The organism is Myroides sp. (assembly GCF_032073645.1).
Lineage (GTDB): Bacteria > Bacteroidota > Bacteroidia > Flavobacteriales > Flavobacteriaceae > Flavobacterium > Flavobacterium odoratimimum.
Map to the genome: position 1 here is coordinate 115,343 of NZ_DAMANB010000008.1, position 46,082 is coordinate 161,424.

Annotated in this window: 34 protein-coding genes (1 of these 34 cut by a window edge); 22 read left to right on the forward strand and 12 right to left on the reverse strand. The window is 33.5% G+C overall.

The genetic code is table 11. From position 1 onward, the window contains the following. Nucleotides 1–1,391, forward strand: the 3' portion of a protein-coding gene (locus tag RT228_RS08160) for a fatty acid--CoA ligase (RefSeq protein WP_006256742.1). The gene continues 265 nt to the left of window position 1, outside the view; the window shows 1,391 of its 1,656 coding nt (coding positions 266–1,656); its start codon lies off the left edge, out of view; the stop codon is at nt 1,389–1,391. A 59-nt stretch (nt 1,392–1,450) separates the two neighbouring features. Then, entirely contained in the window at nt 1,451–4,399 is a 2,949-nt protein-coding gene (locus tag RT228_RS08165; protein ID WP_006256741.1) for a prolyl oligopeptidase family serine peptidase, read from the forward strand. A gap of 160 nt (nt 4,400–4,559) precedes the next feature. On the opposite strand, the gene RT228_RS08170 is transcribed toward RT228_RS08165, so the two are convergent. Next, nucleotides 4,560–5,969 carry a glycosyltransferase gene (locus RT228_RS08170; RefSeq protein ID WP_006256740.1) on the reverse strand — a complete coding sequence of 470 codons (1,410 nt, stop codon included), beginning with the start codon at nt 5,967–5,969 and terminating at the stop codon, nt 4,560–4,562. Nucleotides 5,970–6,367: 398 nt separating this feature from the next. On the opposite strand from RT228_RS08170, the gene RT228_RS08175 reads away from it, so the two are divergent. Next, on the forward strand, nt 6,368–8,572 hold the full coding sequence (locus RT228_RS08175) for an alpha/beta hydrolase family protein (RefSeq protein ID WP_006256739.1): 2,205 nt from the start codon (nt 6,368–6,370) through the stop codon (nt 8,570–8,572). Between the two features lie 46 nt (nt 8,573–8,618). Here the strand turns inward: RT228_RS08175 and RT228_RS08180 are convergent, their stop codons facing one another. Continuing rightward, nucleotides 8,619–9,989, reverse strand: a complete 1,371-nt coding sequence (locus RT228_RS08180) for a Gfo/Idh/MocA family protein (RefSeq protein WP_006256738.1) — start codon at nt 9,987–9,989, stop codon at nt 8,619–8,621. A gap of 190 nt (nt 9,990–10,179) precedes the next feature. Between RT228_RS08180 and RT228_RS08185 the strand changes: the two genes are divergently transcribed. Continuing rightward, nucleotides 10,180–10,725 (forward strand): GNAT family N-acetyltransferase, encoded by a 546-nt coding sequence (locus RT228_RS08185; protein WP_006256736.1) that lies wholly within the window; start codon nt 10,180–10,182, stop codon nt 10,723–10,725. Nucleotides 10,726–10,956: 231 nt separating this feature from the next. Here RT228_RS08185 and RT228_RS08190 read toward each other — a convergent pair whose 3' ends face one another. Both RT228_RS08190 and RT228_RS08195 read right to left on the reverse strand, forming a co-directional pair. Continuing rightward, a complete protein-coding gene (locus RT228_RS08190; protein ID WP_006256735.1) occupies nt 10,957–11,190 on the reverse strand; it encodes a hypothetical protein in 234 nt (77 codons plus the stop codon). Nucleotides 11,191–11,193: 3 nt separating this feature from the next. Further along, nucleotides 11,194–12,342 (reverse strand): class I SAM-dependent RNA methyltransferase, encoded by a 1,149-nt coding sequence (locus RT228_RS08195; protein ID WP_006256734.1) that lies wholly within the window; start codon nt 12,340–12,342, stop codon nt 11,194–11,196. 226 nt (nt 12,343–12,568) lie between these two features. Here RT228_RS08195 and RT228_RS08200 point away from each other — a divergent pair, with 226 nt between their 5' ends. After that, nucleotides 12,569–13,300, forward strand: a complete 732-nt coding sequence (locus tag RT228_RS08200; protein WP_006256733.1) for a class I SAM-dependent methyltransferase — start codon at nt 12,569–12,571, stop codon at nt 13,298–13,300. A gap of 4 nt (nt 13,301–13,304) precedes the next feature. Next, nucleotides 13,305–14,033: a ZIP family metal transporter gene (locus RT228_RS08205; RefSeq protein ID WP_006256732.1), complete on the forward strand. Its 729-nt coding sequence runs from the start codon at nt 13,305–13,307 to the stop codon at nt 14,031–14,033. Between the two features lie 187 nt (nt 14,034–14,220). On the opposite strand, the gene RT228_RS08210 is transcribed toward RT228_RS08205, so the two are convergent. Beyond that, the gene (locus RT228_RS08210) at nt 14,221–14,508 is read right to left on the reverse strand and encodes a DUF1778 domain-containing protein (protein ID WP_006256731.1); all 288 of its coding nucleotides are present in this window, start codon (nt 14,506–14,508) and stop codon (nt 14,221–14,223) included. A 141-nt stretch (nt 14,509–14,649) separates the two neighbouring features. On the opposite strand from RT228_RS08210, the gene RT228_RS08215 reads away from it, so the two are divergent. Then, complete coding sequence (locus RT228_RS08215) at nt 14,650–14,886, forward strand: hypothetical protein (RefSeq protein ID WP_006256730.1); 237 nt, start codon at nt 14,650–14,652, stop codon at nt 14,884–14,886. A 3-nt stretch (nt 14,887–14,889) separates the two neighbouring features. Next, entirely contained in the window at nt 14,890–15,171 is a 282-nt protein-coding gene (locus RT228_RS08220; RefSeq protein WP_006256729.1) for a type II toxin-antitoxin system YafQ family toxin, read from the forward strand. Nucleotides 15,172–15,217: 46 nt separating this feature from the next. On the opposite strand, the gene RT228_RS08225 is transcribed toward RT228_RS08220, so the two are convergent. From RT228_RS08225 to RT228_RS08235, 3 genes are all read right to left on the reverse strand, one after another. Beyond that, a complete protein-coding gene (locus tag RT228_RS08225; protein ID WP_006256728.1) occupies nt 15,218–15,859 on the reverse strand; it encodes a hypothetical protein in 642 nt (213 codons plus the stop codon). Nucleotides 15,860–15,927: 68 nt separating this feature from the next. Continuing rightward, nucleotides 15,928–17,181, reverse strand: a complete 1,254-nt coding sequence (locus RT228_RS08230; protein WP_006256727.1) for a hypothetical protein — start codon at nt 17,179–17,181, stop codon at nt 15,928–15,930. A gap of 77 nt (nt 17,182–17,258) precedes the next feature. Further along, nucleotides 17,259–17,990, reverse strand: coding sequence for a hypothetical protein (locus tag RT228_RS08235; RefSeq protein WP_286420658.1), 732 nt, complete (start codon nt 17,988–17,990; stop codon nt 17,259–17,261). Between the two features lie 407 nt (nt 17,991–18,397). Between RT228_RS08235 and RT228_RS08240 the strand changes: the two genes are divergently transcribed. The 3 genes from RT228_RS08240 to RT228_RS08250 all read left to right on the forward strand — a co-directional run bounded on the left by RT228_RS08240 (nt 18,398) and on the right by RT228_RS08250 (nt 19,953). Continuing rightward, on the forward strand, nt 18,398–18,931 hold the full coding sequence (locus tag RT228_RS08240; protein WP_230486143.1) for a TetR/AcrR family transcriptional regulator: 534 nt from the start codon (nt 18,398–18,400) through the stop codon (nt 18,929–18,931). Next, nucleotides 18,932–19,441 carry an HPP family protein gene (locus RT228_RS08245; RefSeq protein ID WP_006256723.1) on the forward strand — a complete coding sequence of 170 codons (510 nt, stop codon included), beginning with the start codon at nt 18,932–18,934 and terminating at the stop codon, nt 19,439–19,441. A 77-nt stretch (nt 19,442–19,518) separates the two neighbouring features. Next, entirely contained in the window at nt 19,519–19,953 is a 435-nt protein-coding gene (locus RT228_RS08250) for a hypothetical protein (protein WP_006256722.1), read from the forward strand. Nucleotides 19,954–20,031: 78 nt separating this feature from the next. On the opposite strand, the gene RT228_RS08255 is transcribed toward RT228_RS08250, so the two are convergent. Continuing rightward, nucleotides 20,032–20,754: a DUF6348 family protein gene (locus RT228_RS08255; protein ID WP_006256721.1), complete on the reverse strand. Its 723-nt coding sequence runs from the start codon at nt 20,752–20,754 to the stop codon at nt 20,032–20,034. A gap of 141 nt (nt 20,755–20,895) precedes the next feature. Between RT228_RS08255 and ggt the strand changes: the two genes are divergently transcribed. From ggt to RT228_RS08270, 3 genes are all read left to right on the forward strand, one after another. Then, nucleotides 20,896–22,572 carry a gamma-glutamyltransferase gene (gene ggt / locus RT228_RS08260; protein WP_006256720.1) on the forward strand — a complete coding sequence of 559 codons (1,677 nt, stop codon included), beginning with the start codon at nt 20,896–20,898 and terminating at the stop codon, nt 22,570–22,572. A gap of 153 nt (nt 22,573–22,725) precedes the next feature. After that, the gene (locus RT228_RS08265; RefSeq protein WP_006260843.1) at nt 22,726–23,712 is read left to right on the forward strand and encodes a hypothetical protein; all 987 of its coding nucleotides are present in this window, start codon (nt 22,726–22,728) and stop codon (nt 23,710–23,712) included. Between the two features lie 220 nt (nt 23,713–23,932). After that, a complete protein-coding gene (locus tag RT228_RS08270) occupies nt 23,933–25,453 on the forward strand; it encodes a WG repeat-containing protein (RefSeq protein WP_006256718.1) in 1,521 nt (506 codons plus the stop codon). A 49-nt stretch (nt 25,454–25,502) separates the two neighbouring features. Here the strand turns inward: RT228_RS08270 and RT228_RS08275 are convergent, their stop codons facing one another. Then, nucleotides 25,503–26,624, reverse strand: coding sequence for an FUSC family protein (locus RT228_RS08275; protein ID WP_006256717.1), 1,122 nt, complete (start codon nt 26,622–26,624; stop codon nt 25,503–25,505). Nucleotides 26,625–26,879: 255 nt separating this feature from the next. Between RT228_RS08275 and RT228_RS08280 the strand changes: the two genes are divergently transcribed. Then, nucleotides 26,880–27,260: a hypothetical protein gene (locus RT228_RS08280; protein WP_230456712.1), complete on the forward strand. Its 381-nt coding sequence runs from the start codon at nt 26,880–26,882 to the stop codon at nt 27,258–27,260. Between the two features lie 43 nt (nt 27,261–27,303). On the opposite strand, the gene RT228_RS08285 is transcribed toward RT228_RS08280, so the two are convergent. Further along, a complete protein-coding gene (locus tag RT228_RS08285) occupies nt 27,304–27,831 on the reverse strand; it encodes an NADPH-dependent FMN reductase (protein WP_006256715.1) in 528 nt (175 codons plus the stop codon). Between the two features lie 803 nt (nt 27,832–28,634). On the opposite strand from RT228_RS08285, the gene RT228_RS08290 reads away from it, so the two are divergent. From RT228_RS08290 to RT228_RS08315, 6 genes are all read left to right on the forward strand, one after another. Then, complete coding sequence (locus RT228_RS08290; RefSeq protein ID WP_006256713.1) at nt 28,635–29,762, forward strand: hypothetical protein; 1,128 nt, start codon at nt 28,635–28,637, stop codon at nt 29,760–29,762. A 44-nt stretch (nt 29,763–29,806) separates the two neighbouring features. Then, nucleotides 29,807–33,049 carry a hypothetical protein gene (locus RT228_RS08295; RefSeq protein ID WP_006256712.1) on the forward strand — a complete coding sequence of 1,081 codons (3,243 nt, stop codon included), beginning with the start codon at nt 29,807–29,809 and terminating at the stop codon, nt 33,047–33,049. A gap of 13 nt (nt 33,050–33,062) precedes the next feature. Beyond that, nucleotides 33,063–33,602 (forward strand): hypothetical protein, encoded by a 540-nt coding sequence (locus tag RT228_RS08300; RefSeq protein ID WP_006256711.1) that lies wholly within the window; start codon nt 33,063–33,065, stop codon nt 33,600–33,602. Nucleotides 33,603–34,129: 527 nt separating this feature from the next. Further along, complete coding sequence (locus RT228_RS08305) at nt 34,130–35,554, forward strand: hypothetical protein (RefSeq protein ID WP_006256710.1); 1,425 nt, start codon at nt 34,130–34,132, stop codon at nt 35,552–35,554. A gap of 21 nt (nt 35,555–35,575) precedes the next feature. Next, nucleotides 35,576–38,104, forward strand: a complete 2,529-nt coding sequence (locus RT228_RS08310) for a hypothetical protein (RefSeq protein ID WP_006256709.1) — start codon at nt 35,576–35,578, stop codon at nt 38,102–38,104. 69 nt (nt 38,105–38,173) lie between these two features. Continuing rightward, nucleotides 38,174–40,780: a hypothetical protein gene (locus tag RT228_RS08315; protein ID WP_006256708.1), complete on the forward strand. Its 2,607-nt coding sequence runs from the start codon at nt 38,174–38,176 to the stop codon at nt 40,778–40,780. Nucleotides 40,781–40,904: 124 nt separating this feature from the next. Here the strand turns inward: RT228_RS08315 and RT228_RS08320 are convergent, their stop codons facing one another. Next, a complete protein-coding gene (locus RT228_RS08320) occupies nt 40,905–43,031 on the reverse strand; it encodes a M3 family metallopeptidase (RefSeq protein WP_006260844.1) in 2,127 nt (708 codons plus the stop codon). Between the two features lie 334 nt (nt 43,032–43,365). On the opposite strand from RT228_RS08320, the gene RT228_RS08325 reads away from it, so the two are divergent. Further along, entirely contained in the window at nt 43,366–45,357 is a 1,992-nt protein-coding gene (locus RT228_RS08325; protein WP_006256706.1) for a S8 family serine peptidase, read from the forward strand. Nucleotides 45,358–46,082: the final 725 nt, after the last annotated feature.

Consider the following 46,082-nt stretch of genomic DNA (forward strand, 5'->3'; position numbering starts at 1 on the left):
TTTCAGGGAATGTATTGCATACAATTAATTGGCGTTTAGCTCCAGAACAAATGCTCTATACCATTAATCATGCTGAGGATGAGGTATTAGTTGTGCATGAGGATTTTGTACCAATAGTAGAGTCGATCAAGGATAAAATGACTACTGTAAAGCAGATTATTATTATTCGCGATCACACTAATGAAGTTAAGACGGTTTTAGATATAAAAGGATACTTTGATGACTTAGTTGCTTCTTCTTCGAAAGGGTATAGTTTTCCTGATTTTTCTGAGGAAGCAGTAGCTACTTTATTCTATACAACAGGTACAACAGGTGACCCTAAAGCAGTATATTTCACTCATCGTCAGTTAGTGCTACATACGATGGTAGAGATGAGTGTGTTATCTCTGATGAATGAAGGGGTTAAAATTACCTCAAAAGATGTGTATTTACCTTTAACGCCAATGTTCCATGTGCATGCTTGGGGGCTTCCTTATGTAGCGACAGCATTAAGTTTAAAACAAGTGTATGTTGGTAGATTTGAACCACAGAGTTTCTTAGAAATCTTTAGAAAAGAGAAACCTACGATATCACATTGTGTACCTACGATATTAAATATGTTATTGACGAGCCCTGCTGCTAGTGATATTGATTTTTCAAATTGGAGTGTATTAATAGGGGGATCGGCATTGAGTAAGCCATTAGCAAGAAGAGCTATGGAAAGAGGTATATCAGTAGTAACAGGGTATGGAATGTCCGAAACCTGTCCATTATTAACGACTTCTTATTTATCTTTAGAGACTATTCAAAATAATCTAGAGTCTCAATTAGAGATTAGAACAAGGACGGGTAGAGCTGCATTACTAGTGGATTTAAAAGTAATAGATGAGGATGGAGTAGAAGTGCCTAAAGATGGTAAAACATTAGGAGAAATCGTAGTAAGAGCTCCTTATCTTACCATGGGATATTATAAAGATAAAAAGAAGAGTGAGGAACTGTGGGACGGAGGGTATTTGCATACAGGCGATATAGCTTGGATTGATGAGAACAATGATGTGAAAATAGTAGATCGTTCTAAAGATGTGATTAAAACAGGAGGTGAATGGATGTCTTCACTCGCTTTAGAAGAGATGATAAGTAGTTATCCAGGTGTGGTAGATGCCGCAGTCATTGGAATTCCTGATGATAAATGGGGTGAACGCCCTTTCGCATTAGTTGTAGCAAAAGTGGGAGTTGAGATTGTGGAGAAAGACTTAGTAGAGCATATGCAAAAGTATGTTGATAAGCAAGTTATCAATAAATGGGCTATCCCTGATCGCTTTGTATTTGTAGATGATATACCTAAAACAAGTGTAGGTAAAATCAGTAAGAAACGTATAAGAGAATTACATGAGTTAAACCAATTAAGATAGTTGTTTGGTCAAGTACGAAATTTGCGGTAACTTCCAAGCCGTAAATTAACTAACGTAATATGAAATTAACACCAACAACAAAACCTACAAAAAGATCTAATCCTAGTTATTTCTGGAAACAGTTAGGGTTAGGTCTTTTTGTTTTGGGGAGCTTGACTACCCAAGCACAAAAAAAGCCTTTAGACCATTCTGTTTATGATGGGTGGCAATCTATTGGAACAAAAACTTTTTCTAATAATGGAGACTGGATTTTATATCAAGTGAATCCACAAGAAGGAGACAAAACTCTTTATATAGAGACAACAAAAAAAACTAAAAAGCTTGTAGTTCCAAGAGGAGAGAAACCTGTATTTACAGGGATGTCTAATTTCTCTGTTTTTTCTATTCGCCCTACTTATGCTGATTTAAAAGCAGTGAGAACTAAGAAGAAAAAAGAGGATGAGATAGCAAAAGATTCTTTAGGAATATATAATTTAAAGACAGGAGCTTTAGTAAAGAAATCAGATATTAAGTCTTTTAAAGTACCAGAAAAGAAAGGAGATTACCTAGCATATTTATTAGAGCCAGCTAAAGATACTGCAAAGTCAAAAGACAAAAAGGAGGTAAAGAAACCTGCTAAAAAAGCAGACAAAGACGCTCCTTTAGAATTGGTATTTGAGAACTTAGTAACAGGAGAGAAAATTTCTTATGAGAATGTAACAGACTATTACTTTGATGATCTAGGACAATATTTGGTTTTTGTTACAAAGGATCCTAATGCAAAGAAAAAGGACGATAAAAAAGACGAGACTAAGACTGAGAAAACTAAGGAGTTAGCAGATACAAAAGAAGAAACTGCTAAAGAAGAGAAAGCAAAAGGACCTTTCGGAGTATTTGTAGTTGATTTGAAAACAAAAGCAGTCAAAACAATCTTAGAAGGTACAGGTAAGTATTCTCAGTTCTCTTTTGATGAGAATGGTAAGCAATTAGTGTTTATTGGAACGAATGATGAGGAGAAAGTATTAGTAAAGAAATATGACTTATACTATACTGATCTTGTAACAGGCGCTACAGTATTAGCATCTAATACAACAAAAGGAATGCCTAAAGATTGGGTTGTTTCAGAAAATAACAAACCTCGTTTTAGTAAGAATGGAGGAAGATTGTATTTAGGTATTGCACCACAACCTATTGCTAAAGACACTACACTTATAGCAGAAGATCATGCAGTAGTAGATATTTGGCATTATAATGAAGACTATATTCAACCTCAACAATTGGTGAATCTAGACAAGGACTTAAAGAGAAGTTTTTTAGCTACTATTAACCTTAAAGATAGGAGTAAACTTATTGCTTTAGCTGATGAAAAAATCAATGGAAGCCAATTAGTAGACGAAGGAAATGCTAATATTGTGTTTAATTCTTCAGACTTTGGACGAAGAGTAGAAAGACAGTGGAATATCTCAGGAGTTTCTTCTTACTACATTGTAGATGTAAATACAGGTAAAGAAGTAGAGGTAGTTGCTGACTTACCAGGTTCAGCTCGTATATCACCAAAAGGGACTGCTGTGGTATACTATAACAGTGAAGAAGGTAATTGGTATGCTTATGATGTGAAATCAAATATTACAAAACACTTAAATAAAGGTTTAACTGTATCTTTTGCAGATGAGACTTTTGATATGCCTGACAATGCTTCTTCTTATGGGATCCAAGCATGGACAGATAATGATGAGTCAGTTTTAATTAGAGACCGTTTTGATATTTGGGAATTTTATTTGAATAGTAATAAAGCGCCTAGAATGGTTACTAATGGATATGGACGTAAGAATAATATTGCTTTTGATGTATTAAAGTTAGATGATGAAAAGCGTTCATTCAACAGAACTGAACAAGTAATCTTAGCAGCATTCAATGAACAAACAAAAGATGCAGGATTCTTTACTACAGAAATAAAAAGTACAAAAGCACCTAAAGAGATATTAATGCAACCATATAGTGGTTATAGTTCTTTGTTTAAAGCGAAGGATGCTAATGTATATGGTTATTTAAAAGGTTCTTTTACAGAGTCAATGAATCTTTATGTTACTAATGATTTAGTATCAGCTACTCAATTAAGTGATATTAATCAACAACAAAAAGAGTACAATTGGGGTACTGCAGAGTTAATACATTGGACTACGCCTAAAGGATATGAGTCAACAGGAGTGTTATTCAAACCTGAAGATTTTGATGCAAATAAAAAGTATCCAATGATTGTATACTTCTATGAGAAGTTATCTGATAACTTGCATCGATATGAAGCTCCAGCACCAACACCATCTCGTTTAAATATTTCATATTTTGTAAGTAATGGTTATTTAGTGTTTACTCCAGATGTTAGTTATGTAGATGGACATCCAGGTAAATCAGCAGAAGAATATATCAACTCAGGAGTAGAGTATTTAAAACAAAATAAATGGGTTAATGCTGATAAAATTGCTATCCAAGGACAAAGTTGGGGAGGATACCAAGTTGCTCATTTAATTACAGTAACAGATATGTACGCAGCTGCATGGTCAGGAGCTCCAGTAGCGAATATGACATCAGCTTATGGAGGTATCCGTTGGCAAAGTGGAATGAGCCGCCAATTCCAATACGAAAAAACACAAAGTAGAATAGGAAAAACACTTTGGGAAGGACATGACTTATATATCGAAAACTCACCATTATTTAGAATGCCATATGTAAAAACACCAGTGGTAATTATGCATAATGATAACGATGGGGCAGTGCCATGGTATCAAGGTATAGAAATGTTTATGGCATTAAGACGTTTAGGAAAACCAGCGTGGATGTTAAACTATAATGGAGATGAGCACAACTTGATGAAACGTCAAAATAGAAAAGATATTCAAGTACGTCAACAACAATTCTTCGATTACTACCTAAAAGATGGTAAAGCACCAGTTTGGATGGTAAAAGGAGTTCCTGCTACAATGAAAGGAAAAGATTGGGGATTTGACCTAACAGAAGATCAAGTGAAATAATCTAAAATAGATAAGAACAAAAGAACGGCTATTCTTCACAGAGTAGCCGTTCTTTATTTATGCTAATTTCCCTTAGATGAAAGAAATGAATAGAGTAAAACGAAAAAAGACAGCGAAGTGCATGCTGTCTTTTTTACTTAAATCAATATATTCAACTACTCTATTTTTGTGCAGGTAATGTTCTTGTTAACCAACCTCTTTTGTTAGCGGTAGCGATAGCGTAAGGAGTAATCCAGAATAGAGTAAACGTATAGAATATACTATATGGATACGCCCAGAAAGACTCTGCTACGCTATATCTTTTCGAGTAGAAAAATACTTGAATACTCGAGAAGATAAAAATACTTACTAAAGCAGAAGTGATAAACACTAATGGTTTAGTCGCTATGAAGAATAACATTAAGATTAATAAAGGATAAGCCATTAGTACTCTTAACCATTGGTTTAGCAATAAAATTCTTGGACCTATTGTCGATCCCTCTCTAAACTTCTTAAAAGCAAATTTACTCATAGCAATGTTTTCTCTCACATTACTTCTTTCCCAACGAATAAACATCTTGTATAATGTTCTATACTCTTCAGGAGTATTTGTTAATACATAAGCATTACGTTGGAATAGTACGTGATATCCTTGTTTTAGAATCATATTTGTCATGGCTCTATCTTCACCGATATCAGAAGGTTGTCCCATGAAAGTTTGGTTGATCCAATCTTCTAAACAGTTCATTACAGCTTCTCTTCGATATGCTGCTAATGCTCCTGGGGTACATAGTACTGATCCTAAAGCACTCTGAGCAGAACGAATGAATTCAAAACTGAATACAAAACTTACATTTAGCATTTTAGGAATAACTCCATCCTCTGTATTTAGTACTCTTACATTTCCTCCTACAGCACCACATTTCTCATTGTACACGAATGGGCTAACTAAGTTTCTAAGTGTATCTTTTTTTACAATAGAATCACTATCTACTGTGATATAAACCTCTCCTGTACCTATATTAAAACCTCTGTATAGCGCGTGTCTTTTTCCTTGGTTTTTAGGTTGTTGTAAGATAGATACTCTTTCTCCTAATTCTGCTTTAGCTTTCAACATCCAGTTCCATGTATCATCTTTACTACCATCATCTATAGAAATAATCTCTAATTTCTCTACTGGATAATCACCATTTGCTAAACTAAGTAGGGTATCATATACTAAACGTCCTTCATTATAAGCAGGAACTATAACAGTACATGTTGGTAATTCTTCATCACTTAATGAAGCAACAGGTTTATATCTAAAATAAAGATATACTATATAAAGTAAGAAGCTCATTTGTAAAACAAATAGAACAAGTCCAAAGTTAATTACAGTAGAACCCCAAAATGATTTTAATTGTTCGAAACGTATTCTCTCGAAGTATGGTTGTAATTTGTAAATTAAAAATAATCCTACCCCCATTAGTAAAAATGTACCTCCTAAAACGATATAATCAGTTGTAGATAATGATTTTGTCTTTAAAGGTTTTCCTTCTTGTTTGTCTAAAGGAATTGATTGTGGCGTATTAATCGTTTTGTCGTTTTGCATAACCTTATCTTTTAATATTGTTATACTATTTGCGTGTTTGTTTTATAATTTATTTTTTAGTGTTTGTATTTGAGAATATATCTCATTATAAAAGTTTTATTAACCAAATAGTCACTTAAGTATCTTCAATAGTTGTGCCATCGCTGTTTTAGAGGGTTTGAGCCTCTTTTTAACAAAATAAATGACACATAGTGTAGATTGTTGGGGAATAAAGTGAGGTCATTATACTCTCTTTTATTGTAGAATGGTATTTATTAGGACTCTTGTGGAATAGTACATTTACACATTTTAGTACCTATACTTAATTGATAAAGTAGATTAGAAAGAATATTTAAAACAGTATTTTTGTAAAGCTACTTGTTAGAAAAGGAGTGCAAATAGAAAAGAAAAATAGGATTATGAAAGAAATTATAGGAGATTATAAAGCAGTCTTAGACCTAGGAGAAATGAAACTAGATCTAGTATTGCATATAGAAGATACAGATAAAGTTACTCTAGACTTACCTAGTCAAGGAGCGATGGGAATCGAAATTACCAATATAACTTTTAAAGAAGCCAACTTAAGTTTCTCTGTCGCAGCTATGGGAATGAGCTTTGCAGGGGAGTATATAGAAGATAAAATAGAAGGAAAGATGAATCAAATGGAACAAGAACTACCTCTTGTATTTGAAAAGACAGTGATTACTCTACCAGGAAATCCTTCGTTAGTATCTACAGAAGAAGAATTATCGGTCTTAGCTAATAAAGAACAAGGGGAGTATAAGTATAAGGTAGAAGATTACTTTCAACGTCCTACATCATCTGGATTTCAACTCTCACCTAATGGGAAGTATTTATCTTATAGAGAAAAAGACGAGAAGAATAAACGCCATGTGTATGTAAAAGAGATTGAGACAGGTAATATCATCCGTGTAATAGAAGAAGGAGAAGAGTTGGTAAGAGGGTATGGATGGATTAATGATGACCGTTTAGCGTATGTAATGGATAATGGAGGAGATGAGAACTACCATATATATGCTGTGAATGTAGATGGTACTAATAACATAGATCTAACCCCATTTGAGAAGGTTCAAGCAGGTATTCTGAATATGCTTAAAGAGCAAAAAGATTATATCATTATCACAATGAATCTTGAAAATGCTCAAATATTTGAACCTTATAAGATTAATATCAATACAGGTGAATACGTTAAGCTATTTACGAATGATGATCCATCTAATTCTGTATCTGATTATGATTTTGATAAAGATGGTAATCTTAGAGGATATTCTAAGGTGTACAATGGTATACAGACACAGTATTTTTATAAAGCAGAAGGAGAAACAACTTACCAATTATTTCATACTATAAATTGGTCTGATACCTTCTCTCTTATGGCATTTAATTATGCGTCTACAGATAAAGATGAAGCTTATGTTTTGACTAATTTAGATTCTGATAAACAACGCATTGTACTGTATAACTTTAGAACAAAGTCTGTAGTTAAAGAAGTATATGCTAATGCAGAGTATGACGCTTCTATTATTGGACTTTCTCGCAATAGAAATTGGGAGATAGACTACTTAGGGTACGAAGGCGAAAAAGTTGTGATAGAACCAGTAAGTGAGACTTTTAAAAAGATTAGTGCTGATTTAGACAGACACTTTGGAGAATATGAGTATTCTATAGCAGCTAAGACAGAAAAAGAAGATCGTTATTTGATCATAGTACAGAGTGATAAGCTTTATGGTAAGTATTATAATTATGATAAAGATACAGGTGATGTTACTCTGCTTTACGATCTAATGCCTCAGTTAAAAGAAGAGGATATGGCAGAGATGTTACCTTTCTCGTTTATGAGTCGTGATGGGATTAAACTACACGGATATATTACATTACCTAAATCTGCTAAAGAAGGAAATAAAGTCCCTTTAATTGTGAATCCACATGGAGGACCACAAGGTATTAGAGATAGTTGGGGCTTTAATCCAGAGACACAGTTATTCGCAAGTAGAGGATATGCAACATTACAAGTGAACTTCCGTATATCAGGAGGTTATGGGAAAGAATTCTTTACATCAGGTTTTAAACAAATCGGACGAAAAGTAATGGACGATGTAGAAGATGGAGTACAATACGTTATTGAACAAGGATGGGTAGATGCTTCTAAGATTGCTATTTATGGTGCTAGCCATGGAGGATATGCTACACTGATGGGATTAGTGAAGACTCCAGAGCTGTATACTTGTGGAGTAGATTATGTTGGTGTATCTAGTATATTCACATTCTTTGAATCATTCCCAGAATATTGGAAGCCTTATAAAGACATGGTTAAAGAGATATGGTATGATTTAGATAATGAAGAAGAAAGAGAGATTGCTCGTGAAGTGTCTCCTGTCTATCAATTACATAAAATCAACAAACCTCTTTTCGTTGTTCAAGGAGCGAATGACCCAAGGGTAAAAATAGCAGAGTCTGATCAAATTGTGGAAGCATTAAGAGCACGTGGTTTTGAAGTACCTTATATGGTAAAATATGATGAAGGGCATGGCTTTGCAAAAGAGGAGAACAGTATTGCTTTTTATAAATGTATGATGGGCTTTATCTCAGAGCACTTAAAATAAAGAACAAAAAAATCCCTGTTATACATAACAGGGATTTTTTTATCTATTAATATTCGCTATTAGAGCCGAATACTGTCTTTCTATTCACATATTTACCTCTCGTAAAGTCAGGCATCTCTTGTACCTGACCATGTGCTGCTATAGACTTCTCACTTAGAGGAGTCACTGCATACCAAGTAGCCAAGTCATAAATGTCAAATGGAAACTCTATATTTCTTTTGATACTTTCCACAAAGGCATTGATCATAAAGTAATCCATACCACCATGACCAGCACCTACAGCTTTAGCCTCATTTTTTTTCCACAGCGGATGGTCATATTGCTCTAAGTAGTCTTTAGAGTTAGCCCATTGATGAGAATGATCCATCTCTTTTTCGAAGTAGATAAATCCTTTGTCTAATCCGCCAGAGCTAATCTCTTGCCAGATACCATCAGTACCTTGTACTTTAAAACCTAAATTATATGGGCGTTGTAGAGAAGTATCATGAGTCAATACCATTGTCTCTCCATTCTCACATTTAAGTGTTGTAGTAACGATATCTCCTTGTTTGAAGTTTACTTTTGCATTAGGGTGATCTTGACCACCATTTTCTACGATATATTGATGTAATCCCCTTGCTTTAGAAGCCATAGAAGTTAGGTGAGTGATTCTATTCCCTCTATTGACATTAAACATAGCTGCTAGAGGGCCTACACCATGCGTAGGGTATAGTTCCCCATTTCTATTGACATAATGATCTGTTCTCCATTTCGCTTCACTAAATCCTTTCTCACCAAATTCTACACCTCCACCATAAGGTTGTACCCCATCGTTAAATAAGACATTTCTAAGGTCGTGTTGATACCCTCCAGTACCGTGGATTAATTCCCCAAACTTACCTTTCTTTACCATATTGAAGACAGCCATGATATCACGGCGGTAACACACATTCTCTAACATCATTAGAGGTACCTTTGTCTCTTCATACACATTTACATAATTCCAACATTCCTCTAGCATCATGGCTCCACATACTTCCATACCCACTATCTTGCCTGCACGCATAGCTTCTGTCCCTTGTCTTTCATGCCATTCCCAAGGAGAGGAGATAATAACAGCATCTATATCATTGCGTTTTAGAAGATTTTGGTAGTCATAATCTCCTTTGTCATATACGATAGGTTGTTTTTTATTGTGTTTATCTACGATTTTTTGAGCGCGTTTGATCATTCTGTCATCAGGATCAGCCATTGCGATCACTTCTACATCGTCTCTTTTTAGTAATTCATCTAAGTGCACTTGACCTCTTAGTCCTACAGCGATCATTCCGATACGCACTTTTTTAGTGTTGCTTGAGAAGCTAAATAAAGAAGAAGGTACGATTAATGCACCTATACCAGCCATACTGGTATTTTGAAGAAAAGCTCTTCTATTCATAATAGTTATAGTTAATAGGTTAGAACTCAAAAATAGAAGATAAGAAGGGGAATAAAAAGTAAAATAGTTAATTATTTCTCAAAATATACTTTAGAGCTAGTTTGAGTAAGAGAACTTATGTCAATGGTGTTTGTATAAAGTAACTATGATAGTCTAAAGTAAAATGTAGTACTTTGTAAAAAAGCAAAAGATGAAAATAATCAGAGAAATGCCTATTGTGAAAAGCGATAGACTAGTTTTAAGAGAATTAAGAAGAAGTGATGCTCCACAAGTATTTGAATACTTCTCTAAAGATGAAGTAACAGAATACTATGATCTAGCAACGTTTACGACTGTAAAACAAGCAGAAGAACTGATTCAGATATGGAATGATAGAACAATAAATGGACAAGGTCTTCGATGGGCTATAACTTTAAAGGGAAATGATGAACTAATAGGAACATGCGGATTTCATAGTTTATCATCGGAGAACAGTAGAGCTGAGATAGGATATGAAGTAACTCCTACTTATTGGGGGAAAGGAATAGCTAGTGAAGCTGTAGCCTTAATGTTAGAGTTTGGCTTCACTACATTAGATTTGCATCGTATAGAAGCTTTTATTGATCCTGCGCATGACGCTTCTCGTCGTGTATTACAGAAAAATGGAATGAAAACAGAAGGTGTTCTTAGAGATTACTTTTTTGAGAAGGGAAGATATGTAGATGCAGAGTTACTATCTATACTGACTGATAAATAGGGAGTTATATTTTTTTAGAAAATAAAAAAGCCAATTGTTCATGATTAGATGACCAATTGGCTTTTTAGTATTTAAATTTTTAAAGGGATATGTGACAAATGTAGGGCATTTATAACTAGTATAAAAGCCAAAAATTGTCTTTTTTATAAGATAAAGTTCTTTTATGGATAATAGAGCTTATCTGTGTAATCAAAGGGTAAAAACAAAGCCTTTTGTGCTTTTGTTCTTTTATTAGTTTAAAATTTTCACACCTTTTAAGAATATCCAACGCATACAGATTTTATCTCCTTTATCAGTTTTGAATACTTTAAACTGAGGAGCTAAGATTGTAGCAGTTACAGCACTTGTCAGTGGTAACCAAAAACCACTTAATGCTGTAAAAGTAGAGAATGCTAAACGACATAAAATGAATAGTACAGCAAAACTCAGAAACTGTAAGATGATGGTTTTAGTTGATACACTCATGATTTAATCATTTTTGTTTATATATTTTCCTTTTTTACTTCCTTCGTATAGTTCATATTTTACTAAACGAGCTTCTAGTTTTCCATTGTATAGTTTTATCTTTCTAGAAGGTCTTAATCCTACGAATTTTAAGGCTTCTACATTACCTGTGATGAACCAAGCTTCTGTGCCAGGATAGCCTTGTTTTAATGTATCTCCTACTTCTCTGTAGAAGCGCTCTAGATCTATGTCTAGACGTTCTCCATAAGGAGGGTTAAACACCATGTGTAGTGGGCCTTCAGTTTCCTTTTGAGTATCGAAGAAGTTCGCAGTTTTTATCTCGATATATTCGTCTAAGTTAGCATTTCTTACGTTATCTATTGCTTTTAATACTGCAGAAGGTGCCTTATCATATCCTTTTATTGTATAATGGAACTCGCGTATTCTTTTTAATAGTGACTCTTGTACCTTGTCAAAAAGCTCAGCATCCCAATCATTCCATCTTTCAAAAGCAAACTCTTTTCTATTGATATTTGCAGGGATATTACAAGCAATCATAGCCGCTTCTGTTAAGATTGTACCAGAACCACACATTGGATCCATAAAATCACTTCTACCATCCCATCCTGACATTAATAACATTCCTGCTGCTAACACTTCATTAATAGGAGCGATATTAGTAGCTGTTCTATATCCACGGTGATGTAGAGAGGCTCCTGACGAATCTAGAGATATTGTACACAGGTCTTTTTGTAAGTGGACGTTAATTCTTAAGTCCGGATAATCTTTATCTATACTTGGGCGTACTCCACTTTTATTTCTAAACTGATCTACGATAGCATCCTTTGCTTTTAACGCAACGAATTGAGAGTTGTTAAAGTTATCAGAGAATACTGTAGCGTCTATTACGAAGGACTGATTAGCTGTTAGATACTCACTCCAGTCAATACTTTGAACTCCTTTATATAAGTTTGCTTCATTATATACTGCAAAAGTAGCAATAGGTTTTAGGATTTTTAAAGTTGTACGCAGAGATAGATTGGCTTTATACATAAAACCTTTATCTCCTTTAAAACTTACCATTCTAGTACCCTGTTGTACATTTAATGCACCTAATAATTGTAATTCTTTTGCTAGTACTTCTTCAAAACCAAAGAAGGTCTTAGCCACCATTTTAAAATTTTCCATCTTTCTTCTTATATAAGGAATAATTGACTATTCTGCTTTAAACCAATATACTACGTCTGATAAAAACAGTATAATTTACTACGTTTTTTTCATTATTTCAAGACTATTTTAGTTAGTTATAAAATCCTGATATGTCTGTGATATATGCTAGGTTTAATCCGCAAAAATAAAGTAAATTTGCAGGCTAATTAAAAAGTTTTAAAATAAAAGTATGTCAAAAGAGAACAAAGCTTGGTATAAGTCGTGGTTTGACACCCCTTATTACCATACTTTATACAAAGATAGGGATTACGAAGAAGCACAAGTGTTAATTGATAATTTAACTCATTATTTAAATTTAGAAGAAGGGGCAAAAGTGTTAGATTTAGCTTGTGGCAAAGGAAGACATTCTATATATTTAAATTCTTTAGGCTATGATGTTACTGGAGTAGATCTGTCGCCTAATAGTATAGAAGAGGCTAGCAAGTATGCTACAGATACACTTCATTTTGAAGTACGTGATATGAGAGAGCCTTCTACAGAGAAGTATGATGCTATCTTTAATTTGTTTACTAGTTTCGGGTATTTTCCTGATCCAGCTGATAATATGCGTACATTAGATGCTATTCATCAGAGTGTAAATGAATACGGATTAGCAGTAATCGACTTTATGAATGTGGATAAAGTTATCGCTAATCTAGTACCTTCTGAGGTTAAAACAGTAGACGGAATTGACTTCCATATCACTAGAAAATACGAAGACGGGTTTATTATCAAAGAGATTGTCTTTGATGCAGATGGAGAACACCACGAATACGAAGAACGTGTTAAGGCGTTAAGACTAGAGGACTTTGAAGCGATGATGAATGAGAAAGAGATCTACCTTTTAGATGTTTTTGGTGATTATAAGTTGCGCAAGTTTTATAAAAAAGAATCAGATCGATTAATTATGATTTTCAAATAAGCCGATGGTTTATATTATACCTTTATTATCAGTTATTGTAGGGTATTTAATAGCAGTGCTATTACAGCCCAAAAACAAAAAGAATTTAAAATTGCTAATGGCCTTTAGTGGATCATTCCTGTTAGCATTGACAGTTACCCATTTGTTACCTGATGTGTATGCAGCTAGTGAAGCTGCATCATTAGCAGAACATGTGGGACATAGTCATGATCACGGACACGACCACAGTTCTGGTAATATTGGTTTCTTTATTATGATCGGGATTGTCTTCCAGATTATATTAGAGTTTTTCTCTAAAGGGGCAGAGCATGGTCATGTACATACCCATGACAAATTAGACAAGGTACCTTGGCTTTTATTTATCAGCTTGTGTATCCATGCCTTATTTGAGGGAATGCCAGTGAGTCAGCACGAAGAGTTAGCATGGGGTATAGCGATACATCACTTGCCGATAGCAGTGATATTAACTGCCTTTTTTATTAATGCAAATATGAATAAGAAGGTAGTGCTTTTCTTTATGGTTGTTTTCTCTCTGATGACACCATTAGGAACATTGGTATCTAGTAATGTAGAGTTCTTGACTCAGTATTACGCTGAGATATCTGCTATAGTAGTAGGTATTTTATTCCATATCTCATCGACTATTATCTTTGAGAGTAACGAAGGACATTCATTTAATATCAATAAGCTTATAGCTATAATATTAGGAGTAGTAGCTGCTTATTTTATATAAGTAGAATTATAATAATATGAGGAAGACGATTCGAAAGAGTCGTCTTTTTTATTATAGTTAGTTGAGCGTAAGATCTAAGATTAACTTTCTTTAAATAGAATGTCTAGAGCTTTCATAGAGATAAACATTTTAATACAGTTAAAACTCCTTTTTATTATGGTCGTTTTGTACTACTACAGTAAAAATACTATCCTTTATTTATGATTGCATTATACTCTTTAAAAGCCATTATTAATCGAATAGAAGGTTCCTGTATCGTATAGATAGCGTCAATAAAAACTTCAGCATCTCGTTTAGAAGTAATTATTACCTCATTATTCTTACTATGCTCCTCTTCTTTTTCTTTTATAACTTTGAGAATGAAATCTGTCAAACGTTGGTAGCCACCAAGTACAATATCAGTTTCCACTAAAGCTTGTTGTTCTATAGGCGGAAGTTTATTAAGGATTATATTGTTTTTGTGTATAGTATTCATTTTTAGTATATTATTTTTTTACAAAGGTATCGAATCGAAATAAAATAGTATTCTTTTTTTCTTACGGAGGTATTTTATACGTGTTATAATATGATAAGAATTGTATATATTTGTAATACAAATAAATACAAAGATATACTTATGAGTACAAAGAAACCTAAAAAAGCTGGCTCTTTTCGATTAGATACAGGTCTATATAATCATATAGAAGAATTAGCAAGAAAGAATAATCGTAGTTTTAATAATCTATTAGAAACACTATTGATTAAAGCAACTAATTATCATGAGCCTAATCAGGATAGTATAAATGCTATGAATGAAACTAATTTAGAAACTATTAGCAAAGAAGAGTTTCACGATTTTATTGATAAAATGTAGTGTATGCATCAACTGCAACTTACATCTCAGTTTAAAAAAGATCTTAAGAAAATTAAGAACAATAAGAAACGCTTGAAGAAAGTACTTGATCTTATTGACTTATTGATAGAAGGAGGTGTAGGTAATGTTCCAATTGAAATGAGGCCACATAAATTAATTGGTAATTGGAATGGGCGCTTAGAGTGTCACATCGAATCAGATTATTTAATTATCTGGTTTGAAGAGAAAAATCCAAATATTATCAGATTAGAACGTGTAGGGTCACATTCAGAATTATTTGAATAGTTCTGTTAATATAGGTAGGAAAGATAAAGTATCGATAAGTACTGTACTACGTCATTATTTTTCTAACTAAATGAAGTCCACCTGTGCTATACGCTATATCTATTGGTACGATAGTATTATCTAAGAAGAACTCCCCTTTATTGTATTGGACTATTCTCTCATCAAGGAGGAGTAGATGGTCATTGCCTTCAGTGAGTACATCTAAGTTATGCTCAGTAAGAGGTACACGTTCTATATAATCGATATTACCGTATGTAGAGAGTTGAGGTATAGAGATTAGTTGTTCATTGAGATAGGTAGTATATTTCGTAGCTCCTCCTGGAAAACCAGACCAAGGAAGTGCTTTTCCGATCTCAAATTCTATATTAGTCAAGTCACCTTTAAATAGAAAGAGTTTCTCTTCTAGATCTAAAAATGGGAGTGGTAATGATTTCTTTTCAAATACTTCTTCAGCTTCCCAAAAGTGTACTACCCTATGAGCCCAGTCTACATTGTCATAGTCTTCGGCTAGTAAATCCTCTTCCCAATAGTGCATATACAGTTGTCCTGTTCTGAGTGGGAGTGTAGACTGCTTGAGTGCCTTTTTTTGTTCCTCTGATAGGTCAATATAGACAGTAGGTACTGTTGACACATTCGTAGAGGAGGGTTTGTTTTCTTTTTTTCCAAATAGCTTTGATAGAAATCCCATAGTAAGACAAGTTTATTTATTCTAAACTAAGGATTTTTATTGAGATAATGGTATTTTAACCTCTAAAATCAACAATTATAATCTTCATAAAAATTAATCTGTAAACCTAAGAATTGCTCTAAATCCTCTAAATCATGCTTAATCGTATCGTGTGCTCCTTCAAAGACAGTGACAGCATTACCCTCTTTTAAATTTACAGATAATACGCAGAATCCACCCCCTTTAGCAGGTAGGGTATTCCATAGTGTAAGAGAGTCTATTTCTTCTTTATTAAACGTAATAGCAAAGGCTTTATCCGCAAACCCAATCATATTATTCGGCTTATCTATCCATATAACAGAATTGTTTTTACTCTGTAGCTTTACAAGATCAGGAGTACTTTTGATTCTTTCATTCCTTAGGTAATTCCTTGGTGTAGTAAGGGAATAGTTGAATACATAAGTAGCTGATAATACTAGTTTTGGTGCATATATGTCATCTGATAATAGGTCGGGATAATCATACTTAGTATTGATATTTAGTGAAGTGAAGCTATAAGCTACAGTTCTAAACTCAGGATCATCTATGGTATAGTTTAGTTCGAATGTGATATGATCAGATTCTGCATAGAAGAACAAGTGGTGTTCATTATAAAACGTATAGGTAGCAGTAGAACCTAGGTCGTGCTCTAGAGTCTCTTTTAGTTGATATAAGCTAGTATCAGACCCATCTGTAGCAAAGCATTTAGTATAGTAACTCGTAGGAGCTACATCAGCACGTATATCATCTATATATGTACCTAAATTATCTACAGTGATATTGCCAATGCGTACAGGATAAGTTATTTCTGCATAGAATCCATCCGAATGAATATATTCTTGTGCTAATAACTTTTCTTTAGTCGTGTTCCAAGGCACAAATATTGGCGTGGGAGCTAGAACTTCATAGCCCTTGAGATAATCATGATTAGATGTATTCGTTAGCTTATAATTCTGTTTGTAGGTAGTTCTGTAGAGTTTATATATATTATTTGTTTTATCGTTGAGGTGTTGAATAACCAAGTTGATATCGAAATGAAACTGTTCGGCTAAGTATAGCCACAGTTTTTCTGTACCTACATAATCACCAGGGATGTAGTACTGTCTATCTTGGTAGATGAACATACTTGGCTCACTATAGTCCGATGTCTCTAGATAAATGTATTCTATTTTAGGGATAAGGATTATTTCATCTTCACTCTCATACGATCTATTAGTGATAATAATTTCATTATCTGTTATTCTTATGATTCCTCTATCCTTATTTTCTTTTGGAAACTTACTTTTATGCGAAAACCACCCCATACACTTACAGTTAAAAAGATAAAGGTAGAGAATATCAGTGATTCTCTACCTTTATCCACTAGGTTTTTCATTGTGTTTTATAGGCCATTATCTAGATAGAGAATACTACTAGGATGGAATTCACGATTATTAATCATAATGTATTGGCCAGTTAAGGTCTGCTTTAGATACCATAACTGTCCTATCACAAGGGTAATACTGCTCTCTAACGTATTCTGTATAACCCACTCTTTAGCAGAGAGGATTTCTCCTTTTTTGACAGTGAAGGAAATACTTTCTGTTTTGTGGATTTCTTGATAGTTAAGTTGATGATATTGTATAAATAACTCTACTTTAATCTCAGATGTCTTATCTTCAAAGTTAAAATAGTCATTGATAGTAGAGGTGTCTATACTAATACGTGTTTTATGACTATCTAGTTTCTGAAAAGTAATCGGTAGGGTACAATACTCTCCAAAAGGAGTATTCGTATTAAAGTCAAAACCTACCATCCCGCTTAGATCTGTATTAAAGTAAGTGCGTTGACCTAAAGGAAATACTTCATTATTACGCAGCTGTGCTAATGCAAGCGTGTTCATTCTAAGGTGCATTTTTTTACAATGATTGTTGTTCATTGCGAGTTGGATGAGGTATCTTAATTGCTTATTGCATTTCTGCACCGTACCAAAGTCTGTAGCTGCCTGCTTCGTTTTTTTAGTCTGTTTTTGTTTAGAGGGTTTGCCTTGCATAATGACTTTGTTATCTACTATTCTGAATACAGAGTTTAGATACTTTCCTTGAGGTCTCCCTTTTGCATCAATTTTTGCCATAATTGTTATAATTTATTGGTTATACTTTACTTGCATAGTAGTCTTCATTGACTATTGATTTGGTTCATTTATTATTATGTGAGTCCTACGTGAGATACGTCTCCGTTTTTTTGCTTGATTTAACGGAGTGAGTACGGACTCATAACGGACTCACTACGGACTCAATTCGAGTGAAACCCTACTAGAATACAACCAGACATCAAATGCGATAGCAGATTGTATTCTGTTTTTATTCTTGTTTGTTCTCTTTGCAAAGTTTTGAATTATAAATATGTTTTTTTTTGAGATGGGAAAAAATGGCCACAAATGTCCTAAAATGGCCACAAATGACCTATCTCGACCAAAAATTGATCTATAAAAAAGGCAAAACAGACAGACTTGTCTGTTTTTATTTCTATCTTTGTTTCATGAAAAATAATTCACCTAAGGAGAGGGTATTAGAGGCTGCTACTTTACTCTTTCATCAATATGGATATAATAGCACAGGGATCAATGCTGTGATAGAAGAAGCTAAGGTGGCTAAATCTAGCTTTTATGACCATTATAAAACGAAAGATGATCTAGCTGTAGCGTATCTAAAAGCTAGACATGACTATTGGTTTATGGGACTGAAAGAAGATGTGGAGAAGAAGCGCACGATTAAGGAACGCATCATAGCAGTGTTTACCTATATTATAGAGATGAATGAGAAGGAGGGATATAGGGGCTGTGCATTTCTTAATATGTTGTCAGAGCTACCTGAGCATAAAGGAAAAATTTATGAAGTCATCCATCAGCATAAGACAGAATTACAAGCATATTTTAAGGCATTAGTAACAGATGAGAACAGGGCCTTTATGTTATATATGCTGTTTGAGGCAGGGCTGACAGAGAGTCAAGTCTATCAGAACTCAGCCTGCGTAAAGAAAACAATAGAATTACTAAAACAAGATTTAATCTAAATGAAACGATATATAGCAAAATTTAAAACAACAGAGACTAGTCCACAATCAGCTACTTCTAAACATTCTATATACTCAGGGATAGGAGGTATGTTAGCGATAGGTGTGATAGCCTTTATGACTAAAGAATTAGAAATGCCTTTGATCATGGCTCCCTTTGGAGCGACTTGTGTATTGGCATTTGGAGTACCTGATAGCCCTTTAGCTCAACCTCGTAATATCATAGGAGGTCATCTATTAGCGAGTATAGTAGGACTGCTATGTCTTACTTTTTTAGGAACAGAATGGTATTCTCTAGCAATAGGAGTAGGTGCAGCGATAGGATTAATGCTGGTGACTAAGACTACACATCCACCAGCAGGTGCAGATCCTCTAGTCATTATACTAGGAGGAGCGAGTTGGTCTTTTATTGTTAATCCTGTTTTGGCAGGATCTGTTATTATCACAGTAATAGCCTTGTTATTTAACAATATAAGCAAGCTGAGGAAGTACCCTAAGTATTGGTGGTAATAATCAGATTAATTGCGGTACTATTTATATATCCATAGGGATAGTGTTTATGCGTTTCATATTTTTGCGCAAAAAATATGAAAAAATCGTATAACCATCTGATAGGGATTATATTAGGTAAGCTAGTATGGTTTGGAGGTATTGGTGTTATTGTTAGTATGGTATTAGCCCTTACTAATAAAGTACCTGATACAGTAGAGTGGTTTTTATTAGTCGTATTGCCCTTCTTTATTATTGGTGCGATATACTATGTGTTTAAGTATTGTAATAGTATTGACTTTGAAGGAGATCATCTTATTATCACAACTGTCAAAGGTGAGAAGATGCTATATTCTGTGAGAGATATTCAAGATATAGGAGTGTTAGAACATAGAAATTCGGGGGTATTGATTGGGTATAGTTTAGTACTGACTTTGGGTGGACAGCGCAATAAGGTATGGAACTTAGCAGGGTATAGTGAGAAGACGCTGAAAGAGATTATAGGTCATTTACCTGATGAGATAGCTGTATAAGTGATGATAACATAAATAATTAAAAAAGCCCATAGTCTAGTAAGAGTATGGGCTTTTTTGTGATATTTAATTTTTGTACTAATCATACTTATCACATCGTCTAAACACTACGAATTGTTTGATGCCTATAAATGTGCTTTCTACAGGGAATGTACTGATATAGTCCGCTAATATATCTAATCCTTCATCCCAAGGTTCGTTATCTAAGAGGCAGTCACCTATTATTTCTCCTGACTGTTGTTTTGATATATACATTTTTAGCCAATGGAACTTCTGATCTCTAGATAACATAGACTCAAGTTTAGAAACTAATAATAAATATAATTCATCACCACTCAGCTCTCTGTTAAAAGAACCTTGAACACGTAAGTCACTTAATGCGGGATGCCATAGTACTTCATCACTAATGAAATCATATTCTGGTGAATGGGTATCTGTAAGGCTCTCTGCGATGGGTTTAAAGGTAGAGGTGATATAGTTCTCTACTACAGATGCTATTCTATCTTGTACCGTTTCGCCTATCCCAGCGATGCTTTCCATAATACCATCAGGAAAATGAGTAGGATGTGCAGTATTAATCATGAGGTGCATTAGTTCTTTTGCATAATCAGGATTTCGGATGATTCTGAATTCCAATAGTAATTGGTCATTAACGATGATAATCTGAGTAGCTTTATCTACTTGGATTGTATAGTTTAATTTAGTGATTTGGTCGACTAACTCATGTAGTAATATCTCTTCTTCAGTGTGGGGTTGGTCGTGACTTTCTGTTTTCTTCTTCTGGAAATTAAATAGTTTCATAGCTGTGATTTATTGTAAAGATAAGTGTTAATAGTGTATTTATTTTATGTTGATATATTTTTGAATTTTTGTCTATAACTGAACACTTATTTTAATAATAAATTCAAAATATCTATCTTGCGGTAACAAAAACAACAATACATGAAGAAAGTTATATTATCAGCCTTTATCCTATGTGGTAGCTTATTACAAGTAGTAGCTCAGAATCCACAGGCGTACAAGAATGGAGTGATTGTATCAGCACACCCAGAGGCAAGTAGAGTAGGAGTAGATATCCTAAAAAAAGGAGGTAATGCAGTAGATGCTGCTGTAGCAGTAGAGCTAGCATTAGCTGTGGTATATCCAAATGCTGGTAATATCGGAGGTGGAGGATTTATGGTGTATCGCGGTAAGGATGGTAAGATAGACGCACTAGACTATAGAGAAAAAGCTCCTATGCAAGCAAGAGAAAATATGTATTGGGGAGGAGATGGAGAAGCGATAACAGAATTGAGTATGAGAGGAGCCTTAGCAACAGGGGTACCAGGTACAATAGCAGGTATGGTACAAGCTCATGCTAAGTACGGTTCTCTACAATGGGAAGAATTGGTACAGCCAGCTATAGACTTAGCAGAGAAAGGATTTAGTATTACAGAAAAACAAGCAGGTGAGTTCACTAAACAACACGATAACTTCGTGAAATTTAGTACACAAAGTACAGCTATTACTGAAAAAGAACAGTGGTCAAAAGGAGATGTGTTTATTCAAAAAGATTTAGCTGAAACACTGAAACGTGTACAAAAAGAAGGACATAAAGGGTTCTACGAAGGGAAAACGGCTGAGTTAATCGTAGGAGAGATGAAGAGAGGTAATGGAATGATAACTCTTGAAGATTTAAAACGCTATGAAGCAAAATGGAGAACGCCTATAGTAGGAGAGTATAAAGGATTAAAAGTAATCTCTATGCCACCTCCGAGTAGTGGAGGTATTGCCTTAATCTCTTTGTTCCAATCCATAGAGAAATACCCTTTAGCAAAGTGGGGATTCCAATCTGAAAAAACAGTACAAGTAATGGTAGAAGCAGAACGCCGTGTATATGCAGATAGAGCTGAGCACTTAGGAGACCCTGATTTCTATAAAGTGCCTGTAAATCAGTTAGTAAATAAAGAATACAATCTAGGGCGTATGGAGTCTATGTCTTTTGACAAAGCAACGAAGAGTACTGATGTTAAAGCAGGAGAGTTAGGCGGGTATGAGAGCGATGAGACAACGCACTACTGTGTAGTCGATAAATGGGGAAATGCTGTGTCTGCAACGACTACATTAAATGATTCTTATGGTTCTAAAACGATAGTAGGAGGAGCGGGATTCTTGTTGAATAATGAGATGGATGATTTCTCTGTGAAACCTGGTACACCTAATATGTACGGATTAGTGGGAGGAAAAGCGAATGCGATAGAACCAGAAAAGCGAATGTTAAGCTCAATGTCTCCAACAATTTTAGAGAAAAACGGTAAATTGTACATGGTAGTAGGTACACCAGGTGGATCGACAATTATCACTTCTGTGTTTCAAACGATTCTAAATGTAACTGAATTTGGGATGAATATGCAAGAGGCAGTATCTGCTCCTCGTTTTCACCACCAGTGGCTTCCTGATCATATCGATTATGAACCAACAGCAATTACGGCTGGAGTGCGAAAAGCGCTTACTGATAAAGGTTATATCCTAAAAGAACGCAAACCTTATGGACGCGTAGAGGGAATCTTAGTCAATAAAAATGGTACTTACCAAGCAGGAGCAGATACTCGTGGAGATGATATCGCTATAGGATACTAGTTGAATTAGGAATGTTTTTTAACGCTCTGTCCTAGACAACGAACTATATCACATAATATATACAAAAGGTTATCTTTCATTAGATAGCCTTTTGTATTTTAGGTTTAAGATATATGTGGTTAATTTGAATTTCAATAAAAAGAAGGAAAAGAAATGATAAACTTGATGTTAGAAAAGTATAAGAAGATGGTGAAGGAGTTAGTCTCTGAACCTATCTACTTGAAGAAATATGAATACTTAGGAAAAGAAAGAAATCATGAGAATGCAATAGATAGACATCGAGTATTAGTAGGTTTCTTGCATTCAGAAGAATTGAGAGAGGAGCAGTTGTTAGTTAAATTGTTTGAAGCAGAGATAGCGAGTAGGCGAGAAGATGATTTTCAGGGATTCACAGAGGCATTAGATCTAGCAGCGTATCTAGTTAGTTTATATCAACGTTCTGATTATATCTCCTTATTTATCCAGGCGAAGAATGCCAACTTTGATACGTATTGCGGCTTTGATAGAGAGTATTTGCTACACAATGGAGTGAAGAATACATTTGAATGGATATCCCATCAAGAGGTAAGTTGGAAAGAAGATTTTTATGACTTAATTGGAGATAGTCTAGCAGAATGTGATTGGGATGAAGAAGACATTGTAGAGTGGAAGGAAAGAAAACAAAGATATTATAGCCTTTGTCCTGAAGAGATGTCTACAGAAGGCATTGTTTATTATGCATTGGATTTAGAAGAAGATGAAATTGCCAAAGCGTGTATTCAATCTTGGGAAGAGAATATCACTGTATGGAATAAGGAAAGATGGGAGGATTATGTGTCTTTCTATAAGTGTATAGGAAATATAGATAAAGTGATAGTAGGAAGAGAAGCGCTATGGGAATATGTAGAGGATGATGCTTGGGGTAAAGCAAGTTTCTTAAGTAAATTGATAGAAGATTATCTAAGCATTAAGGAGTATGTCAAAGCATGGTTAAAGTTAAAAGAAGGAATATTATACTTAGAAGAAGTAGAGGAGTGTTATGAAATAAATTTAGGAAGGTACTATGTTATATATGCTTGTAATTTACTGATAGGAATTTCGAATAAAGAAGATATGATGTTCAAAGATATATATCCTTGGATAAAAAACAACTTTAAATAAAATAAAGGTTTACCCTTATCTTTTAGAAAAAGCTATACAGGTTTTTGTACTAAGTGGAGATAAAGAGTTAGAGAATAAGTACATTCTAGAATTAGAATTATTGCAAAAAGAATAATATAAGTGTGTTAAAGTATTTGGTATTTAGTTAATTAAGTTTTTGTTTTTAAAGAAGAAGTTTAAAAAATCACTATATTTAAGAGACTTTTTAAACTTCAGGCTTATGAATACCACATTAACTAATAAGACCGCTGCTATATATCCTTTTGTAGATGAGAAAGGAATGTATGGATATTGTAATCAAGATAAACAAATTGTTATCAGTCAACAGTATGCTAGTGGAGGATTATTCACTAAGTCAGGTTATGCTGTAGTACGTGATAAGCAAGGGATGTACGGTGTGATAGACCTAGAGAATAAAGAGGTACTGAAGTGTCGATATGATCGAATAGAGTTATATGAGGTAGGGTGTTTTACAGTAGCTAATATTGTGCAGTCGTATACTGTCCACAGTCGCTTCTGGCAATGGAAGTTCTTGCCTAACTTTAATATCATGAGTACTAGCTCTTCCTTTAAACCGTTATGGGGGACAGAGGTCATAAGAGAGAAAGTAACTGTATTAGCATTAGATACAAGACAGGTACTAGATACAAAGACGATTACTAAAGATAGACTTACTAGAAGTGGTACTTCTATCAGGATAAAACAGATTGGTAGTAAATTAATTCAGGTAGGAGATGATCTGTATTTTGCAAAAAAGGATAGATTAAAACGAATAGTCAAAAAAGTAGTTAGTACTTATGACAATGGATTGCGATGGGTGAGAAAAGTGAATGATGATGAGGTAAGAGTGTATAATCTGAAAGGTAAAAGAGTGAAGTCCTATGAAGTAATTCCTCAACCTATTTTTCCAATTACTTATAAAGGGAAGGAATACAAGGTATCTATGCAGACAGCTAAGTCTCACTTAATAGCTAAACCAACTATCTGTAGAGATACGATAGGGAATGGAAGGTATTATGTCAACTATGAATTTGATATGTATATTCCTGTTCATCTAAAGGTAATTGATATTAAAAGTGAACGCAGTATACAAGATATTTGGAAGAATGTATTGAATATTTATCCCGTAGTCTCTAAGCATTTCTTTATAGTGGAAGTAGCTCCTATTAGTGCGGAAAGTAGAGTAAACGAATTCTATATCTTGACAAAGCACGGAGTACTTAAAGATTGTTTAGATAAGCCAAGTGATTACTCAATTACCTCTTATTACAATGAGGTACTTTGGCCTGCAAAAGAATTATTAATAGATCAGAAAGATATCCCTCAGGGGTTCTTACTAGAGAAGATTAGAACGATAAGCAGTATAAAAGAACCTCTTTATTTTGTGTCGATTAAAAAGGATCAAGTAAGTAGAGTAGGAGTGTGGAATGTAGATCTTCAGGAGTGGCTGTTATCACCTGTATTTTTTTCTTTGCGCTTAATGGATAATATCAGGTTTTGTGTATTTCAGTTAGAAGAAAATGGCTTGTATGGGATATTAGATATCACTACTAGAACTGTGGTGTACGAACCTATATTTACCTATGTAAAAGATGGAGCAGAGTACTTAGCTGAAGTAGAGTTAGAAAGAGAGAAGGGAGAAGTGAAGAACGTATACAATTGTTTTTATATAAACCTAGGGAATGGAGAGGAGTTTCATCCTGGAAAAAATATATTAGAGTTTACATCCCGAAAGGTATAAAGAAAAAACCTCTATAGATTAGATTCTATAGGGGTTTTTTCTATGTGATTTATTGTTTTACTATTTTATGCCTTTTTTTCTTGAGTAATTGTAATCGTGTAGTGCGCAAACTATCGCGAGTTTGTTTTCTTAGGTACTCATGATGTAAGAACCAACCACCAATACCTCCTATAATACTTCCAATCACAATATCGATAAAACGAGCTTGGATCAAGATATTAGGTGTGCTGATAATAGGATTACCCGCCTCTGCAAGAAGCACTGTAAGAGCTGTAATAAAGATAACAGCTACTGCATAGTTACGAGAAATAAACATTTCTATAATAAACTGAAGTACCATTATACAAATACATAAATATAAAGGTGCTGTAGAGACTGAGATAAGTGCCCAACAAAGTCCTAATCCAATAAAGGTACCTGCGATACGCTGTAGTGCACGTTGCCATACGTGGTATAAAGAAATCCCTTGCATAATGGCGGCACAAGAAATAGGGATCCAATATGGATTGTCAAATTTCAATAGATGACCTATTAATAAAGAAATACACATGAAGGCGCCTACTATAATAGATTTGATAAGGTAATCAAATTGGTCTTTGACTGGGACAGGACGTACTAGGCGTATAGTTGTTTTACTGTTGTATTTTTTGCCTACTATAACACTGTATATTAAGGCTAGAGTACAAGCAAACATGGTTCCCATGACTACATATCCTAGACGTGTAGGGATAGTTGCTAACTTAAATGGCATATTACTAGACATAGAAGCTACCATAATAAAAAAGAAGCTACCAGGGGGGCGAGTATTGAAATATAGGTTGACCCAATGAACTGCAGTAACGAATATACCAAAGGCTATAGCAGAAGCAATAAAGTTAAAGCTAAACGATATGCCTACTGCAAAGGATAACATAAAACCAAAGGAACATACCAGCATGGTGATCATGCGCTGAGCAGTAGGAATATTAGAAGGGAGGTATAAGATAACTAATCCTGCTAGACAGGCTAAAAGTCCTGCTTGAAGATTGTCAAAATACCATCCTGTTAATAAGGGAAGTCCTGTAGCGAGCATTGCCATCAAAGGGATATGCCACAGTCGTTCGCTGTGTTTTAATTTAAATAGTGTTTTGCTCTCTTGTTGTAACAAGTTGACAAAAAAGTTATTCTTCATTTTCGTTGATTCTAAAAATTCTCTCAGTAGAGATTAGTGCTGTGGAAATGCTTTACCTTATCGGGTAAGTATAAGAGATAAGATATTCTTTAGTATTGGTAAGCATTTGAACAATACAAAGGTAAGGAATTTGAATCAAAGAGGTAAAAGATGGGATGAGTTTGATTTATATCGTGATTATTACATATTATTATAGTCTTATTTACTCATTTTTTTATTGAAGTAAAGAATATAAGTATAAATGTATATATTTAAATGAAAAAAGTGAATATGGGAGAAGTTAACTATGTAATCGATGGTTTAAAGAAAGTAGATACTAGTGTTACTAAAACAACATTTAGTAAATTTTCTAGTTGGATTAAATTTAAAGTAGGATATAGAGGAGTAAATGGACAGTTTACACTAACGTATTCTCAATTCATGTTTAGTTTTAATAGAGCAGGAGGTGCTGTAGAGTATAGGGTACTACCATTAAAACAAGTAATCTCTTATTCTATCACAGAGATAGATAGTCAAAAATCGCAATTGGTATTATGGTTGCGAACAGGAGAGCGTATTCAATTAAACTTTACAGGAGAGGATCTAAAAGAAATCATTAAAACCTTTTCTTCTATATACAATAATATGAGTATATAAAGTAAAAATCCCTACAAAATCTTTGTAGGGATTTTTTAAAGACTTAAGAAAGTTGTTGTTTAAAACTATTAATTTTCTCTGTTAATTGAGAAGCTAATTCAGGTGTATTAATTGATCCATTACTAAAATTATCTTGAAAACTAGGTAATGAAAACTGACATTTAATATTCCCTCCAAAGTAAGGAAATATGCTTGAAGCATTATCCATGACAGATTGTCCTCCACGAGGTCCAGGTGATGTAGATAATAACATCATTGGTTTGTTTTGAAAGAAGTTTTTCTCCACTCTAGACCCCCAATCAAATATGTTTTTAAAAGCAGTACTAAACGTACCGTTGTGTTCTGCTAATCCTATAATAATAGCATCAGCATTTAGAATCGCTTGATTAAAATCTAATGCTTGCTGAGGTACACCTTGGTTATTTCTATCTTGAGAATAAATAGGCATCTCATAGTCATTGATATCTAGAATATTAATGTTATGTCCTTCAAATTGAGTAGTTACACTTTTTACTAATTCTAAGTTTATAGAAGTACTGCTATTGGTAGCAGCAAAAGCTAATATATTCATTGTTGTTTTATTTTTCTGTTTCGATGAGACAAAGGTATATGTAGAAACAAAGAAGCACACTTAATCTAGAATAAGTTTTTCAGAAATAGGGCTTGTATGTTTTACTCCTAGTTGCAGTGAATTACAATAAAAAGGAGAAGCATTAGTGGGTAGATACAGAGTTATATATCGAAAAAAGACATGCATAAAGAATTTTTCTAAAGAGAATAGCATTGTGATCCTTCAGTTTCCTGAATATATGTATGAAGAGAACCAGGAATTTGTAATTTCTATCATATAAAGGAAGTAAGGAAAGAGGAGAACATTTTTTCCTATAAGTCTTATCAATCTGTTTAGCATCTTATTTTCAACAAAGTATATAAAATACTTTTTGAAGTGAGAATGAATCCTAATTTTTCAATTGAAGGGCGATAAATATGATTTTTGAGAAAAAAACTATAAGAATAAAATATTTTTGTTATAGAATTTTTAATTCTAATCAAGGCCTTGTTTAATGTGTATATATAATAATTACAGTTTTATAGGTTTTTTATATTGATAAAAAGTTGTAATTAATGTGTTTAATTTATCATTTATGTTGAATATACTATATGGGTATAAGAATTTTTAATAATATGTTTAAGTGTTGAGTGTTTATAAATTTTACCACTGTTGTTTTTTATTTTGTTTTTGTTAATATTTACTTTGTTTCGTTGTTTTTTATATAAAAAATAAATTTGCATAGTGTAATGTATATAAAATTGTGTTAATATTTGTATTTTTGATAGAATATTTAGATTGTAATTAATAAAAAACACAATATAATGAAAACACCACATTTGCTAATTTTAATAATATTCACACTTGGAGTAGGAGCGTATGGTCAAACTGGTATTGGAACTCAAATTCCAAGTAGTTCTTCTGAGTTAGAGATTAAGTCTAAAGATAAAGGAGTTCTAATTCCACGTCTTGAATTAAAAAATACTAAAGATAAGTCTACTATTGTTGGAACAGAGTATCCTGAAAGTTTGATGATTTATCATACGGGAACTAAAGCTATGTTAGCGGGATACTATTTTTGGGCTGAGAATCATTGGAATGCCTTAGTTTCTAATACTACTTTACAGCACTATATCAAAGAAATTGCGGATCCGAATAGTGTTACGGTTACATATGATGAAGGAGACTATATTTTTACATGGATTAATAAGGATACTAATATTAAAGAAACAATGAAACTTAGTGATGTTATTAAGACGTTTGAGTCTTTGACATCATTATCTACGGTGTATGATGAAGGAGAGGCTGTATTAGTATATAAACCTGAGCGAGGTATTGAAAATAACGTGAAGCTGACAGAGCTTTTAAAAGGAAGTACTGTGTTTACGGAATATATAGAGAGTTTTGTTCCGTCTGCTGTGAAAGAAACAGTTACGAATGTAACTCGTTATAATAAAGAAGGAGTAGAAGAGAATATTGCAAATGTACCTAATGCAGGTATGATTTATTATAAATATATAAATGAGAGTTCTATTCCAGAATATATTACCGTATCTCAGGATGTGAGTAACGATTTTAAGACTATTGTTAATCAAGCTGAAAATACAGAGCATATAAAAAATATTGCAAAAACAGTAAAAGGGAATGATAATTTTTATTCGACTGTTAAAGAGGAGATTATAGGGAAATGGGATGAAAAAGATGTGATGCGATATATAGTGAAGTTAAATAAAGCTACTTCTTTTACCTCTGTTGAGTTACCAAAAGTAATTTCAGGCCTAGTAGTAGATGCTAAATTGATTAATGAGAGTAGTAATTCGATGACAAGAGGAGTGATTAGCAAACAAGTCAGTGGGACAAAGACAGTTTTGGCTATTGGTACTGCGGGGACTATTATTCAGAATAACCCAGCTGGTAACTATTATGTAATTGTTGAATATATAAAGGAGTAAAAGGGATTTTATCTTTTTTATTTTAATTGTTTAAACTACAGGATATGTATAGATATTTATATAAGATTTTAGCCCTTTTATTTTTAGGATTGACGAGTATGCCTTTATTTGCTCAAAGAGAATATCCTGGAGGAGTAGGGAATGTACAGCTTTGGTTAAAACCAGATAATAGAGTTAAAATGTATTCTTCTACTGAAGTTGATGAATGGGCAAATGCACCTGTAACTACTGATAGTCATTTGAATATGACTTTTAGTGCTGTAAGTCAGGCAGGAAAGCAAAGGCCTACTTTATTAAAGGGAAGTTACAAAATGAATTTTAATAATGCATTGGTGTTTAATGGTAGCCAATTTTTAGCTACACCTCTTGGTATTAGTGGATTTGTTGATGGACTGACTGTTTTTGGTGTATATATTGCGGAAAAAGGAAAGAATGAGAAAAGGATGTACTATATGGGATTTGGTAGTACTGATCCTTCATCTAAATCTACAAGAAGACCTTCTATTGGATTCAGTCCAAAAGAAACGGGGGGACGTGTACGTCTTACTAGTGCTAGAGATGGACATGGTGGATATGAGATTAATACAACAGCTCTACAGACTACTTATGTGCCAGAAGGAGCAACTAATTATGTGACTTTCAGGTTCAGTGGAACAGAATATTCATTAGATAGTAAAGGAAATAAATTAACAGGAGCAGCTAAGGGGGCTTTAAAACCAGATGAAGGAGTTATTATTGGAGGAGCGAGTTTGACTTCAGGGTTCTTTATGGGACAAATAGGAGAAATTATTGTTTACAATCGAAAGTTAAATGGAGCTGAGACAAGTAAAATTGAGAGTTATTTAGCAACTAAATATGGTATTACATTAGATAATGCAGCTTATATGTCATCTTATGGAAGTGTTTTCTGGCCATGGGGGCGAACAGGTTTAGGGTATCATAATAATGTAGCAGGTATTTTTAGAGATGATGCTAATACGAGTATTTCTGTATCTCGTTCTACTGCTTCAGGGGCAGCTTTGACAGTAAATACTATAGGAACAGAGTTTGAAGTTGGACTTGGGGTAATTCAAGAGGAACCATTAAATAGAGATAATGCTGCAATCTACTGGGGAACTAATATTGGCCAAGGATATACTTCTACTAAAGTAAATGATCATGGGTGTGGATATAGTGAGATATTAGATGATAAATTTTGGTTATTTAGGAAGACTAATTTAGGAAGTACTATAGTAGAAGTGAGAGCAGGTGGAGAAGATTTTCCTTATAGTGGTCAAGGGTATGATGTGAAAATGTTGGTAGCTAAAACAGAAGCTGATGCTAGAAATCAAAATTGGTTAGCTGTTATTCCTGGACAATACATAGGAGGGGAGCTTGATGAGCATTTGTTCAGATTGCCAATTAATAGAGACGAATTATATATAACTTTTGGAGCAGATGCAGCCGTGGCACAATGTAATGCTTGTACTACAAACGAAACAGGATTGTTTAATTTTAGTTCTCGCCAATGGACTGCTGGATTAAAAAGTATGTCAAATTTAACAGTGTCGAATGGATTGAGATTTGATGTTACTTATAAGACCTATAGTAATGGTAAGGAAACCCCTTCTATGCAAGCGTCAAAATATCCAAGAGTGTCTAATGGAACTCTTTTAGAGTCTAAATTTAGAGGGGTAAGAGGAAGTGATGATAACTATTCGATTACAAATATTACATTTAAGGATGGGGCTACTTTTGCTAAATTTAAAATTTATGGAATAGATAAAACTAGTACAAGTACCGATATGGTAGAGGTAATAGGGTATTGTGGTAATACGACTTATAGAGGTGTGATTTCGAGTAGTTCTAATAGTAGTAAAAAGACTTTCTCTGTTGGTGGAGGTATTGTCACAGGATTAAAACGGTCTAGTATTTCGAATAAAAATGGGGCAGCAGTTGTTACTTTTCCGCATGAGGTGACAAGAATAGAAATAAAGCATAAAATTCATTATAGAACTAAGTCAAGAGGATATCAAGGAATTGCAATTGGAGATTTTGAGTTAAATTGTCCAAGACCTGCATCTCCTAATCCAGATGGGATAGAGTTTACATTACAAGCACCAGCAAAGGTAGTTTCATGTAGTGGTTTTGAGTATACATTTAAAGTGTGGAATTATTCATGTGAACCCCGTTATGTTAAGATTGAGGATGAATTACCTGAAGGAATGTTTTGGGTTGATGGAGGGTTGATGTCTACAGAAGGTGCTTTTAATGATGCAATTTTCAATAATTATGAAGGAACCAGAAAACTAGAGATAGATAAGGTTAAATTAGACCCTATGACTTTTACTACAATTACAGCAAGGGTACGTTTTAAAGACGATGCAGTAGCAAAAGTCTACGAAAATAGAGGACAATTGACATATACAAGTCTTAATGAGAATAAGGTACTGACTATAGAGAGTTGTGATTACAATAATTTTACATCGTGTACATCTACTAAAGTTGAAATGATTTATCAGCCTAGAGTATTATCTCCTGAAATAAGTATTGAGCCTGTTTTGAATAAATGTTATAAAGAAAATGGCATTATTACAATTAAGGCTAAAGTAAAAAACCCAAATCCAACTGTTACATTTGCTGATTTGAGAATTATGTTTATGTATCATGAAGACTTTAGGTTTAATAAATTCCAATCTAATCTGGGACAAGGAATGATAGAAAGTGAAGAAGGAATGCACATTGTCGAAGGCTTAAATATTAATGGAGGAAGCACCTTAGAATTAACATATGAGTTACAGGCATTAGATTTCTTAGCAATAATAGAAGCCGCAACAGGAAATAAATACACTAAACCTAGTGAAGTCCCTGATGCAGATATTGCTCAAGTGGTTGATTTTGGAGCAAGTATAGAGTTAATAGGAAATTCTGAGGATGTATGTATTAATTCGAGCTTGGATGATGCGTATACTGTATTAGATCCAACAATTCCATTCTGTGGAGGTAGTTTAATTTGTTATTATCCAGGAGTAGAAGGTAGTATAGTAAAGAAAAATGCTGATTTTGTTATCATGACTAGTTTAGATCGTAGTAATGGAGAGCTTTTAGCAGAAGATGGTATAAATGCAATTCTTTATTTAGAATCTAAATCTAAAGGATTTGTTCTTACTCGATTAACTGATACACAGATTAAGGCGTTTTCAAACCCTATAGCAGGGATGATGGTTTATGATACAACTAATAAGTGTATGAAGTTGTACAATGGTAAAATATGGGCTTGTATAGTGCAATCATGCCCTGACAATTAAAAACAAGAAGAAAATGAAAAATAAGATTTTTTTTAGTTATATTTTGTTTTGTGTGGGTATTATCCCTTTATCTGCATGGAGCCAACAAGTAAATATTGGGAGTAAAGATTATTTTTTATCTCCAAGCTCTATACTAGAGTTTCCTGATGATGATACCCGAGGTATAGTTTTACCTAAGATTAATAGCGCTCTTGCGACTAGTGCAGCGGAAGGAACATTAATTTACGATGTGATAGATAAAAAAATTAAGTACTCTAATGGTATAAATCAATGGGTAGATTTATCGATTAATACAGGTGAGGTAAATATAATAGCACAAGATAAATTAACTGAAATAGCAAGTGCTAATATTTTAATAGGAAATGACCCTTCTGTGGCCATAGATGGAGTTCTTGTATTAGATAGCCCAAGTAAAGCATTGGTTTTACCTAGAGTAGAAAGCCCACATTTAAACATAGTTTCTCCACCAACAGGTACGATAGTTTATGATACAAAATCAAATATGATGTGTGTTTTTAATGGTAAAGAGTGGGCTTTTTGGGCAGCAGAGTAATCTGTCAGTGAAAGATAGTATTGTTTAAATTCTGATTATTTTGATTGACGAGACACGAAAGTGTGATTTTTTATAACACAATTTTGAGAAGAGTTACCTTGTGATGAGGTGACTCTTCTTTTTTATGTAAGTTTTAAAATTATAAAAGTATATAAGAAGGGGGGATTATGCTAAATAAGAAGAAGTGAAAAAGTAAATAATACTATTTGTTTGCGAGAGGTGTTTTATTGTAAAAGAATGAAAACTACAGTTTTTTGATCTGCTAAAAAATATTTTTTTTAGATGTATTTATTGTTTTATTGTAAAATGTTGATTTTAATTATTAATTTTTTTGGTATTTTTTTAACTATTTATAAGTTTTTTTTATTAAAAAAATAATTTTTATTGATTGTTTTTCATTTTTTCTATGTATTAATTTTTATTTATATAAAAATATATATTTGTTATTGTTTTTTATGTTTTTTGTTTGTAATTGTTTGTAATTTTATACAAAACAATTAACATTTAACTATAAAAAATACAATAAAATGAAAAAGCCGCATTTTCTTATTATGATAATTTTTACACTAGTTAGTAGTGTGTATGGTCAGACTGGAATAGGAACCCATTTGCCCAATAACTCATCTGAATTAGAAATTTATTCTAATAATAAAGGAGTTTTGATCCCGCGTATTGAATTAAAAAACAGTACAGATAAGTTGACAATAGTAGGAACAGACTATCCAGATAGTCTAATAGTATATCATACAGGTACTAAAGATATGTTGGCAGGTTTTTATTTCTGGAGTGGAGATAAATGGAATACTCTTGTTTCTAATACAACTTTGAATCACTACATAAAGGAGATAGCTGATCCGAATAGTGTGAAAATTATTGAGGATAAAGGTGATTATATCTTTACCTGGATTAATAAAGATACCAATGAAGAAGAAACAATGAAACTTAGTGAGGTTATTAGGAAATTTGAGACCTTAACTACTTTGACTCCTGAAGAGATAACAATGTATGTTTATTTAGAACAAAATCCTGTTACTGGTGAAATGATGGAGGTGCATGTAGATAAAGAAAAAGAAATAGATCCTAATGCTCCTGTTGTACCTTCTTTATTAAGAACCTATAAAGCAAAGAAGTTTGTATATAAAAACGAACAGGAAGATCTTGTAGATATTAAAGGGAGTGATTTGTTTGGTGGTATTGGAAGTGACGGAAGTCCTTCTGGAATAGAAACAGTTACATCATTAAAGCTAGAAGATGATTATAATAGTAAGGGGAAAGCATTAGTGTATAGTGATGAAAATAAGGATATCACAACTATTTATGTAGCTGATATTTTTACTAATTCAGAAACGTTAACTTCATTAAAAGCTGATATTAATACGAAGCAATTAATCTATACAGATGAATTAAAGAGCCCTACTTTTATTTCGTTTAATCAGATCGCTCAAGAACCTTGGTACGTTGTTAATACAACAGAACAGGCTACTAAAAATAACCAAGATATCTACATCAATGGTTGGGTAGGAATTGGGTATTCTGAAAAGTCTGATTCAGCTAAAGTACCTAATGAAAAATTGAGAATAAATGGTAGTATAACTGCTACGAATAGCTATTATGCAGACTATGTATTTGATAATTATTTTGAAGGATATTCTAATTTAAAATACGATTATAAGTTCTATGATTTAACTAGTGTAGATAGATTTATTAGAACGAATAGACATCTACCAGGTATAACTCCTATTGCAGATTTAGAGAAAACAGATCTAGGCTACTCATTTAATGTGTCTGAATTATCTATTCAGCTATTAGAAAAGACAGAAGAACTCTTTTTACATGTTATTGATCAACAAAAAGAGCTGAATAAAAAAGGATATCGCATTGAGAAGTTAGAAACTGAAATGAATGAAATGGCTAAACGCTTGCAAGCGTTAGAAGCATTATTAGTAAAATAGTAATCATTAAAAATAATATTGATGGAAATTAAAAAACTACATATCGATTCGTTTTATTCGGTTCTTTTGATTATGATTCTATTTCTTGTAAATGCTTCATTGTCTTTTGGACAAAATGATATGACGAAGTTAAAAGATGGTTCTGTTGCAGGTGTGACAAATGCTACTGCTGCTCCATATTCTATCTTAGAATTAGAAAGTGTTACGAAAGGTTTTCTATTGCCTAGAATGACCACCGTTGAAAGGGATAAAATTAATATTGACGATAAAGTAAGAGGAAATGGACTTGTTATTTATAATACAGATAATGATTGTATCAACTATTGGAGTACAACAGCAAATAAATGGCTTAGTGTATGTGGAACATTGCCTCCTGCAAAATTAACTTTAGACTGTTCTAAGGTTTATTTAAATTCGAGTGGAGCTAAAGAATTAAAACAAGGCCAAAGTTTAAGAGATACAGATGTTTTATACATTACAATTAATGTGGTAGAAACAGGATCATATAATATTAGTGCAGTAACAACAAATGGGTATTCTTTTAGTAAATCAGGAATATTCGAAACAAAAGGAGTTTATTCAATTGCATTAGAAGGATTTGGAACCCCATTAGAACCAAATGAAACACCAGGAGATCTAGTTACTTTTATGATAAATGGTAAGAAAGATACGACTTGTACTTCTATACGTATTAAAGTGAAATCATCTGAGTTAGATTTTAGACTTGTAGAACCTCAAACAGTTGATGTTGCTTGGTCAGCTTATAAAGGAGTTGCTTTAAATGCAAATGATAATAAAATTAAAGTTCTTGTTGATGTGACAACGGTAGGGTTCTGGAGAGTACAAAGTACAGAGACTCTAAATGGTATTAGTTTTAGCGGGTCAGGAGAGTTTACACAAGAAGGGAGAGCGGAGATATATCTATATGCGCAAGGAGTTCCAATAAATGTTGTAAATAGTACTTTTAAGTTTATTACGAATTCAAAGAATAATAAAACATCTAACGTTACAGCTGAAGTAAAAGTAGTTCCTACTAGTTTTGAATTAGTATGTAATACTAATGAAATACAAATGAGAGGAGAATATAAAGAAGATACTTTTTTAACTAAGAGTAACTCTATATTACTTCCTTTAAAAGTATTAGCGCCTGGTATAGTTGATATAGAATTAAATGGAATAATAAAAGGAACAACAGATACTCCTGTGAAATTTGTTGCACCAAGTACAACTTTGACTTTTAATGGATCTGATAATGTACAGTATGTGACCTTATATCCAGAGATGCAAAATGGACAATATGTGAAGATTCCTGTAAAAGCAAAAACTATTGAGTTTACTACTATAACACCTAATTCAGGGGGAGCTTTCTGTTCTTCTTTTCCAGTTATAAATGTAGTGGAACGTTCTAAGAATTATACATTTGATTGTTCTAGTGCTTTTGCTTTTTCAAATGGATCTACTAGTAGAAATAACAATTTTTTGGTAAATACTCCTTTACAAGCAGGTAAACATGGTATTGAAGTAAGTGTAAATGTAGGGTATGCAGAGAATTATACAATTAAAACAAATACTGTTAATGGTGTTTATTTTACAAAAACAGGTGTTTTTACTGATTCGGATAGAATGAAAGGAAAAGCAACAGTGACTTTAGATCCAGTTGGAATATTTACTACAGGAGGACTGACAGTGTTTAATCTTATAGCAGAAGGATTAGATTCTAATTCGTCTCTGTGCTCTGTAGTTGCACAAGTAAAAGCACACGATATAGTAGTATTGTCTTTAGGTGGAACAAATTACGGTGCCAATAGTAGTACTGTTTATGCTGGAGGAGCAATTCTTAAGAGTAGTACTAATTTTGGCCCAATGGGAACAGTAAAAGTGAATTCGGTGAGAGTATTAAGTACTAATGCTCAAGGAGCTGATTTGGATAGATTCATTGCTTCCAATAATGTGGATATTATTATCAATGTAATAGGATATAATTTTACCAGAACAGAAACACAAGATGTATTAGTTGCATTTGTACGTGATAAGAAAGGAGTATTAATCATTGGAGATGAGAGTACACCTAGAACATATACTAAGAATGTTATAGAAAGGTTAGCTGGTTTAACAGTAGGAGGTAGTAGTATTAGTGTGTCTAATAATTATACTATGCTGAATCCTGTGTTGTCTTCTGCAAATAACGAATCGATTATAAAAGGGCCTTTTGGAGATTTATCTGGTAAGGTGATGGGGAATGATGCACATAATGGATGGTATTACTCTAATTTGCCAAATAGTTATGTTCCTTTAGTTTCAAAACAAGGAGATGTTAATTCTATTTGGGCTATGAAACATCGTGATTTAGGGTTTGTGTTTGTTGGAGATGGCGGATGGTTTATAGGGAAGAAAGATTATAAGAATCTATCTATATTCCCTTCTAATTTTGATAGTCAAGGTGTTCCTAAACCAAAGAATTATGCAGATAATGGTGTTGTTTATAATGCTGTTTTATATGCTAATACATTGGCTTGGGCCATTGATTATGTTATTGAACATAAAAAGTAATCCTTGTTAATAAAAATTATAAACTAGGGAAGAATAGATTCCCTAGTTTTTATCAAAAAAATGAAGTTTATGATACAACATATAAGTTTAAATAAAAGCATCAGAACTGTACTGTTGATTCTCCTTTTCTATGTGTTAGGCCCAACTCAGATAAGTGTAGCACAGGTATTGACAGAAAAAGGTACCCAAATATCAGATGATTCTTCTTCTGATGCGTTAAATCCATTGAATTTTAGCCTTTTAGAATTAAATTCTAAAGAAAAAGGTTTTTTATTGCCTCGTATGTCTACAACAGAACGTATGCGGATTCCTAGTCATGAATTACTAGGCGGAATGGTTATTTATAATACAACAATAGAGTGTGTTGAATTTTATAACACAAGTCGTCAACAATGGATGAATGTCTGTGGGGATGTTGGTCCTGCAACATTTATTATACCTGATGATAAGTGTAGAGCAATAAAGATTACAGGAGACTATATTGAAGGTGTGTTTTTAGATTCTAGAAAAAATGTTATTACAGTCGATGTTAGTGTTAGTATACCAGGATCTTATGAAATTCAGGCTATTGCTTATGATAATACGGGGAAGGAGAATGGTTATAGCTTTTTAGCTAGTGGTATTTTTCCTCAAAAAGGCGATTATACTTTAGTTTTAAAAGGAAATGGAACTCCTGTAAAAGGATATGAACGTACTAATGGGGTTTCTGGTGGAAAGGATACAATTAAGTTCTTTCTGAATAAGAAACTAGCAACCTGCACACTTAGTAATGAAGTAGAGAAAAGAGCGTTGACTTATGATATAATTAAAGTAGAGCAGATTGGTAACTTTTATACGGGAGTAGATTTAAATGACGTTAAAACTACGGGGAAAATGCGTGTTACTATTAATAATATTTCTCAAGGTGGAGTTGTAACAATTACCACCCCTACTGTTAACGGGATTTACTTTAAGAAAACAAGAACATTGACATCTCAAGAAGTTAGTAGTAAAACGGCTATTATTGAATTGGATGGTTATGGTACTCCTACGTGGCCTATGCAAACTGATTTGGATTTTATTAGTAATTCTTATGTAAAAGTAGAACAAGGTGAAACACCAAGTGTATATCCATATTTTGCAGTAATTTCGAAGGTTGAGGTTATTATTGATTGTACTAAAGTGACCTCTGTTGGAGAGTTTTTAAAGAATGAACCATTAACTACTTCTCATAAAATTATGGTACCTGTTAAGGTTATCGCCACAGGGAGAGGAAAAGTAAGAGGTGTAATTGAAATTAGTTCAACTCAGACACAAAAGATAGAGTTTGAATCTGATATAGTTGACTTTAAGTTTAATGTTGCTACGAATGATATTCAGATGGTAGAGATGAGACCGATTGTTAATACAGGAAAACCTACGGTAGGCGGGACTACTTTACCTATGGTTATACAAATGTCTTCTCAAGGTATAAAAGAATATAATCCAACTGCAAGTAATGAGAATATTGTTAGTGCTAGTTGTGTATATAACTTACCTGTCAAATCTAAAGAAGCAGTGTTGAAAATTTATTGTTTTCCGGGCAATCAACAAGTATTCGGTAAGTATAGAGCTGGTACACCACTTAATGCCTCAAATTATGTTACTATAATAATGGAGGTTGTGGAACCTGGCGAATATCATATTGTGACGAATACTGTTGATGGTATTTACTTTGAAGCAAAAGGAGTTTTTACAAAGAAGGAGATTTTTATAGATGATACAGCTTTTGTATTATATGGAAAAGGAACACCAACAAATAATGATAAGAAGACTATGATACTTAATATGCCAACAAGTGTAGGAGCTTCTACTTGTAGTTTTGATGTAACATTAGCATTGTCTTCAAAGAAAATGTTGACTTACTCGAATAAAACTAGTTATGGTTACGGTTTTGATAGAGGACATTCTAAGGCTTTTATAGATAGTCCAAATAATTTTGGATCTTTACCTACTAGCACAGTAGCTATGGAGGGAAGTATTACAGTGATCGTTAATAATGATTCGACGATTAATAATGTTGCCTCTGAAATAAATACTTCTAACCCAGCTTTAATCAGTATAGGTTATAATACAAGAATGAATGAGACTGCAGCCATAGCAATAGCAAACTATGTTAGGTCAGGAGGGGCTCTTTTAGCAGTAACAGATGCAAATGATAATGCAAGTACTTATTATTTATTGAATGCTGTATTAGGCACAACTAATATTAGTGCTGTAAATATAGGTACTCGTTCAGGAACTATTTGTTCTATTCTTAATGTTGATGATCCAGTTTTAAATGGACCATTTGGGGATATTCGCAATAAAAAATTAGGAGATGATGCTACAACAGGTATAGCTATAGAACCAAACTCTTTAGGAAGAGCAATAAATGATATAGAAGTACTGTCTAGAGATTCGAATGGTAATATTTTTGCATTTAGGCACAAAGAACTTAATTTTGTGTGGGCAGGAGATGGTGGTTTTAACTCACAGAGTGGAACTAGCGGAGCTATGAGAAGTGATAATATTTGTCCTTTTTTAGTAGATAGTAATAATAGACCTATAGGTAAGTCAGGATACGGAAGAACCCCTTCTTTAACGAATCAGACAGTTTATAATTCACAATTTACAGCGAATGCTTTAGCTTGGCTGTTTAGTGTTACAACAAAATAACTTTTATTTACTTTATATAGCTTATCACTACGTTATCAGTGAAAAGTTTTTAATATAGAAATATTAGTTCAGTAGTAAATGTATAAAAAAACCCTCCAGCTGGAGGGTTTTTATTCTATTTCAATTACTTCTTCGTAAAACCAGAGTACTTTAATAAAGCATCTATTGTAGGGTTTTTACCTCTAAAGTCTTTGTATAATTTGTCTAATGGAACAGAGTTTCCTTTAGATAAAATCTTATCTCTAAAGATTTGACCATTCTCACGAGTCATACCGCCGTTTTGTTCTAACCAATCATAAGCGTCGAAGTCTAACATTTCTGACCACTTGTACGAATAGTATCCAGCAGCATATCCACCTCCGAAGATGTGGCTAAAGTAAGTACTGCGGTATCTAGGAGGAACAGTAGGTAAGTCTAAACCATATTTAGCTAAAGCTTCTTTTTCAAAAGCGAGTACATCAGTGATATTCTTATCAGTAGACACAGTATGCCATTCCATATCTAATAGAGAAGCACCTAATAGCTCAGTCATGCTATATCCTTTATTGAATGTTCCTGCATTCTTCATTTTTTGAACTAAAGCATCAGGGATTACCTCTCCTGTTTTATAGTGTTTAGCATAATTCTTTAATACAGAAGGTTCGAATGCGAAGTGCTCGTGGAATTGTGAAGGGAACTCTACGAAGTCACGTGATACACTAGTACCTGATAGAGTAGGGTAAGTTTGATTAGCAAAGAATCCGTGTAATGCATGCCCGAACTCGTGGAACATCGTGATTACATTATCTTGAGATAATAGAGTAGGTTGACCTTTCGCTGGTTTTGGGAAGTTACCTACATTGTAGATTACAGGAAGTCTGTTTAATAATTTAGACTGACCTACGATATTACTCATCCATGCACCACCACGTTTAGAATCTCTTTGGTAGTAATCTGTGTAGAATAACCCTACCTGACTACCATCTTCATTGAAGATTTCGTATACTTTTACATCTTCTTGCCATACAGGGATGTCTTTGCGTTCTTTAAAGCTTAGACCATATAATTGCGTAGCCATGTAGAATACTCCATTCTCTAATACACTATTCATCTCAAAATAAGGTTTAAGCTCATTTTGGTTTAATGCATACTTTTCTTCTCTGATTTTTTCAGCGTAGTAGTTCCAGTCAGCAGCCGTTAGTGTGAATGGATCTGCTTCTTTATTAATTAATGCTTGGATATCAGCCGCTTCTTCTTTAGCTGCTCCTACTGCATAAGGACTTAGGTCTTTCAGTATTTTAGTAGCATTAGTAGCATTCTGTGCCATAGAACCTTGTAGACTCCATTCTGCATAGTTAGCGAATCCCATTAACTTAGCTTTCTCAGCACGTTTTTTCACTAGAGATAGGATAGATGCTTTGGTATCATTGTCATCTCCTTTTTCAGCTCTTACCCATGCCTGATCGAATAGTTTCTTTCTAGCTTCTTTATTGGTAAGTTTATCTAGATCTGGTTGTTGTGTAGTATTGTTTAATGCGATTACATAGCTACCATCTTCTTGTTTGATGGCATTAAGCTCGTCATCAGATAATCCTGCTAATTCTTCTTTAGTGAATTTAACTCCACCTTGTTTAGTCGCTGCTAATAATTTATCCCCAAACTGATTGTTTAAAGTAGCAATGTCTTGGTTTAGTTGTTTTAATTTCTCTTTATCTTCAGGAGATAAATTAGCACCTGATTTCTCGAAGTTTTCATAATATACATTCAGTAGTCTATTCTGTTCTTCATTTAGATTCAGAGAAGCTTGATTGTCGTGAAGTTTTTTAATGCGTTGGAACAAGCCATCATTTAAGTATATAGCATCTCTATGACCAGCAAATTTTGGTGCCAATTCTGAGTTAATTGCCTTAAGTTCATCATTAGTATGAGCTCCTGTTAATAACCCAAATACAGAACTTACTCTATCTAGTAATTCACTAGAACGCTCTAGTGCTTCTAAAGTGTTTTCGAAAGTTGGTTCTTCTGTATTCGCTACTATTTTGTCGATAGCTTCCATCTGACGACGCATTCCTTCTAATAATGCAGGTTTGAAATCTTTGTCTTTAATTTTGTCAAAGTCTGCTGTATAGTATGGCAATGTGCTTTCGTTAAAGAAAGCGTTACTTTCATTCCAATCTCCTGATGAAGCAGCTTCGTTCTTTACTTTGTCACAAGAAATAGACAAAATAGATGCCCCTGCAACTACACCTAGTACGGTCTTTTTGATTTTCATAAATATTAAGGTTACTGTTAGATTTGTCCAAATATAAAGATTTATGTGTGATTCAACGAAATCTGTCCTATACATTATACCTTATTATGAATGAATAAAATAGGGATAACCGTATGGTAATTCATCTGTATTGCCTTGTTTCTAAATGAAGTGATATAGGTCTGAGGGAGTTTTGAGAGAGATATTTTATAGAGTATTTAAGGTATATTTATACTTCTTTTTTAGATAGATTATTTATTTTGGTTGTATTTTTATATTCACAATAAGAGTTTTTTTAGAACACAATCATATATTTGAACTTCTAAAGAATGTAATTTTAACCACATTGGTATTGATGAAGGATGTAAGTAGTATAGTATATACTTTACTATTTTGTAGTTCGTTGTTTGCTCAGAGTCCTCAATTGAGAAATGAGATAAAGAGCCAACAGGATGAACAGAAGAACAAAGAGATTATACAGCAGTTTAGCAGAGAGGTAATGTCAGATAAAGAAGCTGTCTTACGGTTTCAGCAACAATATAGTGTTCCTACTAAGGGAGTTTATAAGGATGGACGTATTTATCAGTTGAGAACTGTAGATAATGAAGGAATTCCTATTTATTACGCTACTCAGAATGCGTTATCACGTAGCCTGACAGGTGTAGATAATATTTCGAAAGGAGGTAGACAGAGAGTTAATCTTCAAGGTAGAAATATGATTATAGGGCTATGGGATGGTAAGCCTGCCTTTGAGCAGCATCAAGAGTTTAAGAGTGGTGCTTCGAGCCGTGTGATTTTAAAAGATCCAGATATCAATATTGCGAAGCTTAATGGCGAAGACTTAGAACGTGCAGAACTTGGAAAAAATCATGCGACTCATGTAGCTGGTACCTTAATAGCAAGTGGTGCTTATGCTCCAGCTAAGGGATTAGCTCCTGAAGCTAGCGTATGGAGTTATGATTGGGATAATGATATAGTAGAGATGGCTTCAGCAGCCCAATCGGGTTTATTGATATCTAATCATTCTTATGGGATAGCAGCATTAGATGATTATGATAATCCACTAGTTCCTCCTACTTATTTTGGATATTATAACAAGGATGCTTATCAGTTGGATAAACTTACTTATACATATCCGTATTATCAACCAGTAATTTCTGCAGGTAATGATAGGGAGTATTATGATAAAATTAATCCTACTATGAATGGTAATGATTTATTATTAGGTAATACGAATGCAAAGAATGCTGTTGTAGTAGCCGCGGTAGGCGTAGATAGCTCAGATCGTTTAAGCGTGGCTAAGTTTAGTAGTTATGGTCCTACAGGCGATTTTAGAATTAAACCTGATATCGCTGCACCAGGAGTGAAGATTATATCTTCAGCGTACGAGTTGCCGAGATATCATAATGCTAATCCTTCAGTAGGTGTATATAAAGAGATGAGCGGTACTTCTATGGCATCGCCAGTTGTATCAGCTATTTTGACTCTTTGGCAGCAAGGGTATGTACAGCTACATGATTTTCCGATGCGTTCTGCTACGTTACGAGGGCTGATGACTCATACAGCAGAGTACTTAGAAGAAAAGTACCCAACGAATAAAATAGGATGGGGAATGATTAATGCAGAAAGGGGAATAGAATTCATAAAGAATGTAAATGATGACAGTGCAGTCCTAAAAGAAAGTGTTTTGTTTAATAAAAAAGATTTTCGATACAAGTTTAAATTAGATAATCCTTCGGAGAGATTGTTAGTCACATTAAGTTGGACAGATAGGGAAGCGTTGTTTGATTCGAATGAATTAAAAGGAAGCTTTAAGAATAATAAATTGATCAACGATTTAGATATTAGGTTATACAAGGATGGTGAAGAATATTTTCCTTGGTATTTAAATAAAAACAGGAGTAACCTCAATGCACTAAAAGGAGATAATGATGTCGACAATCTGGAGAGAATAGAAATTGTAAATCCTGAAGCAGGAGAATATGAAGTGGTAGTGAGCCATAAAGGCGAATTGTCGTATGGTAGACAGGACTTTAGTTTACTAATCAGTAATGGAGATTTAGAAGGAATAGAAAAGATATCAACTATTGAAGGTGTAGAGCCTGAAGATATAGTGATTTGGCCAAATCCAGTTCAAGATATCGCAAATGTCGAAGTTACAAAGGATAAAGTATTTACTATTTCAGAAGTAGAGGTTTTTGATTTAAGTAATCGTTTAGTAAAACGATTTAATTTTACAGCGACTAATCGTGCAGTGATTGACATGAGAAAATTGGAGCGAGGAGTATATCTATTGAATATAAATGTAGGAGGAGAACGTGTTAGAGCAAAAATATTAAAGAAATAAAAAACATTTTTATATTCATATACAGCCCTGGACTATATAGTCTAGGGCTTTTTTATTGTCACTATAAGTTAATCCCCTTCAAGAGCGCGACAAGACCTCTTCAATATTGCTTCAAGAAAGAGGTGCTCAGGTAGAGTAATCTTGGAGAAATGTTGAAGCAGTGTTGAAGAAGTAGGTATAAAGGCTTGCTACTACTGGGATTAGGGAGTATTTAGGTTTTAGAAATATAATACTGGTAATATACTTTACTTATTGATATACAGTTGCTTGTGAGGATAATTGCTCAATATGAGAATAAAAAAAGTGTGTTAGTTTTTCTTCAAAACAAGGATATAGCTACTTTATAATGAACTTTTCTTCAAAAAACACACACCTATATAAGTAGATCAACTACAAAAAAGTAGATAAAACACCTCTATATAGGATAAAGTAACATCTATAAATAGATAGAAAGGGTATAAGAAGGTATATTCTCAATTATTATATATATATAATAGAGTACAATATTAAGTACTGCTCTTTACGTATATATAGTATAGAGATGTCTCAAGACTATAGCTATTAAAAAAAGACAAAAAAACTTTCTCTCGTAAAAGGTGATATAATAGAGAGTTATGAAATAGTTTTCAAAAACCTTTAAAAAAAGGCAAAGATAAGTTTGGAAGTAAGGGAAAAGATACTACTTTTGCATCCGCATTAGAGAAGTGATAACGACTCTAGAGGCA

What these genes read in the sequence shown, in the direction of transcription:
- RT228_RS08295 (WP_006256712.1), top strand. Translation starts at nt 29,807, where the DNA reads ATGTATAGATATTTATATAAGATTTTAGCCCTTTTATTTTTAGGATTG.
- RT228_RS08180 (WP_006256738.1), bottom strand. Translation starts at nt 9,989, where the DNA reads ATGAATAGAAGAGCTTTTCTTCAAAATACCAGTATGGCTGGTATAGGT.
- RT228_RS08195 (WP_006256734.1), bottom strand. Translation starts at nt 12,342, where the DNA reads ATGGTGGCTAAGACCTTCTTTGGTTTTGAAGAAGTACTAGCAAAAGAA.
- RT228_RS08210 (WP_006256731.1), bottom strand. Translation starts at nt 14,508, where the DNA reads ATGAATACTATACACAAAAACAATATAATCCTTAATAAACTTCCGCCT.
- RT228_RS08315 (WP_006256708.1), top strand. Translation starts at nt 38,174, where the DNA reads ATGATACAACATATAAGTTTAAATAAAAGCATCAGAACTGTACTGTTG.
- RT228_RS08205 (WP_006256732.1), top strand. Translation starts at nt 13,305, where the DNA reads ATGGTTTATATTATACCTTTATTATCAGTTATTGTAGGGTATTTAATA.
- RT228_RS08165 (WP_006256741.1), top strand. Translation starts at nt 1,451, where the DNA reads ATGAAATTAACACCAACAACAAAACCTACAAAAAGATCTAATCCTAGT.
- RT228_RS08240 (WP_230486143.1), top strand. Translation starts at nt 18,398, where the DNA reads ATGAAAAATAATTCACCTAAGGAGAGGGTATTAGAGGCTGCTACTTTA.
- RT228_RS08215 (WP_006256730.1), top strand. Translation starts at nt 14,650, where the DNA reads ATGAGTACAAAGAAACCTAAAAAAGCTGGCTCTTTTCGATTAGATACA.
- RT228_RS08280 (WP_230456712.1), top strand. Translation starts at nt 26,880, where the DNA reads ATGAAAAAAGTGAATATGGGAGAAGTTAACTATGTAATCGATGGTTTA.
- RT228_RS08230 (WP_006256727.1), bottom strand. Translation starts at nt 17,181, where the DNA reads ATGGGGTGGTTTTCGCATAAAAGTAAGTTTCCAAAAGAAAATAAGGAT.
- RT228_RS08255 (WP_006256721.1), bottom strand. Translation starts at nt 20,754, where the DNA reads ATGAAACTATTTAATTTCCAGAAGAAGAAAACAGAAAGTCACGACCAA.
- RT228_RS08190 (WP_006256735.1), bottom strand. Translation starts at nt 11,190, where the DNA reads ATGAGTGTATCAACTAAAACCATCATCTTACAGTTTCTGAGTTTTGCT.
- RT228_RS08235 (WP_286420658.1), bottom strand. Translation starts at nt 17,990, where the DNA reads ATGGCAAAAATTGATGCAAAAGGGAGACCTCAAGGAAAGTATCTAAAC.
- RT228_RS08200 (WP_006256733.1), top strand. Translation starts at nt 12,569, where the DNA reads ATGTCAAAAGAGAACAAAGCTTGGTATAAGTCGTGGTTTGACACCCCT.
- RT228_RS08320 (WP_006260844.1), bottom strand. Translation starts at nt 43,031, where the DNA reads ATGAAAATCAAAAAGACCGTACTAGGTGTAGTTGCAGGGGCATCTATT.
- RT228_RS08245 (WP_006256723.1), top strand. Translation starts at nt 18,932, where the DNA reads ATGAAACGATATATAGCAAAATTTAAAACAACAGAGACTAGTCCACAA.
- RT228_RS08270 (WP_006256718.1), top strand. Translation starts at nt 23,933, where the DNA reads ATGAATACCACATTAACTAATAAGACCGCTGCTATATATCCTTTTGTA.
- RT228_RS08325 (WP_006256706.1), top strand. Translation starts at nt 43,366, where the DNA reads ATGAAGGATGTAAGTAGTATAGTATATACTTTACTATTTTGTAGTTCG.
- ggt (WP_006256720.1), top strand. Translation starts at nt 20,896, where the DNA reads ATGAAGAAAGTTATATTATCAGCCTTTATCCTATGTGGTAGCTTATTA.
- RT228_RS08170 (WP_006256740.1), bottom strand. Translation starts at nt 5,969, where the DNA reads ATGCAAAACGACAAAACGATTAATACGCCACAATCAATTCCTTTAGAC.
- RT228_RS08185 (WP_006256736.1), top strand. Translation starts at nt 10,180, where the DNA reads ATGAAAATAATCAGAGAAATGCCTATTGTGAAAAGCGATAGACTAGTT.
- RT228_RS08275 (WP_006256717.1), bottom strand. Translation starts at nt 26,624, where the DNA reads ATGAAGAATAACTTTTTTGTCAACTTGTTACAACAAGAGAGCAAAACA.
- RT228_RS08310 (WP_006256709.1), top strand. Translation starts at nt 35,576, where the DNA reads ATGGAAATTAAAAAACTACATATCGATTCGTTTTATTCGGTTCTTTTG.
- RT228_RS08285 (WP_006256715.1), bottom strand. Translation starts at nt 27,831, where the DNA reads ATGAATATATTAGCTTTTGCTGCTACCAATAGCAGTACTTCTATAAAC.
- RT228_RS08300 (WP_006256711.1), top strand. Translation starts at nt 33,063, where the DNA reads ATGAAAAATAAGATTTTTTTTAGTTATATTTTGTTTTGTGTGGGTATT.
- RT228_RS08225 (WP_006256728.1), bottom strand. Translation starts at nt 15,859, where the DNA reads ATGGGATTTCTATCAAAGCTATTTGGAAAAAAAGAAAACAAACCCTCC.
- RT228_RS08175 (WP_006256739.1), top strand. Translation starts at nt 6,368, where the DNA reads ATGAAAGAAATTATAGGAGATTATAAAGCAGTCTTAGACCTAGGAGAA.
- RT228_RS08250 (WP_006256722.1), top strand. Translation starts at nt 19,519, where the DNA reads ATGAAAAAATCGTATAACCATCTGATAGGGATTATATTAGGTAAGCTA.
- RT228_RS08220 (WP_006256729.1), top strand. Translation starts at nt 14,890, where the DNA reads ATGCATCAACTGCAACTTACATCTCAGTTTAAAAAAGATCTTAAGAAA.
- RT228_RS08265 (WP_006260843.1), top strand. Translation starts at nt 22,726, where the DNA reads ATGATAAACTTGATGTTAGAAAAGTATAAGAAGATGGTGAAGGAGTTA.
- RT228_RS08290 (WP_006256713.1), top strand. Translation starts at nt 28,635, where the DNA reads ATGAAAACACCACATTTGCTAATTTTAATAATATTCACACTTGGAGTA.
- RT228_RS08305 (WP_006256710.1), top strand. Translation starts at nt 34,130, where the DNA reads ATGAAAAAGCCGCATTTTCTTATTATGATAATTTTTACACTAGTTAGT.